Below are 56,156 nucleotides of genomic sequence, written 5' to 3'. Positions count from 1 at the left end.
GGTGCGGCAGCCGGCGGAGCAGAAATGGAAGGTCTCGCCCTGATGCTCGAAGCGGTGCTTCGACGTCACGGGATCGACGGACATGCCGCAGACGGGATCGATGACCTTGGCCTGATCGTGCTGATGAGCATGATGGTCATGGCCGCCGCAGCATGAGTCTGCAGCGGCCGGCGCGAGATACTTCGCGGGATCGGCCGCAAACTTAGTGCGGCAACCGGCGGAGCAGAAGTGAAACGTCTGGCCGTCATGCTCGAAGCGGTGCTTCGAGGTCGCGGGGTCGACCGACATACCGCAGACCGGGTCCTTCACCTTCACGGGCTCGGATGCCGCATGGTCGTGACCGCCGCAGCACGCGCCCGCCGCCGCCGCCGGCACGGCCTCGGCACGATCGCTGCAACAGCTGTCTGACGTCGCTTCCTTGTGTCCGGTTTGCGCCGCATCGACGTGCGATCCGCAGCCGCACCCGCCAGCAGTGCCTGCTGCGGCACCATGCCCGTGTCCGGTTTCCGACATTGCCCAGCCTCGCCTCTTGAAACCTATACCCAGTAGGGGTATATAGGCCGCATGCGCGACGACATCAAGACATCCTGTCAGAAACGTTTGAGCCGGATCGAAGGGCAGGTCAGGGGCCTGTCCAAGATGGTCGAGGACAACCGCTACTGCATCGACATCGTGACCCAGATCTCCGCCGTCCGGGCGGCGCTCCGCCGCGTCGAGGAGGAGATCCTGCGCGACCACGTCGCGCATTGCGTCGAGCACGCGATCGCCGCGGGCGACAAGGCCGATCAGCGCCAGAAGATCGCGGAGCTGATGGACGTGATCAGCCGGTCGGATCGCTAATCTTCGTAGTTGGCCAGCGAACTCTTAGCCACGGTCTCGGGTGAGGGGGTACGGTCTCACCACGAATAATCCCCGTGCGGCTGCCCCTCACCCCAACCCTCTCCCCGCAAGAGCGGGGCGAGGGAGCGCACTGCGCTCCTTGTTAGACCTTGCGATACATCTTCGGAAACTTGCCCCGCTTGTTTACGGGCGAGAACGCTAGGTTTCATCGCCCCTATCGGTAGCTCACACCGCAACCTTGCGGCGGCGGGCGGCGGGACGTGGCGGCAGTTTTCGCACCGGCTCGGCGATGAGGAAATGCTCGCTGACGACAAGCTGCTCGCCGAGCTCTGCGACTACTTCCGCAGCCGCAGCCGGCTGCGCCGCCTCTTCGTCAGCCGCTTCAGGAACGAGCGGCGGCGAAACGATAGTCCCTGGAAACACACTGAACTGGCCCGCTACCTCCGCGAGCGGCTTCTGCTTGTCAGCCCAGTGAAGCGTGGTGTAGTCGAAGCCGTTGACGATGGTCGGCTTGACGATCTCGAAATAGGGCGAGATGTCGAAGTCGCGCGGCATGTACAGCGATGAATCGCGGATGTGCAGGATCTCGCGCTTGGCCCGCCGCGACGGCGCCCGCGTGATCTTCGGCAGGATCGGATAGCGCACCGCGTCGAACGCCTGCGCGATCAGCGCCGAGCAGATCATCTTGGTCGGGTCGCCGGAGCCGAGCGCGATCATGCGCCGCCGCCAACGCTGCGGGACCGGCAGCGGAACCAGGAAGCGCATCAGGTCGATGATGTTCTTGGTGTCGTAGCCGAAGCCGATGCGGTTGATGGCGTAGCGGCAGACGGTGTGGCGGTCCTCGAAGGTGAGGCCGACGGGACGGCACACGCGGGTGTGATAGGCGAAGTATTTCGACAGCGGCGCCGAGATCACGCCATCGCCGACATAGGCCTCGACCAGCACGTGCGGCTCGCCGTCGGGCTCGACAGCGCCGTCGATCGGGCCGACATAGAGCGCGGCGTGCGACCAGGTCGACTGCGTGAGGTACTTGATGATGCCGGAGATGCGGCTGTTGCCTTCGACCAGCAGCACGTCGCCGGGCTGGATGTCCTTGCGAAGGTAATCTGGATCGCTGGGCGTGAACGGTTCATACCCCGGTATCTCCTTCTGGAGATACGCGGCAAGCAGCTTGCCGATCTGATCGAGCACGATACCCATAACGCTCCCCGGACGACCTTGGCCGGCCGCCTGCGTGTTCCCTTCTTCCATGATGGTCGATTGCGGTTGCAATTTGGTTCATAGTCGAAGCGTCCCAGATGGTAGCCTGTTTACCATCCCGGTTGCCGCAGGGCGGCAGATGCGCCAAAACTTGTCGTGAACGCGTTGCTTTCAAAGCTTTCGGAAACCATGTCATGAGCTTCACGCGCCGCGGCTTCCTCTCCGCGTCCGCGGCGCTGGCCGCACTGCCCGCGCTTAGTCGCACCGCACACGCTGCCGTTCCACGCGAGGCCGACATCGTCGTGATCGGGGCGGGGGCTGCCGGGATCGCCGCCGCCCGCCGCATCGTCGCGGCCAACCGCAAGGTGATCCTGCTCGAGGCGGCGGCGCAGATCGGCGGGCGCTGCAGCACGGACTCCGCCACCTTCGGCGTGCCGTTCGACCGCGGCGCGCGCTGGCTGCTCAATGCCGACAGCAATCCGATCAGCAAGCTCGCCCGCGGCGCCGGCCTCGATGTGCTGGCCGCGCCGGTCGGCCAGAAGGTCCGCGTCGGCCGGCGCAATGCGCGCCCCGGGGAGACCGAGCAATTCCTGGCCGGGCTCGTCCGCGCCAACCGCGCCATCGACGAGGCGTCGCGCGGCAAGCTCGATACGTCCTGCGCGGCCGCCTTGCCGAAGGATCTTGGCGATTGGACCAGCACGGCCGCTTTCGTGCTCGGCGCCAGCGCGACGAGTAAGGATCTCGCCGATCTCTCGGTGATGGACAAGGCGCGCGCACAGGATCGGAGCGCGCCGCTGGCGTGCCGCCAGGGCCTCGGCACGCTCGTCAGCAAGCTCGGTGAGTCGCTGCCGCTGGCGCTGTCGACACCCGCGACACGGATCGTGTGGAGCAACCGCGACGTCGCGGTCGAGACGCCGGCGGGCCGGATTGCGACCCGCGCCGTGATTCTCACGGTGTCCACCAACGTACTGGCCTCGGGCGCCATCAAGTTCACGCCCGAGCTGCCGAAGCGGCAGCTCGACGCCGCGGCCAAGCTCAGCCTCGGCAGCATGGATCGCATCGCGCTGATGCTGACGGGCAATCCGCTCGGTCTGTCGCGCGACGAGGTCATCATCGAGCAGAGCAACTCGAACCGGACAGGTCTTCTGCTCGCCAATATCGGCGGATCGTCGCTGTGCACCGTCGATGTATCAGGCAGCTTCGGACGCGAGCTATCAGCTCAGGGCGAGGCGGCGATGGCAGCATTCGCGAAGGAATGGATCGCCAAGCTGTTCGGCAGCGAAGCCGCTGCGGCCATAAAATCGTCAGCGGCGACGCGCTGGAATCAGGTACCGGGCGTGCTCGGTGCGATGTCGGCCGCGGCGCCTGGCAACCAGGGCGCCCGGAAGATTCTCGGCGAGCCGCTCGGGCCGCTGTTCCTCGCCGGCGAAGCCACCCATGAAACGCTGTGGGGCACGGTCGACGGCGCCTGGGAGTCCGGCGAGCGCACCGCCGAAGCCGCGCTGCGCCGGATCGGTGCGTTGAAGGATCCCGAGCCGGAGCAGAGCGAAAAGCGTCCGCGGCGTCGGGGCAAGCTGCGGTCGGCGTCGCCGGAGGATTGAAGTCGAGCTGATCGCATTGCCTGTATGGTGGGCAAAGGCGCAGCCGCGCTGTCTCCATGGTCTAGACCGTCGTGGCGCCGGGCCCACCATCTTGCTGATGAGTTCGCCGATGGATGGTGAGCACGCTGCCGCCTTGCGGCGGCCGCTATGCCGATCCTCGGGACTGTATGCTCGCTGCATTTCGAGGCAGGAGAACGGTTCCGGTGCGCATGAATGCGCCCTCTCCCCTTGTGGGAGAGGGCATGTAGGACAGTGCGGCAAACTCGGTTGGGTGAGGGGTATCTCTCCACGAGCATGGTCTGCGGAGAGATACCCCTCACCCAACCGCATGTGTCGATAAGCCGGCGATGCCCTCTCCCACAAGGGGAGAGGGCGCATTCATGTGCACCGGGCTCGCCTCCGATAGAAGAAAGCGTTTCAACAAATCGCTGCTATGTCGACTACACCGGCAGTTTTAACTCCATCAGATCCTTCGCCACCACGATGCGGCCCGTGTAGTTCTTCTTGACGTCGCGGGTCCAGTCCTCGTCGGTCACTTCGGGATCATCGCCCGGCACAAAATGGCTCAGCACCAGCGTCTTGACGCCTGCGGCCGCGGCGATGCGTCCGACATCCTCGGTGGTCGTGTGGCTTTCGAGCAGGTGCTTCTTGAGCGTCGAGCCGTTCCTGGTCTTGATCACCAGACGGTCGACCGCGGGCACATACAGGCATTCGTGCACCAGCACGTCGGCGCCCTTGGCAAACTCGGCAAGCTTTGGATTGTAGGCGGTATCGCTGGAGAACACGATCGTGCCCTCGGCTGTCTCGAACTTGTAGGCGAAATTGTCGGTGATCGGCGGGTGCGGCGTGCGGAACGCCGTGACCGTCACATCGGACGTCTTCAGCACGACGCCATCGGCGTCGATGTCCTTTGCGATCAGAAGCGGCCGCGGATCGGGGCGGCCCTCGTCCTCGATGCGGGTGTCGACGTCGAACTTGTTGGTGGCCCAGAAGTTGCGGGTCATCTCTTCCAGCCCCTTCGGGCCGAACGACTGGATCGGCGTCGACAACCCTGCCGCCCAGGCATTGTAGACGAGGTTGCCGTATTCCAGATTGTGATCAGAATGATGGTGGCTGATCAGGATGTACTTCACCGACGGGATCGGCACGCCGGCACTGACGAGCTGGCGGCTGACGCCCATGCCGCAATCGATCACGAACGGCGTGCCGTTGACAACGACGAGGTTGGCCGGGTTCGAGGCGCCGACGCCGACGCGCGGCCCGCCCTTGGTGCCGAGAAAGACGATGCGCGTGCCGGTCTTCGTGCCTTGTGCGAACACCGAAGGCGCTGCGATGGCTCCGGCCGAGCCCAACGTCAGCGAGAGCATCGTGCGGCGATTGATCATGGTGTCCTCCCGATTGGTCTCGTTGGCGTGAGGCTAGCCCCGCCCGAGCACCCCGTCGAGAGCCGGCAGACCGGCGATCACGGCAATTGCAATCAGCGCGTAGCAGATGGCGCGGAACATCTGCTCGCTGGCGCGGCCAAACAGCGAAGCGCCAAAGGCGACGCCGAGCGCGTAGACCGGGCCGATCAACAGCGAGAGCTTCAGTGAGTCCCAGCTGATCAGGCCGCTCGTCGCATAGCTGACCATCGCGAAGAAGTCCGAGGCGCCGAAGAACAGCACGATGTTGGCGCGCGCGATCTTCGACGGGATCGGACGTCCGAGCCAATAGCCAACGATCGGCGGACCGCCGGTCTGCGCGAGGCCGCTGCAGAAGCCGGAGACGGCGCCGACCGCAACGGACAGAACGGTGTATTCCCTGCCGCGGTAGCGCCAGCCGGAGACCAGCAATGCGAGCAGCGCGGTCACGAAGCCGGTGATGATCCAGCGTACAGTGATGGGGTCGAGGCGGCTGAGAAACCAGGTGCCTACGGGCACGCCGACCAGCGCGCCGGCCACGATCACGGCGGTGGCCTTGCGATCCGCCTCGTGCCAGGCCGGCGCCACCATCGGCGCCATCGATACGAAGTCGATCACCAGCAGCAGGGGCGCCACCAGCTGCGGCGTCGCGAAGCTGCTGGCCAGCGGCATGAAGATCAGTGCTGCACCGAAGCCGGAGAAGCCGCGCGCGGTCGCTGCGATGAAGGCGACGATGGCCAGTGCGATCGTCGCGAACAGGCTGAGATCGGCAGGGATGAGCCCGGAAAGGCTCATCCGCGCAACGTGCCGCCGGTCTTCTTGGCGACGTCGGCCGTGATCTTCGCCGCGACCGCGTCGATCTCCTCGTCAGTCATCGTCTTGTCGCGCGGCTGCAGGGTCACGGCGATCGCGATCGACTTCTTGCCGTCCTCGATGCCCTTGCCCTCGTAGACGTCGAACACGGTGACATCCGTGATCAGCTTCTTGTCGACGCCCTGCGCCGCCTTCACGATGTCGCCGGCCTTGACCTTGCGGTCGACGATGAAGGCGAAGTCGCGCGACACCGGCTGGAAGGCGGAGAGCTCCAGCACCGGCTTGGCGCGGGTCGGCTTCGCCTTGGCCGCCGGGATGCGATCGAGAATGACCTCGAAGGCGACCAGCGGACCGTCGGCCTTCAACGCCTCCAGCGTGCGCGGATGCAGCTCGCCGAAATGCCCGAGCACGTTCTGCGGTCCCATCTGGATGGTACCGGAACGACCCGGATGCATCCAGGCCGGGCCACCGGCCACGATCTGCAGCGAGGCCATCGGCGCGCCGGCCGCAGCGAGCACCGCGAACGCATCGGCCTTCGCGTCAAATGCGTTGGCCGCTGGTGATCCCGTCCAATGCCGGCCGAGTCCCTTCGACGACGCGATGCCGCGGCGGATGCCGCTGGCCGCGACGAACTGGTCCTCAGGACGGTCGCCCTTGAAAACCTGCCCGACCTCGAAGATCGCGGCATCGCCGAAGCCGCGATCGGCATTGGCCTGCACCGTGGCGATCAGCCCCGGCAGCAGGCTCGGCCGCATGTCGGAGAGATCGGCCGCGATCGGATTGGCGAGTGCCAGTTCGGGCTTGCCGCCGCCGAACTGCTCGGCGGTCGGCTTGGAGATGAACGACCAGGTGACGGATTCCACCATGCCGCGGGCCGCCAGCGCGCGCTTGGCGCGGCGGGTGCGCAGCTGCAGTGCCGTCAGCACCGGTTTGCGCGGCGCGTCGCCACGCTCGAACGGCGTCATCGGCACCTTGTCGACGCCAACGATGCGGACGATCTCCTCGACGATGTCGGCCTTGCCATGGACATCGCTGCGCCAGGAGGGCTCCGCGACTTTCATCACCGGGCCGTTGCCGGCGAGCGTGAAGCCAAGCTGGGTCAGGATTCGCCGCACCTCGGGGAACGGCACTTCGATGCCGGCGAGACGCTTCACTTCGGTGAGCGGGAACTCGATGATGCGGTCATCGCCGAACGACCTGCCGACGACCACATTGTCCGACGCCGTGCCGCCGCACAATTCGAGCACAAGCTTCGTCGCCATCTCCAGGCCCGGCACCATGAACGCCGGATCGACGCCGCGCTCGAAGCGGTAGCGCGCGTCCGAGTTGATGCCGAGCTTGCGGCCGGTCTGGGCGATGTTGATCTCGTTCCACAGCGCCGATTCGATCAGCACGTCGGTGGTGGTCTCGTCGCAGCCCGAGGCCTCGCCGCCCATGATGCCGGCCAGCGATTCGACGCCGGCATCATCGGCGATGATGCACATCGATTGGTCGAGCGTGTAGGTGCGGCCGTCCAGCGCCAGCAAGGTCTCGCCGTCGCGGGCGCGGCGAACGAGCAGATTGCCCTTGACCTTCTTGGCGTCGAACACGTGCAGCGGCCGCGCCCGGTCGAAAGTCATGTAGTTGGTTATGTCGACCAGCGCGTTGATCGGGCGCAGGCCGATCGAGGTCAGCCGCTGCTGCAGCCATTTCGGCGACGGTCCGTTCTTGACGCCGCGCACCAGCCGCAGCGCGAAGCCGGGACACAGCTTCTCGTCCTCGACCACGATCTTGACGGGGCAGGGGAACTCGCCCTTGACCGGCTTGATGCCAGGCTCCTTGAGCTTACCCATGTCGGCCGCGGCGAGGTCGCGCGCGATGCCGTGCACGCCGGTGCAGTCCTGGCGGTTCGGCGTCAGGTTGATCTCGAACAAGGGATCGCCGAGCCCGGCCCACTCGGCATAGGGCTTGCCGAGCGGCGCATCCGCCGGCAGCTCCATGATGCCGTCGTGGTTCTCTGAGAGTTCGAGCTCCGCCTCCGAGCACAGCATGCCGCGGCTCTCGACGCCTCGGATCGTGCCGACCGACAGTGTGATGTTCTTGCCGGGAATGTAGGTGCCAGGCGGCGAGAACACCGACACCAGCCCGGCGCGCGCATTCGGCGCGCCGCACACCACCTGCACCGGCGCGCCGCCGTCGCCGGTGTCGACCATGCAGACGCGCAGCCGGTCGGCGTTGGGATGCTGCTCGGCGGAGACGACGCGCGCGATTCTGTACGGCGCGAGCAGCTTCGCCTTGTCCTCGAGATGCTCGACCTCGAGACCGATCATGGTGAGCTTCTCGGCGATCTTGTCCACCGACTCGTCGGTGTCGAGATGATCCTTCAGCCAGGACAGTGTGAATTTCATGATGCAACCCTGCGATCGGCAAAGACCTCGACAAGACGGAAGCGCTCACACATCAACGTCATGGTGTCGCTGAATCTGCCCAGTCGGGTGAAATAGGTTCGGTGCGCTTCGCGCCAGTCGTTCAGGCTCCGGTCGCCTTCGCCCTCTTCGAAGGCGAAGGCCGCGTCGACCTCGTCGAAACGGCGATAGCTGATCTCGGTGGTCTCGATCACGCAGCGCGGACCGCCGCGACCGTCGAGAACGATCCAGCGCTCGCCGGGCTTTGAGGTGTTGGGCTCGTCCTCGGTGCTGCAGGTCGCCGTCTTGATGCCCTTGACGACGAGGTCGAGCAACTTGTCGGCAAGCTCAGGACCGTCGCCGAACGCGAACGACCGCAAGCCGCGATAGGCCTCGGGGACCATCTCGAGGTTCACGTGCTCAATCCTCCCGCCAGTGTCGGCAGGTCGAGCGGCTTGAAGCCGTAATGCGCCAGCCAGCGCACGTCGCCCTCGAACAGCTGGCGCAGATCGCTCATGCCGTATTTCAGCATCGCGATGCGGTCGATGCCCATGCCCCAGGCGAAGCCTTGGTACTCGTCGGGATCGATGCCGCAGGCGCGCAGCACGTTCGGATGCACCATGCCGCAGCCGAGAATCTCCAGCCAGTCCTCGCCCTCGCCGAAGCGGATCTCGCCCTTGTCGCGGCGGCACTGGATGTCGACCTCGAGCGACGGCTCGGTGAACGGGAAGAACGACGGCCGGAACTTCATGTTGATGTGGTCGACTTCGAAGAACGCCTTGCAGAACTCGTGCAGGATCCATTTGAGGTGGCCGAGATGCGAGCCCTTGTCGATGACGAGGCCCTCGACCTGGTGGAATTGCGGCGTGTGGGTCGCGTCCGAATCGATGCGATAGGTGCGGCCCGGGCAGATCACGCGGATCGGCGGCTTCTGGGTCAGCATGGTGCGCACCTGCACCGGCGAGGTGTGGGTCCGCAGCAGCATGCGCGAGCCGTCCTCCTTCGGATTGAAGAAGAACGTGTCGTGCATCTCGCGTGCGGGGTGGCCTTCCGGGAAGTTCAGCTTGGTGAAGTTGTAGTCGTCGGTCTCGACGTCGGGCCCTTCGGCGATCGAGAAGCCCATGTCGGCGAAGATCGTGGTCAGCTCGTCCATCACCTGGCTGAGCGGATGGATGCGGCCGGTCTCGGCCGGCGAATCCTGCAAGGGCAGGGTGACGTCGATCGTCTCCGCAGCGAGGCGGGCGTCGAGCGCGGCGGCTTTCAGCACGTCGCGGCGCGCGGTCAGCGCCTGCGTGACCTTGTCCTTGGCGAGATTGATCGCCGCTCCCTGCGTCTTGCGCTCGTCCGGCGACATCTTGCCGAGCGTGGCGAGCAGCGCCGAGATCGAGCCCTTCTTGCCGAGGGCTGCGACGCGCACCGCCTCCAGCGCGGCTTCATCGCCGGCGGCGGCGATCTGGTCGAGGATCGAGGTTTCGAGCGAGGCGAGGTCGGACACGGTCAAAATCTCCGCGGAACAAAGGCGGCTGGGTTGTCGCCGCGACGGCGACAAGGGTCAAGCGAAAGCAGTGATGTGATCTGACAGCAAAAAGCGGCCGAGAGCGTCGGCCGCTTTTGAAGTCCTCACGATGCGGAGGCGATCAGGCGGCGAGCGCCGCCTTGGCCTTCACAACGATCGCCTCGAACGCGGCGGGCTCGTTGATCGCGAGATCCGACAGCACCTTGCGGTCGACGGTGATGCCGGACTTGGACAGGCCGTCGATAAATCGGCTGTAGGTGAGCTCGAACGGACGCACGGCGGCGTTCAGGCGCTGGATCCAGAGCGCGCGGAAGGTGCGCTTCTTGCGCTTGCGATCGCGGAACGCGTACTGGCCGGCCTTCTCGACGGCCTGCTTGGCGGTGCGGATCGTGTTCTTGCGGCGGCCGTAATAGCCCTTGGCGGCCTTGAAGACTTTCTTGTGCTTGGCGTGGGCGGTCACACCGCGTTTGACGCGAGACATGCCGGAAATCCTTGGATTCAGAGATGACGGAAAAGCCGCGCCGGGCGCGGCGGGGTTTCAGAAGCGAGAGGCCGGTCAGGCGTTCGGCAAGAAGTATTTCTTGACGTTGTCGCCGTCGGTCTTGAACAGCACGCGGGTACCGCGCAGCTGACGGATCTGCTTCTTCGTCCGCTTGATCATGCCGTGGCGCTTGCCGCGCTGGGCGTGCATCACTTTGCCGGTGGCAGTCACCTTGAAGCGCTTTTTAGCGCCGGATTTGGTCTTCAGCTTGGGCATTTGGCTCTCCTTGATGCCAACGGCAAGCCGCCCGCAAAAGCGGCGCCATCCGGCGAAAATGCTCGTTAGAGCGTTGGTTGTGCTCAGGTTTCGGGTCCAAACGAGGATCCACCCGCACAGGGTCATCGCCACGGCAGCCCTTGATCAGCCGGGCGACGAAGGCCGCGCTTATGCCAGAGAAGTTCAAACATGGCAATGACTGGAAGCGCTTCTCCGGATTCCGGAGCGAATGCCGCGCATGTGCCCGTCCCGTCCGGTACCGGGGAACCCGCGTTCACAAGCAATCAAGGACGTTCGTAAGAAAGTTCCCGCGCACCACGCTGCTCGTCAATCCAAGCTTTACCCCGGGGACCCCAACGTTCGTCGCAATCATCGCGAGAACATCCGAAACCTGCGCCCAGAGATGAACAGCAGTCATTTACCGATCGACACCGCTGTCGGCCCGACGGCATCGACCTCCGCCAGCCCGGCGACAGCAGGGACAGAGGTTCAAGCTGGCACCTTGCCTCGGCGTCTGCGGTTCGGTGCAATCGCCCGCGCCACGCCGTTGTCGATCGTCAGCACGCTCGTCAACACGACGGTCGTGCTGGTCTCGTTTCGCGCGGTCGTTGATTGGAATCTGCTGCTGCTGTGGTCCGGCGTGTCCTATGCGCTCGGGATCATGTTGCTCTACCGGTGGTTTGCGCAGCAGCGCCGGACCCGGCGAGCCACCGGGCCGAGCTCGCCCAGGAAGCCGAAATCCGCGCGCAAGAACATCGTCATGGCCGCGATCATGGCCGCGCCTTGGGGGATCCTGGGCTTATGGCTGTTCGGGCAGCTCCCCCCTGAACAAGAGATGGTGCTGATCGCAGCGTCCGTGGGCATGGCGGGCGGCGGCAGCGTGCTGCTGTCGTCTGTTTACCCGGCGGCCGTCACCTACGTGGCGGTGATCATGGGGCCCGTGATCGTCAGATGTTTCACGTTGCCCGGCAGCAACTACACGATGATGGGCTTCATGGCGCTGAGCTATGGCTTCTTTCTGATCACGACGACCAGCACCTACGCCAAACTCTTCGCTGAACGGGGCGAGGCTCTCGATCGCCTCGGCAACAGCCTTGCCGCAGCGGAGCAGGCGAGCCGGGCCAAGTCGGACTTTCTGGCGATGATGAGCCACGAGATCCGCACGCCATTGGCCGGCATGATGGGGATGATCGACCTGCTCGTCGGCACCGAACTGAACGAGGAGCAGTGCGGACTGGCCCATGTCGCGCATGAATCGGCGCGCAATCTGCTGACCGTCGTCAACAACATCCTGGATTTCTCGAAGCTCGAGGCCGGGCAGTTCGAGCCGGAATCGATCCCGTTCAGCGTGCGGCATTCGATCGATGCCGTCCGGCTGCTGCTGGCTCCGAAGGCGCGGAGCAAGGGACTGCAATTCGAGACCAGCATCAGCAAGGACATTCCGGACCAACTGGCCGGCGATCCGAGCCGGCTCGGCCAGATCCTGCTCAACCTGGTCGGCAATTCGATCAAGTTCACCGAGACCGGCTCGATCCGGATCACGGCCGAGCCCCGCGTGCTCACGCCCGACTCGATCGAGCTGCGGATCGAGGTCTTGGACACTGGAACAGGCATTCCTGCCGATGTGCAGAAGGGCCTGTTCAATGCATTCGTGCAGGCGGATTCGTCGATCTCCCGCAAGTATGGCGGCAGCGGGCTCGGCCTCGCCATCTGCAAGCGCCTGTGCCAGGCGATGGGAGGCGACATCGGCGTCGAAAGCGAGCCGGGACGGGGCAGCAAGTTCTGGTTCACGATGGTTTGCCGCCCCTGCGAAACCCCGGTCAAGGTGCAGTCGCCGCCGCTTGTCCCGGCGATTCCGCGTGAGACGTCCGACCTGAAGATCCTGGTGGCCGAGGACAACGACATCATCCGGTCGCTGGTGTCGAAGCTGCTGGCCCGGGACGGCTATCGGGCCGACCTCGTCTGCAACGGCAGGGAGGCGGTCGAGGCGGTGCAGCGCAAGGCTTACGATCTCGTCCTGATGGATATGCAGATGCCCGAAATGGACGGCATCACGGCGAGCCGGCGGATCCGCGCCCTCGACGGACCCGTCCGCAACGTGCCGATCATCGCACTGACCGCCAACGCGCTGGTCGGGCAGCGCGAGATCTGCCTCGCCGCCGGCATGAATGATTTCGTCACCAAGCCGATCCGCCCGGAAGCGCTCCAGGCCGCGATCGCCCAACACCGGCCGGGCGCCTCTGGCGCATCCGGCAAGACGGTGGTGGTGGCTGGAGCCTGAACCAGGATCAGGACGGCCGTTTCCTCAGCGAGCTGGGTAGCCCTCCGGCAGGAAAAAGCCCGCCAATCGCGTGGCGGGCCCGGTTTGGCGCGTCGGTATCCGGCTGCTAGCGCGGCGCCAGCACCATGACCACCTGCCGCCCTTCGAACTTGGCGTCCTGTTCGACCTTGGCGAACGCCGCCACGTCGGACTTGACCTTGTCGAGCAGCTTGGTGCCGATCTCCTGGTGCGCCATCTCGCGGCCGCGATAGCGGAGCGTGATCTTGACCTTGTCGCCTTCCTCGAAGAAGCGCTGCATGGCGCGCATCTTCACGTCGTAGTCGTGATCATCGATCATCGGACGGAGCTTGATCTCCTTGATCTCGACGACCTTCTGCTTCTTGCGGGCTTCCGCCGCCTTCTTCTGCGCCGAATATTTGTACTTCCCGTAGTCCATGATCTTACAGACGGGAGGCGAGTTGTTCGGCGAAATCTCGACCAGATCCATGCCGGCTTCCATGGCCATCTTGATCGCAACGACGGTCTCGACCGTGCCGCGATTGGTGCCTTCGGCGTCGATCAGCTGGATCTGCGCATTGCGAATCTCGTCATTGGTGCGCGGCCCGTCTTTGACGGCAGCGGGCGGGGCTCGATTGGGGCGGCGAATGGGTAGTGCTCCAAGGTTGTGGAAGAAGGCGGCTATTTTGAAGGAAGATGCCTCTGCGGGCAAGGTCGCGTGGGCCCGGTGCGTCGAAATTCCGCCCGGCCGTCGCGGCACTTGCGTCGCACGCGCAGTCGGCGTGGCGGCGTATTCCCCCAAAGGAGACCAGCCGACCAGGACGGCGCTCGCGCGGGGCCGGGCCGTGTGGTTCCGCTGGGGACATAGAGTGCGGGCCTTGCTTTCGCAAGCAGCAGGCTCGGAGCGACCGGATTGACGGGAACGGCCGGCTCGCCCACACAACAGCCGACATCGGGTAACGATCCATGAACCAAGCTGCACAATCCGCCGACCCGCCTGCCTTCATCACCGTCGGCACGGGCGATTTGTCGCGCCAGATCGCGGTCCGGGCCCGCCGCGGCGCCGCGCCGGGCCTGTTCTGGCTCGGTGGCTTCAATTCGGACATGACGGGCACCAAGGCGCTGGCCCTCGACGCCTGGGCGGCCGAGCACGGCCGTGCCTGCGTCCGCTTCGACTATTCCGGCCATGGCGAATCCGGCGGCCGCTTCGCAGACGGCACCATCGGACGCTGGCTGGAGGAGAGCGTCGCCGTGTTCCGGGAGGTCTGCCGGGGACCGCAGGTGGTGATCGGCTCCTCCATGGGCGGCTGGATGGCGCTGCTGCTGGCGCGCGAGCTTCTGAACCAGCCCGGCGAGGCCGCGCTGGCCGGCCTCGTCCTGATCGCGCCCGCGCCCGACTTCACCGAGGAGCTGATGTGGAAGGGCTTCTCGAAGGAGATCCGGACCGAGATCGAGACCAAGGGCGTCTGGATGCGGCCGTCGGAGTATGGCGAACCGTATCCGATCACCAGGGCGTTGATCGAGGACGGGCGCAACCATCTGCTGCTCGGCGGCGCCATCAATGTCGGCTGCCCCGTCCGCATCCTGCAGGGTGCGCGGGACCCCGACGTGCCCTGGCAGCATGCCTTCGCGCTGACGCACCGGCTGCCGGCGGATGACGTGGTGCTGACCATGATCCAGGACGGCGACCACCGGCTTTCGCGGCCGCAGGACATCGCGCGGATGCTGGCCGCCGTCGGCGAGATCGGCTGACGCGGCTGGGCTCATCGCGCCGTTTGCCATTCCGCGCGGACACGGTCGTCGGTCTCCGCGGGCAGCGCAGACTCGGCATGGCGCGCGAAGGCGGCCTCGTCGAGCAATTGCCCCAGCGCCCATGCCGCCGCGCCCCGCACCAGCGGATCGGGATCGGCCGTGAGCCGCTCCGCCGCCGGCACCAGCAACGCGTCGCCGGAGTTGCCGATCGCGATCAGCACGTTGCTCAGGAACCGATTGCGGCCGATGCGCTTGATCGGCGACTTCGTGAACAGCGCGCGGAACGCGGCGTCGTCGAGCGCCGCCAGCTCGTCGAGCGACGGCGCACGCAGCGCCTCGCGTGCCGCCAGCTTCGCATCCCGGCCCGCTTGCGCGAACTTGTTCCACGGGCAGGCGGCGAGGCAGTCGTCGCAGCCATAGATGCGGTTGCCCATGGCTTTGCGGAACTCGCGCGGGATCGGGCCCTTGTTCTCGATCGTCAGATACGAGATGCAGCGCCGCGCATCGAGCCGGTACGGGGCAGGGAACGCCGCGGTGGGACAGCTGTCGAGGCACGCCCGGCACGAGCCGCAATGATCCCGCTCCGGCGCATCCGCCGGCAGCTCCAGCGTGGTGTAGATGGCGCCGAGGAACAGCCAGGAGCCGAAGCCGCGCGAGACGAGATTGGTGTGCTTGCCCTGCCAGCCCAATCGTGCCGCCTCAGCCAGCGGCTTCTCCATGACTGCCGCGGTGTCGACGAACACCTTCACGTCGCCGCCGGTGGCCGCGACCAGCCAGCGCGCCAGCGTCTTGAGGTTCTTCTTGATGACGTCGTGATAGTCGTCGCCGCGGGCATAGACCGAGATCGCGGCGCGGCTGCGCGCGTCGAGGATGGCGCGCGGATCCTCGTCGGGACCGTAATTGACGCCGAGCATGATGACGCTGCGGACCTCGCTCCACAGTTTCAGTGGATCGGTGCGCCGCGCGGGCTCGCGGGCGAGCCAGTCCATGTCGCCGTGCTGGCCCGACGCAATGAAGCGCTCGAAGGCCGCGGCGCGCTCAGCGTTCACGACCGGCGCGGTGATGCCGACGGCATCGAAGCCCAGCCGTTGCGCCTCGGCGGCCAGTGCGGCCCTCAGGGCCTCTGGCGCGTTAGCGCTCAGAAGTCGAGATCCACATAGGTTCGCGATGCCGGCACGCCGGCGAGCCAGTCGCTCAGCAGCGGGCGGAACGACGGCCGCGACTTGACCCGCGCGTACCACGCCTTCGCGGCGTCGTCCTCGATCCACGGCACGTCGCCGAGATAATCGATCGCCGACAGATGCGCGGCGGCGGCGAGGTCGGCATAGGTCAGGCGGTCGCCGGCGAGGAAATTGCGCCGCTGCGCCAGCCAGCCGATATAGGCGAGGTGATAGCGCACATTGGTCTTGGCGGCGCGAATCACGTCGGTCGACGGCGGTCCGCCGCCATCCTCCTCGCTCATGAAGCGCTTGTAGATGCGCTCGGTGACCAGCAGGTTCGAGGCCTCCTCGAAGAACTTGTCGTTGAACCACGCCATCAGCCGGCGCACCTCGATGCGCTCGGCCGGCGAGGCCGGCATCAGCCGGCGGTCGCCCATCGCTGGCCCGCACGCCTCGTCAAGATACTCGGCGATGACGCCGACGCCGGGCACCGGCGGCAGGCCTTCGACCGACAGCACCGGCGTGGTCGCCGCCGGATTGAGCGCGAGGAACGCCTCGCGGCGCTCCCAGGCGCGTTCCTCCACCAGGCGCAGATCGAGCCCGTATTCGCCGAGCACGAGTCGGACGAAACGCGAATGCGGGCAGAAGGGATGGTGGAAGAGCGTGTACATGGAGCCTTTCGACGATTCCGCGGCCGCTGCGCCCGACGCTGGATCAACCTTCGCATCGCGCGGGCGGATGGTCTCGATACCGGCGCACCACGGCGCGGTTGCGATTCGGACCATTAGCGCATGGTCGGCGAAAGTGTAAGCAGTAGGGCGACGGGGCGACAGGCGGGAAACGCCGTTCCCGGATCCGTGACTGACGACGCATGATCCGTGCTCCGGCACCGTCAAGTGCCTTTTCACCCACGCCTGTTCGTCTCGCCGGTCGCGCTCCGGTTCATTCATCGGATGTGGCTGCGCGCAGCGCTTTTTGCAATTGCGGGCGCGGGCCGAATAGGCGAGAAGGGCGGCGCTTTGCCGGCAATCATGGATCCGATCAATGATGTCAGATACGCTGCGGGCGGTGCTTCTCGGCATTGTCGAGGGCGTCACCGAGTTTCTTCCGGTCTCCTCGACCGGCCATCTGCTGCTGGCGGAGCGTTTCTTCGGCCTCGGAGAGGACGGCTTCTGGAAGAGCTTTGCGATCCTGATCCAGCTCGGCGCCATCCTCGCGATCGTCGCGCTGTACTTCTTCAAGCTGTACCGCGTCGCCATCGGCGCGCTCACCAATCCCGACGATCGCCGCTTCATCATCGGCGTGCTGATCGCCTTCCTGCCCGCCGTGATCATCGGCCTCATCGCCGGCAAATACATCAAGGCGCTCCTGTTCGATCCCTGGGTCGTCTGCTTCTCGCTGATCGTCGGCGGCGCCATCCTGCTGTGGGTCGATCAGATCGATCTCAAGCCACGAGAGCACGACGCCACGCGCTATCCGCTGATGATGTATCTGTGGATCGGCGTCGCGCAGTGCCTGGCGATGATCCCCGGCGTGTCGCGCTCCGGCTCGACCATCGTGGCGGCGATGCTGCTCGGCGGCGACAAGCGCTCGGCCGCGGAGTTCTCCTTCTTCCTGGCGATCCCGACCATGGTCGGCGCCTTCGTCTACGACTTCTACAAGAGCCGTGCCGAGATGACGGCCGATCACCTCGGCCTCATCGCGATCGGCTTCGTCGTCTCCTTCATCACCGCGATGATCGTGGTGAAGGTCTTCCTCGACTACGTCACCCGCCACGGCTTCATGCTGTTCGCCTGGTGGCGCGTGATCGTCGGCACCCTCGGCCTGATCGCGCTGGCGCTCGGCAGGTAGTTATCGCGTAGGGTGGGCAAAGGCGCGCAGCGCCGTGCCCACCGTCTTCACTCAGCGTGTCGTCGCAGGATGGTGGGCACGCTTCGCTTTGCCCACCCTACGAGGCTGTGAATCTTTTGATGCCAGCCGTAGTGCGAATATGATTCTCTGAGCGGAGCGATTTGCTGGAGATCATGATGGCTGACGACGAGCTCTTTGAGGGACTGCCCGACCAGTCTGCTCCGACAGGGCGGGCGGCTGCGCGTGGGGCGCCTCGGCTGCGCGAGCCGGTGCGCAATCAGGTCGAACTTCGAGCGGTCGATATCGACAGCCTGATCGGGAGGGATCATCCGGCCCGCATGATCTGGGCCTATGTCGAGCAGCTCGATGTGCGGGAATTGGAGGATAGGGTCAAGGCGCGGGAGAACCGGCCGGGTCATCCGGCACCGTCGCCACGCCTGCTGCTGGCGCTTTGGCTCTACGCCACGAGCGATGGGGTCGGCAGCGCACGGGCACTGGACCGCCTGTGCGAGACGCACGATGTCTACCGCTGGCTCTGTGGCGGCGTCTCGCTGAACTATCACACGCTGTCGGACTTCCGCGTCGGCTGCGCCGACGTGCTCGACCGCCTGATGAGCGAGCATCTGGCGGCACTGAGCGGAGCCGGGCTGGTCGATCTCGATACGCTGGCCCAGGACGGGGTGCGGATCCGCGCCAATGCCGGGGCGAGCTCGTTCCGGCGGGAGGCGACGCTGGAGAAGAGGCTGGCAGAGGCGACGGCGGTGGTGGAGCAGCTCAAGCGCGAGGTCGACGCCGATCCGGAAGCCAGCAACCGGCGCATCCGGGCCGCCCGCGAGCGTGCCGCGCGCGAACGCAAGCAGAAGGTGGAAGCGGCGCAGGCGGCGCTGGAGGAGATCAAGCGCAAGCGAAAGAAGCTCGAGGACAGAGGCGGCAACGGCAAAAAGCCGAAGGAGCCTCGGGCCTCCACCACCGATCCGCAGGCGCGGCGGATGAAGATGGCCGACGCCGGCTTCCGCCCTGCCTACAACGTGCAGGTCGCCAGCGCGGCAGCCGAGATGATCGTGGTCGCGGTCGATGTCGACAACAACGGATCGGACGGCGGCCTGATGCGGCCGATGCTGGAGCGGCTGCGCAAAAAGCTGCCGCGCTTGCCCAAGCGCCATCTCGTCGATGGTGGATATTGCAGCGGCGAGGACATTGAATGGGCGCATGGCCAGGACGTCGAGGTCTACTGTCCGCCGCCGCAATCCAGAAGCGGTGTCGATCCCTATCTGCCTCGCAGCACCGATGGATCCGGCGTGGCGGCCTGGCGGGCGCGCATGGCGAGCGAAGCCGGCAAGGCCCAATATCAGCTCCGATCACTCTGCGAATGCATTCACGCCCGCTGGCGCAATTGGGACCTTAGGCAAGTGACGGTACGCGGCATCGACAAGGTGCGCGCCGTCATTCTCTTGTACGCGTTCACCAACAACCTTCTGCAAGGACAACACCTCGAGGCTCTCCGAAAAGCCACCTCCTAGCCGCAAGCAGCGGCACAAAGGTGCCGCCGCGGCCCGCCAGCCGCTGCAGTAATGCCCGTCCAGCACGGTCATCCTGCGGCTGTCACAATCTTCGCCATCAATGAGCCCAAAACTCAATTGGTTCACGGGCTCTACGGACCTCTCACGCATTCTTGCGCTGGAACTGCCCGGCGGGGCGGAAGCGCCAGAGATATTGCGGGCCGATCGCCTCGAGCGAATCCGGCGTGATGCCGAGGCCCTGCAGCGTCAGGCCGGCGGCCTTCGCCGCCTCCGACACCACGTTGTCGTGGCGCAGCAGCTCGACCTGGTCCGGCGTCAGCTTCAGCGGGCCCGGCGCGAACTGCAGCAGCGTCGCCTGCAGCTTCGCCAGCCCGAACGGCAGCGGCAGCAGCGCGCGGTTGCGGTCGGTGATGTCGAGGATGATTTTCAGGATCTCGCGGAAGCTCAGCACCTCCGGCCCGCCGAGCTCGTAGGTCGCGCCGGCCTGCGCCTTGCTGTCGACGGCATCCGCCACCGCGGTCGCGACATCGCCGACATAGACCGGCTGCATCTTGGTCTCGCCGCCGCCGACCAGCGGCAGGAACGGCGCGATGCGGGCGAGGCCGGCGAAACGGTTGGTGAACTGGTCCTCGGGGCCGAACACGACCGAGGGACGCATGATCACGGCCTCGGGCACTGCCGCCAATACGGCGGCCTCGCCGGCCGCCTTGGCGCGGGCGTAGCTCGAGGCCGATTCGGCATCCGCGCCGATCGCCGAGACGTGCACCATCCGCGCGCCGGCGGCCGCTGCGGCCTTGGCGACGGTGGCGGCACCCTCGCCCTGCACGGCGTCGAACGTCTGCGCGCCGCTCTCGGTCAGGATGCCGACGAGGTTGATCGCGACATGGCTGTCGCGCAGCGCCGCCGCCACCGAATCGGGATAGCGCAGATTGGCCTGCACGGTGTGAATCTGGCCGACCCGGCCGAGCGGCTGCAGGTGGCCCGCCAGCTCCGGCCGTCGCACCGCGACGCGGATGCGATAGTCGCGCTTGGCCAGCGCCCGGACCACGTTGCGGCCGACGAAGCCGGAGCCGCCGAACACGGTGACGAGGGTGTCCAGATTCGATGCCATTGGGATCATTCCTGGGATAGGAGGGCGGTCCGTCCGCCCCGAAGGAGAGGGCTGTTCTCGCGGCGATTCGCACCCGCGGCCGCCATCTTGCGCCGCTGTATAGCCCATCGTCCGCACCGCGGAAAAGGGAGCCGTGTTTTTGCGTATCGGGTGAGAAAAATTGTCATCTTGGGCCTTCAGCGGTTTGACAAGCCGCCGTTCGATCCGTACACACCGCCCCCACATGCCCAGGTGGCGGAATTGGTAGACGCGCTGGCTTCAGGTGCCAGTGGCTTAACGGCCGTGAAGGTTCGAGTCCTTTCCTGGGCACCATTTTTGGTGGTGGCCTCCCCCGCATAAGTGATCTGTGACAGACGAAGGCGCTGACGCGCGCCGATCGGTCGGATTGGGATCGATTTTGGGGTACGATGCCAAGACGTCGGCGACACGCTCGTCCTCGAACCACCCGACCCTCCTGCTTTCGATGTCCGTGATATCGCCGCCGCCGGCTGCACACTCCCACCCTCCCCCTCCAGGGGAGGGTGGACCGAGCGCGCATCGCATCTCGTCGACATTCGTAGCGTCAGCGTCATTCGCGAATTCCAGGCAAGACCTTACAGCCTCGCGGCGCATCCCGCGCCCGAGCTCTGCTGATCGTCTCGCCCCCGAAATCATGAGGGCGCAGGGAAGGCCGGGTGCCGGTCGCACCCATGGCCCGCCAGCGAAAGAAATGCTGGCGGCAGGAACCACAGGTACGCGCCGGATCATCCGGCCCTCCCTGCGCAACGGTTTTAACGGCTGCTTCGCGTTCTCCCTGGTGCGCCGGCTTGCTGGCCACCATCCCCACGCGAAGCGAAGCTTCGACGTGAGTTGACATCAGCGTCGGGATGTCAGGACCGCGCGACTTGACCGTGCGTGCATCGATCGTTCGTCGGCGCGGACTGAACCACGCTGCGTCGACACACGCCCATCGCATCCCACTGCCAACGATCCGTGACGGTCGCGAAACGCCCCTCATGCGGCAGCAGGGACGGGCGGAAATGTGCGACTGATTTGCCCGACGGCACAAGAGAAAATGCTGCGGCAAACTAACACGACGGGCAATTCGTGCATGGGAGGCATGCTGACAACTCCACTGGCATTGCTTCGTCGCTTTGCTCCTCACGATGACGGTGGCGGGCGTCGCGCCTCGAACCGCCGGAGCGATGCCTGCAAGCTGCCGACGCGCATCGGTCCAGAAGATCAGGGCGTGGAAACACCGTATATGTAGGTCGAGCCGGCTGAAGGTCGATCGCCACGAGCTGGCCGGTGACGGCAACATCGAACAGGCCTCGTATTAGTACGGGTGAGACGATTCGATGCCGTTAACCATTCCGTTGGAAGGTTCCCGGCAGTGTGTGACTGCAATTCGCGCAGGTCACGTGTCGTCAAGCCCAGGGAATTCCGCGCTGCCATGAGAATGATCGAGAACATCCGGATCGGTACCAAGCTCATCGTCACATCGGTCATCAGCATTCTTCTCGTCGCAGCGCTGATCTACATCCAGATGACCGGCACCGAACAGGTCAAGGCTGCTGCCGATGCGGCGGATCGCCAGCAGGTCATCGCGCGCGATGGCATCGACGCCAAGGCATCTGTCCGCGGGATGCAGATCGGTATGCGGGACATCCTGCTTGCAGCCGACGCCAACGCGTTGAGATCGGCGCTGGACTCTATCGCGGCACGCAAGAAGTCTCTGGCCGGCTCCACTGAGGCGATGTTGAAGCTCTCCACCAATCCGGAGAACCGCGACCGCATTTCGAAGATGGCCACGCTTGGAGCCGACTATGCGGCGCAGGCCAGCGAGGCCGCCAAGCTGCGCGCCGACGCGCTTGCGATCGAGGCCAGGCGGGCCGCAGGAAGCGAGGTTCCGGCCGAAGCCGCCAAGCTCGAGGCCGACGCGAAACGGATCGTCCGCGAGGACGCCGCACGTGACGCGAGGGAGCTCGATGAGCTCTCCAACAAGATCGTCGAGTTCGCCGAGCACAGCGTCGAGCAGCAGCTCGCACGGATGGCGGACACCGTTGCCAGCTCGGAAAAGTCCTTCACCATCGTGGCCGCTCTGGTGATCCTGGTCCTGATTGCCGCGGCCGCGCTGGTGATCCTGACCGTGGCGCGGCCGGTCCGCGCGCTGGCCGCCGCGATGGGAGAATTGGCGTCCGGAAACTTCTCCGTGGTCCTGCCGGGACTCGGCCGCCAGGACGAGGTCGGTGATGTCGCCGGCGCGGTCGAGCGCTTCAAGGTGCTGTCCGAGCAGAAGGCGCGCGAGGAGGCCGAAGCCAAGACCGAGCAGGATCGGATTGCCGCGGGCCAGCGGCGGACCGCGATGCTGAAGCTGGCCAACGAATTCGAGGCGGCCGTGGGCGGCATCGTCAACACCGTCTCGACGGCGTCGACCCAGCTCGAAGCCGCCGCATCGACGCTGACCGGCACGGCGAGCCGGGCCCAGCAGCAGGCCACCGTCGTTGCTGCGGCGTCGGAGGAAGCTTCGACGAACGTGCAGTCGGTCGCGTCGGCGACCGAGGAGCTGTCGTCGTCCGTCAACGAGATCAGCCGGCAGGTCCAGGAGTCCGCGCGGATGGCCGGCGATGCCGTCGGCCAGGCCCGCACGACGAATGATCGCGTCAGCGAATTGTCGCGCGCTGCGGGGCGCATCGGCGACGTCGTCGAGCTGATCAACAGCATTGCGGGGCAGACCAACCTGCTCGCCCTCAACGCCACCATCGAGGCGGCCCGCGCCGGCGAGGCAGGACGCGGTTTTGCCGTGGTCGCTTCCGAGGTGAAGGCGCTGGCCGAGCAGACGTCGAAGGCGACCGGCGAGATCGGCCAGCAGATCGCCGGCATTCAGGGGGCAACCGAGGAGTCGGTGTCCGCCATCCGGGGGATCAGCGGCACTATCGAGCGGCTGTCGGAGATTTCTTCGACCATCGCAGCGGCCGTGGAAGAGCAGGGCGCCGCGACGCAGGAGATCTCCCGCAACGTGCAGCAGGCTGCGCAGGGCACACACCAGGTGTCGTCGAACATCAACGGCGTCCAGCGCGACGTTGCTGAAACCGGACTGGCGTCGTCCCAGGTGCTGTCGGCCGCCCAATCGCTGTCGCAGGAAAGCGGCCGCCTCAAGCGCGAGGTCGGACGCTTCCTGGACACGGTTCGCGCCGCGTAGACCCGCGATCGACCGGGCTCGGAGACCGCGCCTTAGCGGCGCGTTGGCGATTGACGGATCAGCGAGCTCGCTGTCGCCGGGCATGCGCGCTCGCCTGAGTCGTGCATGCACCGTCCTCGGACCTGTCGGCCAATACGCCGTGCCGACACGCCGTCGAACGGCAGATCAGCATCGGAATATCAAGACCACGCACTTTGGCCGTGCATCGATCGTTCGTCCGCGCGGACTGAACCACGCTGCGTCGACACACGCCCATCGCATCCCACTGCCAACGTCTCGCGACGGTCGCGACACGCCCCTCATGCGGCAGCAGGGACGCGCGGAAATGTGCAGGTGAGTTGCCCGACGGTGCAAGGCGAAATGTTGCGACAGACTGGCACGACGGGCAAAATACACAATGGTTAGTCGATTTGGTGGAAGAAAATTACCTCGCGGCGAGCGACCTTGTATTCCTAAAACTCTTTCGTCTCGACCCGTCCCCCAAAGTACACGTTCCGCCCGACCCTCTCATCCATATCGCACTCGATAAGATTGGGCCAACGCGGATGCGGCCGCTTGTTGTGGCGGGGCCAGTCGGGCTTAAGCTTGTACCAGCGATTGAAGAGCACCCCACTTCTTCGAGGAGGTGACTGCGACTTCTTTTGATTCATAGTCGTCTCGACGAAGAACGTGGTGAGTGCCTCGGCGAAATGTAGTGCCTCGCTATGAACCTTGGGGCTGCTAGACGGTCTGCGACCGGGTTCGGGCTGCGATTTAACAATACCAAGCCACAACTCGAAAGTTTCCTCAGGCCAAGTGCCAAAGATATGATGACCCGTCGTCAATCGAGTCGAAATGTTATGTGATATTCCAACATAGGATCGTTCTTGACCCGCGGGTTCGTAGGCAAGGTAAAGGCATTCTTCAACTTGGTTTTCTTGTCCTAGCTGGCGTGCTTGAGTAAGGCTGTACGAGGGGCCGTACCAATCTACAGCAACCATGAAGAGTTCTGCTGCCATTAGAGATCTCCGATATAAATACAATACATGGATGATAATCGCTCAATGCAGGATCGCGGGATGCAAAATGAAACGCCTCATGTCGGGAGGCGCCGTAGCCGCAACTAACTTAAGATCTGGTTCGAACCCTTACTCGCCTAGATGCGCGGAACATGCCACGTTGCTTCCATGGCTCGAAACTGTGTTGTGTAGAACACTATACAACGCAAAGGGCTCTTTAGCATAGACAGCCTTGAGTCAAACGTCAGGAGATCTGGGCTTCTTGGAGTATGGTGGCAGTGCACCAATGGGCCAAAGGGACGATGCTCATCCGATGCCTTCGATGGCGTGCCGCCTCGCTGTCGGCTGCTGGCGGTGTCGTCCCGCGAATGCGGCAACCCACACTGCGTGATGTCTGGAAGGGGCATGCGGTACGTTTCCCGCGCTTCATGACCGCCGGTAGTTCTTGGCTCCGGATCAGCGCCCGCCGACACGTTGCGGGAGCGAGCTTATTGGCGGCGACACGGGACGCCGTTGTCAGCTGGCAATCATGGATGCGGTTCGCCGGGCCAGGGCAAACCAACAAAGCCCGATGCCCAGGTCACTCCGTGCGTGACGCCGCGATCACGCGCGCCAGCACGGGCCAGTACAGATCGCCATAGCCCGCCGCGATGGCCTCTCCGAGCCGCCGGTCGGCGAGCTCCGCGCCCGGCAGATCGATCTGCACGGACCTGGCGAGATCGAGCGCGTAGCTGATGTCCTTGCGCGCATATTCGGTCGAGAACGCGCGCTCGGGAAATGTGTCCGGCAGCATCGCCTTCATGCCGTGGTTGCGCAGCGCGAAGCTGTCGGCGGAGCCCTTGGCGAGCGTTTCGAACAGCAGCTTGGGATCGAGGCCCGCACGCTTGGCGGTCTCCAGCGCCTCGCCGAGCGCGACCACGGTCTGCATCAGCACCATGTTGTTGAGGATCTTCACGACCTGGCCGGCGCCGACGCCGCCGCAATGGGTGATGTCGGTCGCGAACATCGCGATCAGAGGCCGCAGCCGTTCGAACGTCGCCGCGTCGGCCCCGACCATCACGCTCAAGGTGCCGTCCTCGGCCGCCTGCCGGGTGCGGGCGATCGGCGCATCGGCGAAGGCGGCGCCCTTGGCGGCGAAACGCGCGGCGAGCTCCCGGCTGGCCTGCACCGGCGAGGTGCCGAGGTCGACGATGGTGTGGCGCGCCTCGACGTAACGGAGCAGGCCGTCGTCGCCGTCGCACACGGCCAGGACATGCTTGCCACTCGGCAACGCCATGAAGATCACATCAGTCTTGCGCGCCAGCTCCGCCAGCGACGCGGCGCTGATGACGCCGACCTCGGCGAGCCGCGCAAGCGGCGCGTCCACTCGATCGAACCCGTACACGATGGCGCCGGACTTCCGCGCCAGATTGCGGCACATCGGCTCGCCCATGACACCCAGACCGATGAAGCCGATCGTCACCATCGCAAGTTCCTCTTCATTCCAAGAATGGACGTCCAAGAATGCACGCCGGCGCGCCGCATTGCATCTCCTCGCCGCGTCGCACTCACCCGCGTCGCATCCGGAGCCGGGGTTGCGGTTTGACGTAGAGTCTCATTTTGTCTTCCGCACATGCGATAAGTCAGCATGTCTGACTAATAGCGCTCGCGGACCCGACATCGTCGACATGGCGGCGAGCATGTGGAGCAAATGGCGGAGATCGCACGCCACCGATCTGCGTCGCTTGCACAGCTTGGCGATCGTTGGCTTCCGCTGGCGCGATTCGGCTTTTTGCGCTGCGGATTTGCTGCGGGACGAATGCCCGGCGCGATCGGGACGGCCTCCCCCTCGGCGCATTCACAGCGGTACGATTAAACGTTAGGTTGAGGCGTCACTCGTCCCGTCGACACACGGCGCATCACACGAGCTCGGCGTAGCGGCAGACGATCTGGCGAAGGCGGCTCGCGACAATCGCAGTGCCATCAACGAAGAACGTAGCGGAGGAAGTGCCATGATAAAGCAACGGAAACGTCTTGCTGGGCCGATCGCGCTCGCCATCACCACAATGCTCGCCGCGACGGCGGCATCGGCGCAGACGGTGGACTCGGCGCGCATCGAAGCCGGCGGCCAGAACGACTGGCTGACCTACCACGGCTCGTACAAGTCCTATCACTACAGCCCGCTGGCGCAGATCAACACGGGTAATATCAGCAATCTCGGCGTCGCCTGGATCCACATTCCCGGACGATCGACGCGCGGCCTGCAGTCGATGCCGCTGGCCGCCGACGGCGTGCTCTACTACACGGGCTCCTACAGCCGCGTATTCGCGCTCAACGGCGCCACCGGCGAGGTGATCTGGTCGTACTTCCCGGAGCTGGACGAGGCGCTGGTCGCGCGCCAGACCCACTCGCCCTATAATCGCGGCGTCGCGATCGGCGACGGCAAGGTCTATGTCGGCACCATGGACGGGCGGCTGATCGCGCTCGACATGAAGACCGGCAAGGTCGCCTGGGACACCAAGCTGATCGACTCGCAGAAGCTGACGGTCGGTTTCACCGGCGCGCCGCTCTATGCCAAGGGCACCATCGTGATCGGCTCGCAGGGCGGCGAATGGCCGGGCCGTGGCCCGATCTTCGGCGTCGATGCCGCGACTGGAAAGAAGAAGTGGGAATTCCTCACCGTCGCCGGCACCGAAGAGGCGATGAAGACCTGGGGCAATGATTCCTGGCGCACCGGCGGCGGCGGCGGCTGGATGCCCGGCACCTACGACAGCGAGACCAACACGGTGCTCTGGGGCACGGCCAACCCGGCCCCGCTGTATGACTGGTCGGGCGCGGACTGGAAGACCCAGGGCGCCCGCCCGGGCGACAACCTCTATACGACGTCGGTGATCGGCCTCGACCTCGACAGCGGCAAGCTCAAATTCTATCACCAGGAGCTGCCGCACGACGCATGGGATTTCGACAGCGCGGTCGGCGAGTTCCTGATGCTCGAACGCGACGGCAAGAAGCTCGTCGTGCATCCCAACAAGGGCGGCTTCGTGTTCGTCTATGACCGCGATCTGAAGGTCAACAACGTCTGGCGGCTGGTGGAGAACATCAACTTCGTCAAGACGATCGACCCGAAGACCGGCGAGCTGATCGGGCGCCGCGACTTCACCGCCGGCAAGGTGACCGAGCCGCTCTGCCCCTATATCGGCGGCGGCATGAGCTGGAACGGCGGATCCTACAATCCGAAGACCGGCCTGTACTACAAGATCGGCCAGGAATGGTGCATGACGCTCGACGTCGTCAAGACGACGCCGGTGGTGGCGCCGCAGGTCCAGCTCAACATCGGCGCCGACTTCAAGATCGCACCGCCCCCGGGCGGTGAGATCTACGGCCATCTCGATGCGCGCGATCCGATCACCGGTGCCAAGAAGTGGGAGGTTCGATATCCCGAGCCGCCGATCGCGAGCGTGCTGTCGACCGGTGGCAATCTCGTGTTCGTGCCGGATTCGCGCGGTACCGTGCATGCGTATGACGCCGAGAGCGGCGCCGAGCTGTGGAGCCGCAACAACGGCACCGGCCATCAGGGCGGCATCATCAGCTACTCGGTGGGCGGCAAGCAGTACATCGCGATGACCGCCGGCTTCGGCGGCATGCTGTCGGACGACTACGCGGCCACGTTCGGCGGCGTCTACAAGAGCATGCCCAGGGACGACGGCGCGCTGATCGTCTACAGCTTGAAGTAGGCCAGAGACGTCGCGGGGACCGGTTCGCCGATCCCCGCGGTCGGGTTTGTCGCGTGTGGTGATCAGGGGCTGTCGCGACGAACCATACTGGCAGTTAGTTACTCCGTCATGCCCGGGCTTGTCCCGGGCATCCACGTGGCTCTCAGTGCGCAGAACGACGTGGATGGCCGGGACAGGCCCGGCCATGACGACGTGGAGACGGGTGAGAACAAAACTCCGATTGTCACATGCGATAGATTTGGCGCGCGGCGCCCTCGCGATGGAACGCAATTGAATCGGCCATGCTTGACGAGATGAAGCTCGATGACTTTTGAATCGACCAGACTTGTGTTGACGAAACTGGCGTGGACGACACTCCGAGTGGTGCAGCGATCCCGCGTGGTTCGGGCGCTTTGGCCGGCGATCACCGCCGCCGTGCTCGCCTGCGCCGCACCGGTGTGGGCGCAGTCCGCCGCACCCGCGCCGCCGGCCGAGCAGTTCGACGCTCAGCAATTGTTCGCGACGACCTGCGGCTGGTGCCACTCCGGCGCCGGCCGCGTCGCCGGCAAGGGCCCGCAGCTGATGGACTCGCCACGCAGCGACGACTTCCTGCGCAACCGGATCAAGGTCGGCAAGCCCGGCGCGATGCCGGCGTTCGGCGAATCCTTCAGCGATGCGCAGATCGACGCGATCATCGTCTACATCCGCGCGCTGAAGCCGGATTAGTTGAGAGTCATCGGTTGAGGACGACGACATGACACGAATGTTCGCGCTGCTTGCCACCGTGATTGGCACGATCCTTGTCTTGATCGGCCAGGCCGAGGCGCGCTCGCTCGACGCCATCCGCTCGCAAGGCCAAATCGGGCTGTGCGCCCATCCCAATTCGCTGCCCTTTGCCAGCAAGGCCGGTGACCCGCCGGGCTTTCAGGTCGAGATGGGCCAGGCACTGGCGCGCGAGCTCGGCGTTTCGCTGCGGCTCGATTGGATCATCACCATGTTCCAGATGCGCGCCGCCGGGTGCGACATCGTCATGGACATCATTGCCGATCCGGAGGCGCTCGAGCAGACCCGGCTGAAGACCACCAAGCCCTATTATCACACGGGCGTGGCGCTGGCGGTGCCGCAGGCGAGCAAGCTCACCTCCATCACCGGACTCGACCAGACGACCAAGGTGGGCGTGCAGGTCGGGTCGGTGGCGGCCATGCTGATCAGCCAGCGTCATGTGCCGATATCGACCTTCGGCTTCGAGATCGACAGCCTCGATGCGCTCGCCAATCACGAGATCGCCGCCGCCGCGGTGACGCCCGCCAACGCCGCCTATTACAACCAGACCCATCCGGACAAGGCGCTCCGCATCATCGCCCTCGACGACAGCGAGCCGAGCCTCAACTGGAACGTCGCCATCGGCATGATTCGCCCCGATGACGCGCTGCGCGAGGCGGTGGAGGCGGCCCTGGCCCGCCTGCGCGCCGACGGCACCGTCCAGCGCATCTACAGCCGCTACGGCGTGACGCTGCAGGAGCCGAAGTAGCGGACGGGGGCCAAGGGGCCACAGCGACGCATGCATGCACTGTCACTGAAATGACGGCGAGAACGACGCCGCACGCTTCGAATTTTTCTCGGAGGCGATACTGAACACGCCAACCACAGCCGTCGTCCCGGCGAACGCCGGGACCCATACCGCGTGATGGCTGGAAGGGGCAGGCGGTCCGTACCGCGCGACTCATGGCGGCCGGTGGCTATGGGTCCCGGATCTGCGCCCGCCGACGCGTTGCGTCGGCGGGCTTGTCCGGGACGACAGCGGAGGATGTGGCTGTCGGGTATGCCGTTTCAGGTGTCGTTCGCCGGCCAGGCTTGCGAACCGTCTTGCGTTATCCCTTGTAGCCCATCAGCAGCCGCGGCAGCCACAGTGAGAAGGCGGGGACGTAGGTCACGAACATCAGCGCGGCGATCAGCGCGGCGTAGAACGGCAGGATGGTGCGCATGACCGCGCCGACCGAGATGCCGCCGATGGCGCAGCCGACGAACTGCGTGGTGCCGACCGGCGGGGTGTTGAGGCCGAGCGCGCAGTTGATCAGCATCAGCATGCCGAACTGCACCGGATCCATGCCGGCCTTCATCGCGATCGGCAGAAAGATGGGCGTGCAGATCAGGATGGTGGCCGCCATGTCCATGAAGGTGCCGAGCAGGAACAGGATGACGTTGATCAGCAGGAAGATCATCCAGGGCTGCGACGAGACCTTGTTCATGAGGTCGCCGGCGAAGTCGGCCACCTCGTACAGTCCCATCAGGTACTGGAACATGGTGGAGACGCCGATCAAGAGCAGCACGACGCCGGTGGTCTTCACCGCCTTGGCGGCGGCGCGCAGGAAGTTCTGCAGGGTCATGGTGCGGTAGATGAAGAACGTCAGCACGATCGTGTAGGTGACCGCGACGGCCGCGGATTCGGTGGCCGTGAAGACGCCGGACAGGATGCCCGTCAGGATGATGCCGACGATCAGGAGGCCCGGCAGCGCCGCTGCGAACGAGCGGGCCACTTCCGACCAACCCGGGAACTTGCCGGCGGGATAGCCGCGCTTCACCGCGACGGCGTAGGCCGCGACCAGCATGCAGATCATCAGCACCAGCGCCGGCAGGAGGCCGGCGGCGATCAGTGCGCCGATAGACACCTTGCCGCCGGCGGCGAGCGCATAGATGATCATGTTGTGGCTGGTGGGCATCAGGGCGCCGACCAGCGAGGCGTGGGTGGTGACGTTGACGGCGTAGTCGGTGTCGAAGCCTTCCTTCTTCATCATCGGGATCATCACCGCGCCCATCGCCGAGACGTCGGCGACCGGCGAGCCGGAGACGCCGCCGAACAGCGTGCAGGCGACGACGTTGGACATGCCGAGGCCGCCGCGGATGTGGCCGACGAGGTTCTTGGCGAGCTGCACGATCTTGTCGGCGACGCCGCCATGCAGCATCAGCTCGCCGCTGAAGACGAAGAACGGGATCGCCAGGAACGAGAAGATGTTCATTCCCGACATCATCTGCTGGAAGATGACGGCGACGGGCAGGCCTTCATACAGAATGGTGCAGAGCGCGGAGAGACCGATGGCGAAGGCGACGGGGACGCCGAGAACCAGGAAGCCGAAGAACGTGGCGCCGAGAATGATTAGTTCCATGAGGGGACGACCTCTTCGCCGCGCAGCAGAGCAATGATGTGCTCGATTGAGAAGGAGACGATCAGCACGCCGGAGGTGACCAGCGGCACGTAGCGGACGACTTCGGGCAGACCGAGATTAGGAATCTTCACCGTGCCGACGGAGGCGCCGAGGATCCAGCCATTATAGGCCATCGCGATGCCGAAGATGGCGACCAGCACATGGATCACGAGCTCGATCTTCTCGCGCGTTGAGTCCGGCAGCATCACCAGCAGGCTGTCCATGCCGATGTGGCCGGCGTCGCGGACGCCGACGGCGGCGCCGATCAGGGTGACGTAGAGGATCAGGACCAGCGCCAGGTTCTCGGTCCAGGTCGGGCTCGAGTTGAGCACGTAGCGTCCGAACACCTGGTAGAACACGATGGTGACGATGACGAGCAGGCCGGTGACGGACAGGTACATGCCCAGGCGTGCGACGACGGCGTTGATCCGCGACAGCGGGCCGGTCGATGGACGCCCGGTCTCCTGCTCGTGGCTTGCGACATGTGGATCTGTCATTCCCTCCCCCTCTTTTGGTGCAGTGTCCGGCGCCGCCTTGCGGCGACGCCGGATCCCGTCACTGTTGTCTTACTTGGTGTCCTGGATGCGCTTGACGAGCTTCGAGAGCTTCTCGTCGCCGGCGAACTTCTGGTAGACCGGCTTCATCGCGTCGACGAACTCCTGCTTGTTGGCGATCGTCACGACCTGGGCGCCGGCGGCCTCGACGATCTTGCGGGAGGCCTGCTCGCGCTCATCCCAGAGCTTGCGCATCACCGGAACCGAGTCCTTGGCGGCCTTGCGGACCAGCGCCTGGTCCTCCTTGCTGAGCGTGTCCCAGACCTTCTTGGACATCACGAGGACTTCGGGGGCCAGCGAGTGCTCGGTGATGTTGTAGTACTTGGCGGCCTCGAAATGGCGCGAGGACTCGTAGGACGGCCAGTTGTTCTCGGCGGCGTCGACCAGGCCGGTCTTGAGCGCGGTATAGACCTCGCCATAGGGCATCGGGGTGGCGTTGGCGCCGAGGCTCTGGATCATGCCGACCCAGAGATCGGACTGCTGCACGCGGATCTTCAGGCCCTTGAGGTCGGCGAGCGACTTGACCGGCGCCTTGACGGTGTAGATCGAGCGCGCGCCGCTGTCGTAGTAGGCGAGGCCGATCAGGCCGGCCGGCTCCATGGCGGCCAGGATCTCGTCGCCGATCGGCCCGTCCAGGACGGTGCGCATGTGCTGGGTGTCGCGGAACACGAAGGGCAGGCAGAGCGCGACGGTCTCGGGCACGAAATTGTTCAGCGGCGACGAGTTGATCCGCATCATGTCGAGCGCGCCGATCTTGAGCTGCTCGATGGTGTCCTTCTCGGAGCCGAGGGCGCCGTTCGGGAACACCTTGACGCCAAGCTTGCCGCCGGTCGCCTCGGAGAGCTGCTTGCCCATGAACTTGACGGCTTCGACGGTCGGATAGTCGGCGGGATGCACGTCGGCCGAGCGGAAATCGCGCGCCATCGCCAGAGGCGATGAGACCGCCAGAACGGCGGCCGCAATGATAGCTGAAAGGGTCTTCATCTGGGCTTTCTCCTCCTGTGAATTTTGTCGTCGTTGGGCAATTCTGCGGGCCGACTTGGGTCGCTCCACTGCAGATGCTAGATCAAGCGCCAGTCTCGTGCCTAGGGCGAGGGGCATTTTCTGTCAAAGCCAAAGGCGGCATCGATCAATGCAGGACTTGCATCGATCGGTCGGGCGCGATCCGCCGCAGCGCAAAACATGCGGGTCGGCTGGTCCGCGGTCTCATCCCTACGAAAGGATTAGTCGGCCAGCGCCTCGCCTTTGACGCCGAGCCTGCGCAGCAGCACCGTGAGCGCGATCGCCGGCAGCATGATTCCGACCGTGAAATCGTCCGGCCGGCGCAGGAAGCCGAGCGTGGCGTAGCGCTCGGCGAAGCTGCCGAGCTTCGTCTGGCGCGACAGCACGCTGCGCAGGATCAAGAGGGGGCCCAGCACGAGCAGCACCGTCACGGCGAGCGCCGCCACGGGCCACGGCATCGGCAGTCTCTCGATCCCGCGCGTCGTGAAGCCATAGAGCAGCAGCAGCCCGATCGGCGTCAGGACCGCCCCGCACAGCCCGCAGGCGACGCGCACCAGGAGGTCGTCCTGCATCAGCTCCTCGGCAAACTGCTCCAGCAGCTGCTTCATGGTCGTGTCCTCGTCGCTCTGCCTGCGGGTGCAGATGGTCGTTTGCGATTTGTAATTGCCGTCGGTAGCATCCTCCCGCTCCGGCGCGAACCGATGTTAGTCCGCGACACCGCGCCCGGCCAAGCGTCTCGTCGCTTGCCGCGCCATGCGCCGTCCATCGAACATCCCTGATCATTGTGCCGGCAGCGATCGATGGCAGTCCGATGCTGCGCGCTCTGGCTGCTGCGGAGACGCCAGGGTGGTTGGTGCGATCACATCGGCCAGCCCTTGCATCCGGGCGGCCGGGCTGGCAATCCCTCGGCTGATTATCGAGCGCCGTCCCGGCGCGTTTGCCGGATGGTTACCAGTGCCCGGCTACAGCCGGTTCCCGAGCGCTTCCTGCGGCGTCGCCCCGGCCCGTCGCGTCCCATACCGATTCGACTGAGGGTTTGACAGCCATGACCGTACGCCTGCACCGCGGCGACCTGCCCGATCTCTCCCGCTACACCTCGTCGGTCGCGATCGACACCGAGACGATGGGGCTCAATCCGCACCGCGACCGTCTGTGCGTGGTGCAGCTGTCGCCCGGCGACGGCTCGGCCGACGTGGTGCAGATCCCCAAGGGACACACCGACGCGCCGAACCTGAAGGCGCTGCTCGGCAACCCCGCCATCACCAAGATCTTCCACTTCGCGCGCTTCGACGTCGCGACGCTGTTTCATACCTTCGGCGTGATGCCGCAGCCGGTCTACTGCACCAAGATCGCCTCGCGGCTGGCGCGCACCTACACCGACCGCCACGGCCTCAAGGACCTCGTCCGCGAACTGCTCAACGTCGATCTCTCCAAGCAGCAGCAGTCGAGCGACTGGGGCGCCGACGCGCTCAGCGAGCCGCAGCTCGCCTATGCCGCCTCCGACGTGCTGCACCTGCATGCGCTGCGCGAGAAGCTCGACGTGATGCTGGCGCGGGAAGGGCGGATGGCGGTCGCGCAGGCCTGTTTCGCGTTCCTGCCGCACCGCGCGATCCTCGATCTGGGCGGATTCGAGGCCGAGGACATCTTTGCGCATTCGTAACGGCGCGGCGCCGTTCACGATCATTAATCTCTCTTAATGATTGCGGTCGCCCCTGCGTCGCGATTTCGCGACAGTTCCGGGCTGCAATGGCCGGCACGGCCATGGTAGGATGAGCGCTGTTTCGCGCGCGTCCCGCGCCCGTCGGAGCTCCGGTGAACTCGGTCCAGAACCCCGCCTATGATCCCACCTTGCAGGCGCGTTTCGCGGTGGCGGCGCGCCACAGCCGCATCGTGCGGCTGTTGCGGATCGCGGTGCCGGCCGCGGTCGGACTGGCGATGGCGGTGGTGATCGGCATTGCGCTGTTGAATCCGTTTCACATGCCGATCAACACCCCCAATCTGACCGGCAATCTCGTCGTCTCCGGCCGCAAGATCACGATGGAGACGCCGCATCTGACCGGCTTCACGCCGGACCAGCGGCCCTATGATCTCGTTGCCAAGAGCGCGGTCCAGGACCTTGCCGATACCGATCACGTCGAGCTCAACATCCTCCGCGCCAAGGTGCTGATGGAGGATCAGTCCGTCGTGACCCTGAAGGCCAACACCGGCGTGTTCGATACCAAGCAGCAGCAGCTCGAGCTGAGGAAGGACATCCTGCTGACGACCACGACGGGCTACGAGGCGCGGCTGAGCCGGGCCTTCGTCGACATGGCCAAGGGCAGCGTCACCTCGGACGAGCGGGTCGACGTCAAGCTGACCAACGGCACGCTCTCCGCGGATCGCCTGCGCATTACCGACAATGGCGAGGTCATCCGCTTCGAGGGCAACGTCGTGATGAATCTCGAGAACATGAATGCCGCTCCGGCGACCACGGCGAGCGCCGATCCGGTGCGTCCCGCCCGCAACCCAAAGTGATCCCATGACGACGTGCCGCTTCATTTCCACAACGATTCGCGCCGCCGGCGTCGTCGCGCTGACGACGGCCGTGCTGGCTGGCGCCGGCGGAGCGCTGTGGGCGCAGGGCACCGGCGTGCCGAATGCCATGCAGGGCTTTTCGCAGAACCGCGACCAGCCGATCCAGATCGAGGCCGCCGCGCTGGAGATGCGCGACAAGAAGAAGGAGGCGACCTTCTCCGGCAACGTCAAGGTGGTGCAGGGCGACACCACCATGACCTCGAAGTCGCTGGTGGTGTTCTATGACGGCGGCGCTCAAGCGGGCGCCAAGCCGGCCAAGGCCGCGCCGGCAGCGACACCGGGCCCGGACGGCAGTTCGGCGATTCGCCGCATGGAGGCGCGCGGCGACGTCAAGGTGACGCAGAAGGACCAGGTCGTGACCGGCGAGACCGCGGTCTACGACACCAAGACCAACATGATCACGATGCAGGGCGGCGTGGTGCTGACCCAGTGCAAGAACGTCATGCGCGGTGACCGCCTGACCGTGGACATGACCACCGGCGTGTCGCGGGTGGAATCCGACGGTGGCCGCGGTGTGCAGGTGTTGCTGCCTCAGGCAGGCTCGGGAACGAACGGCGGCGGCTGCGGTCCGTCGACGGCCGCAGCCCCGGCCAGCCCCGGGCCGCTGCAGCTCGCTCCCAGCAAACAGAAGTGATCTCAGTTATTTAGCGAAACGCCCGCGGCTCCTGTTGAACGATGCCGCGGCTGCCTCTATCTAGCGAGCGGGCGGTTCTGTCGCAGGGCCGCAGCAACGGGGCGCCGGGACCCGGCTTCAGACCTGCGAGACAGTGATGCCGGACGCCGATGCGCTTCTCGTGATCGGTCACCTCTTCCGAGGGGCGATCGTGACCTCGCCGTCAGACGATAAACTCCGGAGCGCGGGCCTCCCCGCGCTTTGGCCGCCGTCGTGTGTCCCTGTGATCCGCGAGGCAGGTGAGATGCGTTCGCTCGCGGTGAGCGGGCGAGCCAGCGCTGCGGCCGGTGACGGGCAGCCTCGAAGGGCGTAAGCGAAACGGGGATGGTGGATCTACTCGGCATGTTTCGTGGGCGTCCCGCCAAGCGCGGCCAGCGCGGCTCGGCGCGGCGGCGCGACGACATCACGGCCATGGACGATCCCTTCAGCTCGACAATGAGCGACGATCCGCTCGCCGCGCTTGCCGATTCCGTGCGCAACGACTCGCCTCGGAGCGAGCAGCAGCCCGCGATGCGCATCAATCCGCGCTCGCCGCAGAACACCGAGCAGATCCAGCGCAAGCGGCCGTCCTCGCAGCCGGTGCCGGCCAAGCCGCGCAACAACGGCGCCGTCGCCAGCCCGCAGCTGCTGCGCCGGCCGGGCTTCCTCGCGGTGCATTCGATCGAGAAGAGCTTTGGCAGCCGCCAGGTGGTGCGCGGCGTGTCGATCTATGTCCGCCGTGGCGAGGCGGTCGGCCTGCTCGGGCCGAACGGCGCCGGCAAGACCACCGTGTTCTACATGATCACCGGCCTGATCAAGGCCGATCGCGGGGCCATCGAGCTCGACGGTCACGATGTGACGCGGCTACCGATGTATCAGCGCGCGCGACTGGGAATCGGCTACCTGCCGCAGGAGGCCTCGATCTTCCGCGGCCTCACCGTCGAGCAGAACATCCGTGCCGTGCTCGAGGTCGTCGAGCCCTCGCGCAAGAAGCGCGAGCGCGAGCTCGACGCGTTGCTCGAGGAGTTCACCATCACGCGGCTGCGCAAGTCGCCGTCGATCGCGCTGTCCGGCGGTGAGCGCCGCCGCGTCGAGATCGCGCGCGCGCTGGCGACCCGGCCGAACTACATGCTGCTCGACGAGCCGTTCGCCGGCATCGATCCGATCGCCGTCGGCGACATCCAGCAGCTGGTGCGCCATCTCACCAATCGCGGCATTGGCGTGCTGATCACCGACCATAATGTTCGTGAGACGCTCGGTCTCACCGACCGCGCCTACATCGTCTATGCCGGACAGATTCTCACCGAAGGCAGCCCCGAGGAGATCGTCGCCGATCCCGACGTGCGCCGGCTGTATCTCGGTGAGGAATTCAGGTTGTAGGAATACCGACGCGGGATTTGTCGGCAGCACGACAAGCGACGGAATCGCTATGATTCACGCTGTTTCCCGGACACCTTGTGCGGACCGGTAACCTCGTCTTGTCAGCCGCGCCATACTCCGTTTTTCTTATACGTCAAGACGTGTACATCGCGCGCAGATTAGGATAAGCAAGAATTGGACCAGTAAGGGAATGTTCTTGCTCCCATGGCGTTGACGCAGAGACTAGAATTCCGCCAGTCGCAGTCGCTGGTGATGACGCCGCAGCTGATGCAGGCGATCAAGCTGCTGCAATTGTCCAATCTCGACCTCTCCACATTCGTCGAAGAGGAGCTGGAGCGTAATCCGCTGCTGGAGCGCGCCAGCGACGGTCCGGAAACGCCGGTCGCCGGCGAGCAGCAGATGGCCGAGCGCGCTGAATTCTCCGAGGCCGGCGAAAGCGGTGGCGAAGATTTTGGCGACGGTGCCGGTGGCGCGGGCGAGAACTACGAGAGCGCGCCCGAAGACTGGATGAGCCGCGATCTCGGCACGCGTACGGAGATCGAACAGACGCTCGATTCCGGGCTCGAAAACGTCTTCTCCGAGGAGCCTGCGGAAGCGGCGGCGCGCACTGCGCAGGACGCCGCGCCGACCACCTACACCGAATGGGGCGGTGGTGCCTCCGGTGACGAGGACTACAATCTCGAAGCCTTCGTGGCGGCCGAGACGACGCTGTCGGATCATCTCGCCGAGCAGGCCGCCGTCGCCTTCATCACGCCGGCCGACCGCATGATCGGCCAATATCTGATCGATCTCGTCGACGAGGCCGGCTATCTGCCGGCCGATCTCGCCCAGGCCGCCGACCGCCTCGGCGCCGAGCAGGCCGACGTCGACGCCGTGCTCGGCGTGCTGCAGACGTTCGATCCGCCGGGCATCTGCGCGCGCAATTTGAGCGAATGCCTCGCGATCCAGCTGCGCGAACTCGACCGCTACGATCCGGCGATGCAGGCGCTGGTCGAGCATCTCGATCTTCTCGCCAAGCGCGACTTCGGTTCCCTGCGAAAGCTGTGCGGCGTCGACGACGAGGACCTCGTCGACATGATCGGCGAGATTCGAAGGCTCGATCCCAAGCCCGGCCTCAAATTCGGCACGACGCGCACGCAGACCATGGTGCCCGACGTCTATGTGCGTCCGGGCCCCGATGGCGGTTGGCTGGTCGAGCTCAACAGCGACACGCTGCCGCGCGTCCTGGTGAACCAGGTCTATTACTCCGAGCTGTCGAAGACGATCCGCAAGGACGGCGACAAGTCCTACTTCACCGACTGCCTGCAGAATGCGACGTGGCTGGTCCGCGCGCTCGATCAGCGCGCGCGCACGATCCTGAAAGTGGCGACCGAGATCGTGCGCCAGCAGGACGGTTTCTTCACCCATGGTGTCGCGCATCTGCGTCCGCTGAACCTGAAGGCGGTTGCAGATGCGATCCAGATGCACGAGTCGACGGTGTCACGCGTGACCGCCAACAAATACATGGCGACCAATCGCGGCACTTTCGAGCTGAAATATTTCTTCACCGCCTCGATCGCATCGGCCGATGGCGGCGAGGCGCATTCGGCGGAAGCGGTGCGGCATCACATCAAGCAGCTGATCGATGCGGAAGATGCCTCCGCAATTCTCTCGGACGACACCATCGTCGAGAAGCTGCGCGCCGCCGGGATCGACATCGCGCGCCGCACGGTCGCGAAATACCGGGAGGCGATGCGGATTCCGTCCTCGGTGCAACGTCGCCGCGACAAGCAGAGCATGCTGGCGCATGCCCTGTCGGCGCCGGCCAGTGCCGACCGCACCCGGGATACCGCGTCAGTTTGACCGCAGCTCAAGATTGCGCCTTAACCAAATAGGCTTAGTGTCATAGCCGGTTCACATGAATCGAGGCGACACATGACCCTGCGGATTTCCGGAAAAAGCATCAGCGTCAGCGAAGCGCTGCGAGGGCGCGTCAGCGAGCGCACCGACGAAGTCTTGCGCAAATATTTCGACGGCAACTATTCCGGTCACGTCACGCTCTCCAAGGATGGCTTCGGGTTCAAGACGGATTGCGCCCTGCACCTGGATTCCGGCATCACGCTCGAGGCCGAATCGAACGCCCCGGACGCCTATGCCAGCGCCGACCAGGCGCTCCTGATGATCGAAAAGCGGCTGCGCCGCTACAAGAGCCGGCTCAAGGACCGTTCCGCCCGCAAGTCCCACGCGGCGACCGCAGCGCTGGCGAGCCTCGATGGTGCGGTGCTGGATGCGCCGAGCTACGTGATCGAGGCGCCCGCTGAGGGCGACGAGGAGATCACCGGGTACAGCCCCGTCATCATCGCCGAGAACACCACGGCCCTGAAGCGGCTGTCGGTCTCCGAGGCGGTGATGGAACTGGACCTTTCCGGGGCACCCTGCATGGTTTTTCAGCATGGCTCGAGCGGCCGCGTGAACATCATCTACCGCCGTGCCGATGGCAATATCGGCTGGGTCGATCCCCCCGCGGTCAAGCCGTAGTCATACGGGCGCGCCTCGGGTTCCACGAGGGACGTGAAAATCAGGTTCCTGATCAGGTGCTTGACGCACCGATTGCGACGTCACGCCACGGCGAGGCCGTGGTGCGATCGGCCGATCCGGGCGTTGGCGCCTTCAGGCCGCCATGCTCCGGCGATCTTAAGGATAGCCAGGGGGAACATGCTTGCGGGAGTTGGCACCGCCGTTGCGTTGGGGTAGAAGCCCCTCGCATTGGACACGGGTTAAGCCCGCTTGCCGCCTCAGCTTCTTGACGCCGGTCTGTCCCGACCTATTTCGCACACTGACGGTTCAATCACCTCGGAACGCCCTATGCCGATTACCGATCTGGTCGCACCCGAGGCGATCCTGCCGGCTTTGAAGGTCATCAGTAAGAAGCAGGCACTGCAGGAGCTGGCCGCGCGGGCGGCGGCACTGACCGGGCAGAACGAGCGCAACGTGTTCGAGGTCCTGCTGCAGCGGGAAAAGCTCGGAACCACCGCGGTCGGTTACGGCGTCGCGATTCCCCATGGCAAGCTGCCGAAGCTGGAGAAGCTGTTCGGGCTGTTCGCCAGGCTGGAGCGGCCGATCGATTTCGAGGCGATGGACGGCCAGCCGGTCGATCTGGTGTTCCTGCTCCTGGCTCCTGAAGGTGCCGGTGCCGACCATCTGAAGGCGCTGGCGCGAATCGCCCGCCTGCTGCGCGACCAGGACGTCGCCAAGAAGCTCCGGGCGTCGCGTGATGCCCAGGCGATCTATTCGGTGCTGGCGCTGCCGCCGGCCTCCGCGGCCTGAGCAGCCTCTCCCGTTTCGTCTAGCGCAATCGTCGCAGCATGTAGCGCACCGTCTTGGTGCCGCCATGGATCTCACTCGTCCCGACCGGCCCGAACCCGAGCGCTGCGTGAAAGGCGTCCGACTGCGGATTGGGCGGATCCAGATTGATCTCGCAGACGATGCGGTCGTTTCCGGCTGCGGTCGCTGCGCGAATCACCTCCTCATAGAGCTGCCGTGCCAGCCCCCGGCCGCGGGCGGCTTGGGCCACCACGATGCGATCGACATACACGAAGCGGTCGTAGCGGGCGCGGAACCAGCGATGATTCGGGTTGTCGTAGGGCGCGGTCTCATCGAGCGCGATCATCAGGGCATCTGCTCCGCCCGTTCGCCAGGCGTAGCGTGAGAGATCGAGCAGGTGCATCAAGGTGTCTGGCGTGAGCCATGACAGCTCGGATGCGTGCGCATTGTTGAGCGCGAGCAGGGAGGCCGCGAGCGCCGTGTCCGTTCGCAGGTCGGCGGTGCTGAGCGCCGTGAGCAGCGCGGTCATGCAGTGATCGCCTCGACATGAAAAAAGGGCCGTCCCCTTGTCCAGGGGACCGCCCTCGTATCATCGCATGAGCCGGATGGCTCTCATAAGGCGCGGGTCTCACGAGAAGCCGTCACGCGAGCGTCACGGCTTCGATCGTGGGTCAGTGCACGCTCACGGCCTGGAGCTCATGGCTCCACGCGTTTGCGATCGCGGCTTCGCGGCTGTCGGTGAGCATGATCGGCGTGCCATCGGCGGCATGCAGTGCGAACAGCTTCAATCCCGGCGCGATGCGCGGTGCCTGCGGAAACAGGTCCGGCACGTCTTCGGAGCGGATCTGCTTCACATAGGCGATGTGACCCTCGCCCAGGGTGGCCAGCGCCTCCAGGGAGAGGCTGGATTCCGACGCAACATTACCCTCAGTCATGGTCTCGACTCCTTCTGAGACTCAAGCGGTCGAGTCCGCTACTCGTTCCATCAAACCATTATTCGTGTTCATTGATAGCGATTGTCTTAACGATCCGCTCAGGCTCGGGCCTGGCCAGATCGACCGACAACAACCCGTTCTTCAGGTCCGCTCCCAGCACATGCATTCCCTCTGCCAGCACGAAAGTGCGCTGGAAGTGGCGCGCGGCGATGCCGCGATGAATGTATTGCCGGGTTTTGTCGTCCTGCTGGCGACCGCGGATGACGAGCTGGTTTTCCTCAATGGTGACATCGAGTTGGTCACGGGTGAAACCCGCCACCGCCAGCGTGATCCGAAGACGCTCGGGCTGGCCATTGGTGCGCTCGAACCGCTCGATATTGTACGGCGGGTAACCGTCGGCACCTTTGACGACGCGGTCGAGCACGCGCTCGATCTCGTCGAAGCCCAGCAGGAACGGACTGGAGAGCGAAGGAATACGAGACATGGTTTACAAAGTCCTCTCGAAGCGACTTTGATGTATCAGGGCCCTGACGGCACCCCTTGTTCAGCAATATGGGCATGATGCCTGACGCGTTCAAGCGCCGGGAACACGGAGAGTGGCGGGGCTGTGGACGCCGTCAGAGCGCCAGGCGCTGGCGGCCATCGGCCGAGAACAGATGCAGCTTGGCGCGCGGCGCTACCGCGCGGATCCGGGTCCCGATGTCCGGGCTCGCGACGCCCGGAAGCCGCACGATGACGTCATTTGCCGTGGCCGAGAGGCTGTCGGTGTTGCCGACATCCTGACGCGCGCCATAGACGAAGGTCTCGGCCCCGACATGCTCGATGGCATCGATCCTGAGGTCGAGGCCGATGCCACCCGCCGGGACGGTATCGCCGAGCTCGAAATCCTCGGGACGAATGCCGAGATGGCCCGCATCGGCTGGAACCGCGTCGCCACCATGCAGCTGTGCGCGGACGCCCTCGATCGGCATCAGGTTCATCGGCGGTGCACCGATGAAGGAGGCGACGAAGGTGGTCGCCGGCCGCTGATAGATCTCGAGCGGGTTGCCGATCTGCTCGACCCTGCCGCCGTTCATCACCACGAGGACGTCGGCGAGCGTCATCGCCTCGAGCTGATCGTGGGTGACGTAGATCGCCGTGGTGTTGAGCCGGCGCTGCAGCTTGCGGATCTCGACTCGCATCGCGATGCGCAGCTTTGCGTCGAGGTTCGACAGCGGCTCGTCGAACAGGAACACTTTCGGCTGGCGCACGATGGCGCGACCCATCGCCACGCGCTGGCGCTGGCCGCCGGAGAGCTGGCGCGGCTTCCGCTGCAGCATGGTGCCGAGCTCGAGGATGCGCGCGGCGTCCTCGACGCGGGTCTTGATGTCGTTCTCCGGCACACCGCGATTGCGCAGGCCGTAGGCCATGTTGTTGTACACGGTCATGTGCGGGTACAGCGCGTAGTTCTGGAATACCATCGCGATGTCGCGATCCGCCGGCTCGATCGCATTGACGATGCGGCCGCCGATGTCGATCTCGCCGGACGAGATCGTCTCGAGTCCGGCGACCATCCGCAGCAGCGTGGACTTGCCGCAGCCGGAAGGGCCGACCAGCACGCAGAACTGGCCATCGCCGACCTCGACGTCGATGCCTTTGATGGCCTCGAAGCCGCCGGGATAGATCTTGCGGACGTTGCGCAGGGTGACGTTGGCCATGGGGTTACCTAGCGAATAGCGAATGGCGAGTAGCGAATAGGGAAGGACGGAGCAGGCGTTCAGGTGGCGGCGCGACCCTATTCGCTATTCGCCATTCGCTAGTCGCCCCGCTCACTTTTCCGTCTCCACGAGGCCCTTCACGAACAGCCGCTGCATGAAGATGACGACCGCGACCGGCGGCAGCATCGCCAGCACGGCGGTGGCCATCGCGAGCTGCCATTCGGCGAGCTCGTCGGTCGTCGTCAGCATCTTCTTGATGCCGATCACGATCGTCTGCATCGAGTCCTTGGTGGTGATCAGCAGCGGCCAGAGATACTGGTTCCAGCCGTAGATGAACTGAATGACGAACAGCGCCGCGACCGTCGTCATCGACAGCGGCAGCAGCGTGTCCCAGAAGAACCGCAGCGGCCCGGCACCGTCGATGCGCGACGCCTCCAGCAGCTCATCCGGGATGGTCATGAAGAACTGGCGGAACAGCAGCGTGCCGGTGGCCGAGGCGATCAGCGGCAGCACCAGCCCGGCATAGGTGTCGAGCATGTGCAGGTCGGCGACCACCTTGTAGGTCGGATAGATGCGGACCTCGACCGGCAGCATCAGGGTGATGAAGATGATCCAGAACGCGGTCTTGCGGAACGGAAAGCGGAAATAGACGATCGCGAACGCCGACAGGATCGAGATCAGGATCTTGCCGATCGCAATGCCGATCGCGGAGATGAAGGAGTTGGCGAGCAGCACGCCGACCGGCTGGCTCATGAAGCGCGAGCCGCCGACGAACACGGCGCGGTAGTAGTTCTCCAGCATGCGGCCGCCCGGGACCAGCGGCAGATTGCCGCTGACGACGGTCGCCGCGTCATAGGTCGACGCAATGAAGGCGACGTAGACCGGAAAGGCGAAGATCAGCACGCCGAGCGAGAGCACGACGTAGGCGACGAGGTCCCGCAGCGGGCGATGCTCGACCATCAGTACTGCACCTTGCGCTCGACGTAGCGGAACTGGACCGCGGTCAGTGCAATGACGATCACCATCAGCACCACCGATTGGGCAGCCGAGCCGCCGAGATCGCCGCCGAGCCGGCCGTCGGCGAACACCTTGTAGACCATGGTCGTGGTCGAGCCGGCCGGCCCGCCTGCGGTCACCGCGTCGATGATGCCGAACGTCTCGAAGAACACGTAGACGATGTTGACGACCAGCAGGAAAAACGTCGTCGGCGACAGCAGCGGGAAGATGATGGTCCAGAACCGCCGCAGCGGACCTGCGCCATCGATTGCGCCGGCCTCGATCACGCTCTTCGGGATCGCCTGCAGACCGGCGAGGAAGAACAGAAAGTTGTAGGCGACCTGCTTCCAGACGGCGGCCATCACCACGAGGATCATCGCGTGGGTGCCGTCGAGCATCGGATTCCAGTTGAAGCCCATCACGCGCAGCGGGCGGGCGAGCGTGCCCAGGGTCGGATGGAAGATGAAGAACCACAACACGCCCGCGATCGCCGGCGCCACGGCATAGGGCCAGATCATCAGCGTCTTGTAGGCCGAGGCGCCCTTGAGGTTCTTGTCGGCCTGGGTCGCGAACAACAGCGCGACGCCGAGCGAGAACACCGTGACCAGGGACGAGAACACGATCGTCGTGCCGATCGCGGTGTAGTATTCCGGTTGGGCAAACAGCGCCTGATAGTTCTCGAACCCGACGAACTCCGAATTCAGGCCGAAGGCGTCCTCGCGCAGGAAGGACTGCCAGATCGCCTGGCTGGCCGGCCAATAGAAGAAGATCAGCGTGATCGCGAGCTGCGGCGCCAGCAGCAGGTAAGGCAGCAGCTTGCCGTTGAAGACGACTGACTTTTCCATGGAGCGCGCCGCGAGAGGAACAGATGCAAGGCTTCCCCTCCGGGCGGAGGGGAAGCCCCAAGGACGGCCTTACTTCGCCGTTTTCTCGAAGGTGCGCAACATCGCATTGCCGCGGGCGACGGCGGCGTCGAGCGCTTCCTTGGCCGTCTTCTTGCCGGCCAGCGCCGCCTCGATCTCCTCCGACCAGACGTCGCGCATCTGCACCATGTTGCCGAAGCGCAGACCGCGCGAGTTCTCGGTCGGCTCCTTGTTGGTGAGCTCCTTCAGCGGCGTCTGCAAGGTCGGGTTCTTCTCGTAGAAGCCGTCCGCCTTGGTCTTCTCATAGGCCGCCTTGGTGATCGGCAGGTAGCCGGATTCCTGGTGCAGCTTGGCTTGGCGGTTGGTGTCGGACAGGAAGGTGAAGAACTTGGCGACGCCCTTGTACTCATCGGCCGTCTTGCCGCCCATCACCCACAGCGAAGCGCCGCCGATGATCGAGTTCTGCGGCGCGCCCTGGGCGTCCGGGTAGTACGGCATCGGCGCCGAGGTGAAGTCGAACTTCGCGGTGTTCTTGGCGGTGGCGTAGTAGCCCGACGAGGTCAGGAAGATCGCGCATTCGCCGGAGCCGAAGCGGCCTTCGCTGGCGCTGCCGCGGCCGGAATAGTCGTAGGTCTTGTCCTTCTGCAGCTCGACGAGGTTCTGCAGGTGCTTGACGTGGAGCGGGCTGTTGAACTCCAGCACGGTGTCGAAGCCGTCGAGGCCGTTGGCCTTGGTGCCGATCGGCACGTTGTGCCAGGCCGAGAACTGCTCGATGTTGGCCCACGAGGCCCAGGCGTTGGAGAAGCCGCAGGTGTCGTGACCGGCCGCCTTCAGCTTCTTGGCGGCCTCGAACACCTCCGGCCAGGTCTTCGGGATCTCGGCGACGCCGGCCTTCTTCAGCTCGTCCTTGTTGATCCACATCACCATCGACGACGAGTTGAACGGGAACGACAGCATGTCGCCTTTCGACGTCGAGTAGTAGCCGGTGATCGCCGGCAGATAGGCCTTCGCATCGAACGGCTCGCCGGCGTCCTTCATCAGCTCATAGACCGGCTTGATCGCGCCCTTGGCGCTCATCATCGTCGCGGTGCCGACCTCGAACACCTGCATGATGTGCGGCGCGTTGCCGGCGCGGAACGCGGCGATGCCGGCATTCATCGTGTCGGGATAGGCGCCCTTGAAGGTCGGCACGACCTTGTAGTCGCTCTGCGAAGCGTTGAACTCTTCGGCGAGCTTGTTGACGATGTCGTTGTTGCCGCCGGTCATGGCGTGCCACCACTGGATTTCAGTCACTGCGTGTGCAGGCGACACAGCGAAACCAAAGGTCGCGGAAACCAGAGCGGCGGCAGCAAATTGTCGAAGTGACATCAAGAAAGTCCTCCCGGGAAAGTCATCGTCGTTGCGGCCGTTACCAGCGCCAGATGACGGTTATGTGAATGTATAGACGTATGAGATCGAGCGCGAAAGCCATGATGGCTGCGTCGGACCAACGCGGTAAATCAAGCGCTCCGTCGCTGCGTTGCGAAGGTGCAGCGCGGCGGCGGGGCGAACAGCGAGCTAATCAGCGCGTGCGTTCCTTGCAGACAGTTCCTGCTGCGAGCAGCGCGTCGATCTCGCACTCCGAGTAGCCGAACTCGCCGAGGACGTCGCGCGCATGCTCGCTGAACTTCGGCGGGGTCGAGCGCAGGCTCGGCTTGGTGCGTTCGAGCCGTATCGGCGAAGCAACGCCCTTGTACCAGTCCTTCTCGATGATATCGCCGCGATGGATCGTGTGCGGATGGGTCAGGGCCTGGTCGATCTTCTGCACCGGCCCCGCCGGCAGGCCGGCGGCGAGCAGGCGGTCGCACAGCGGCTCGGCCTCGAACTGGCTGAAGACGGCCGCGAGCTCGACCCGCAGCGCCTCGCGATTGGCGACGCGGTCCTTGTTGCGGGCGAAGCGCGGATCGGTACCGAGTTCCGGCCGGTCGATCTCGCGCGCGAGCTTGCGGAACGTGCCGTCATTCCCGACGCCGATGAAGATGTCGTCGGTTTTGGTCGGGAAGATCGCGTAGGGAACGAGGTTCGGATGCTCGTTGCCGGTGAGCGATGGCGGCTTGCCATGCATGAAATAGTTCGCGGTGTGCGGATGCATGATGGCGAGGCCGGTCTCGTACAGCGTCACCTCCAGGAATTGGCCTTGCCCTGAGCGCTGCCGCTCCGACAGCGCCATCAGGACGCCGATCGCGGCGTAGAGCCCGGTGGTGATGTCGACCAGCGGTACGCCGATCCGCATCGGCCCGCTCTCTGGCGAGCCGGTCGCCGCGATCATGCCGGTCATCGCCTGAATGATCGCATCATAGCCGGGATTGCCGCCGCGCGGCCCGTCGGCGCCGAAGCCGCAGATCCGGCAATGCACGAGCTCGGGGAATTTCTCGCGCAGCGTGTCGCTGCCGATGCCCCACTTCTCGAGCGTGCCGGGCTTGAAGTTCTCGACCAGCACGTCGGCCGTTTCGAGCATCTTCAGCAGCACCGCGCGGCCGCCTTCGGAGGCGAGGTCGACGCCGATCGAACGCTTGTTGCGGTTGATCCCGACGAAATAGGCCGCGTCCTCGTCGTGGAACGGAGGGCCCCAATCGCGCACCTCGTCGCCGGCCGGTGGTTCGACCTTGATCACGTCGGCGCCGTGATCGGCCAGGATCTGCGTGCAATACGGGCCGCCGAGCACCCGCGTCAGGTCGATCACGCGCAGGCCGGCCATTGCGCCGGGAGCAAAGGGAAAGGTCATCTGGGAGGTCGCGAGGTTGTTGTGAACTCGCGGTCATTAAGCATTGCTACGGCGCTGGCGCAAACGAGCTTGCGCGAATGCTGCCCGTGCGAAAACACCGCGGCCGCGCTGCGGCAGGGCGCGAGTGCGACCCTGCCGCGTCGCGGAATTCAGATCAGACGACGGTCAGCTTGACGTCGACATTGTTGCGCGTCGCGTTCGAGTAGGGGCACACCTCGTGCGCCTTGGCGACCAGCGCCTCGGCGTCGGCCTTGGCCAGGCCCGGCAGCGACACGGCGAGCTCGACCGTGATGCCGAAGCCGCCTTCCGAGCGCGGACCGATGCCGACCGTCGACGTCACCGACGCGTCGGCGGGGACCTTCGGGCCGCCCTGCGAGCCCACGAACTTCATCGCGCCGATGAAGCAAGCGGCGTAGCCGGCCGCGAACAGCTGCTCGGGATTGTTGCCGGCGCCGCCGCCACCACCGAGTTCCTTCGGCGTCGACAGCTTGACCTTCAGCGAGCCGTCGAGGGTCGCAGCTTCGCCGTCACGGCCGCCGGTGGCCTTGGCGCTGGTCTTGTAGAGCACGTTCACGGACATTGGTGTTTCTCCCGGTTGGTGAAATGAATTCAGCGCGGCCATATTGCACACAATTCAATTGCACACAATAGAATTGTTCGGTAGATTATCCGTGATCGGCGCGCCGGCGTCATTGCCGATCGGGCAGGCGCCGCCCCAAGATGCCGGTCAGGATCGATCCGTGGTGACCTCGATGCGAAAGAAATCCGCGGCGGATGTGCCGCTGCAGCTCGGCAATCAGCTCTGCTTCGCCGTCTACTCGACCGCCCATGCCTTCAACCGCGTCTACAAGCCGCTGCTGGATCGCCTCGGCCTGACCTATCCGCAATATCTCGTCATGCTGGTGCTGTGGGAGCAGGACGGGCTGTCGGTGAAGGAGATCGGCGAGCGGCTGTTCCTCGATTCCGGCACTCTGACCCCGCTCCTGAAGCGGATGGAGACCGCGCATCTGGTCAAGCGCGCGCGCTCGGCCGAGGACGAACGTCAGGTGCTGGTCAGGCTGACAGGGCAGGGCGCAGCGCTGCGGGACAAAGCGCGCACGATCGTGCCGCCGGCCATCCTCGACGCCACCGGCTGCTCGATCGCGGAACTCGCCGATCTGCACGGCAAACTGGTGCGGCTGCGGGAGCGGCTGGATGCCGCGGTGGGGTGAGGGCTCAAGCCGGACCGAGCAGGCGCTTCTTCGAGAAGGCCCGGCCGGAATGTGATTTCAGATAGGTCTCGAACGCCAGCGCGCGCTGCTTGTCCGGAAAGGCGCAGTACCAGACGAGGACCCACGGCATGAACTTGGATGTGTGGGCCGAGCGGCCCGCGTTGTGGTCCTTGAGGCGCAGCCTGATATCGGCGGTTGCGCCGATGTATTCCTGCTCCGGGAATGCGACGCTGCGGATGATGTAGACGTACCACATGCGGAGGTGCTCGCCGCGAGGAAACGCAGGTCTGCATTCTGTGACGGGAAAGGGAAATTGTCAGGGCGGCTGTTTCGACGGCGTGAGCAAAGCCGGATAGCGGTGTTTAGTATGCGACAGGATTTGTTCCTGGGCAGTCCGGCTTCGCCAAGGGGCTTCGCCGGACACCACGCTTCGCCCTTCAGGCTCCGTCGTGGCTGCGCCACGCGTAGCCCGAAGGGCGAAGCGTGGTGGAGCCAGGCGGGATCGAACCGCCGACCTCTTGCATGCCATGCAAGCGCTCTCCCAGCTGAGCTATGGCCCCTGAACCGAACCGGCGGTCTGGGCGACCGCCGGGGAGCACCGTGAACCACAGTTCGCGGCTGATCTCAAGTGGCTTCGACGATTATTCTTCGTCGCCGCCGACATCACCGATGATGTCAGTGACATCCTCGTCGCCTTCTTCCTCATCGGCGATGAAGGTGGAGTCGTCATCCTCGTCGTCGTCGAGCGTCTCGTCGATCTCGATGTCGTCTTCCGTCTCGGGAACGACGGCCTTGACCTTGCCGCTGTTCTCCTCGGCGTCGGCCTCCTCGAGCGACACCTCCTCGACCTCGGCCGGCTCGCGCGGGGTGTCCTGTGCAGCGGCAGCGCGGGCCGCCTCGCCGCGCATCGCACGGGTCGGCGCAACGGGCGCGATCGGCACGACCTCGCCGGTGTAGGGCGAAATCACCGGGTTCTTGTTGAGGTCATAGAACTTTTTGCCCGTGGTCGGGCAAATGCGTTTGGTTCCGAGCTCGGATTTGGCCACGTGCAGGCGTCCTGGCAATGTCTGAAAAGCGGTGTCTCACTTGGCTAGTTGCCGCGCCGCTGTCAATAGCGCTGTCAACGGGAAAATCACCGCTCGTGACGGCGGCCAGGGGCTGTGATACCTGCCGCCTCCGAAACCCGAGGACCCCGCCGTGAGCACGTCAGCCGCCCCGACCCCACTCGAATCTCGCGCCTCCGGCCCGCTTTCGGGCACGATTCGCGTGCCCGGCGACAAATCGATCTCGCACCGCGCCCTGATCCTCGGCGCGCTGTCGGTCGGCGAGACCCGGATTTCCGGCCTGCTCGAAGGTGAGGACGTCCTCAACACAGCGAAATCGATGCGCACCCTGGGGGCGAAGGTCGAACGGATCGGCGAGTTCGCCTGGACGGTCAACGGCGTCGGTGTCGGCGGCTTCGCCCAGCCCATCGCGACGCTCGATTTCGGCAACTCCGGCACGGGCTGCCGGCTGGTGATGGGCGCGGTCGCGGGCTGCCCGATCAGCGCCGTGTTCGACGGGGATGCCTCGCTGCGCAGCCGCCCGATGCGCCGCATCCTCGATCCGTTGGCCCTGATGGGCGCCAAGGTCACCGCCAGCGCCGACGGCGGCAAGCTTCCGTTAACTCTTCAAGGCGCCAGCAACCCGGTTCCGATCGAGTACCGCACGCCGGTGGCGTCGGCCCAGATCAAGTCGGCCGTGCTGCTGGCCGGCCTCGCCGCGCCCGGCGTCACCACGGTCATCGAGCAGGAGGCGAGCCGCGACCACACCGAGCTGATGCTGAAGCATTTCGGCGCCGAGATCGTCACCACCCCCGAAGGATCGCATGGCCGGCGGATCGCGCTGACCGGCCAGCCGGAGCTGCGCGGCGCGCCGGTGATCGTGCCGGCCGACCCGTCGTCAGCGGCCTTTCCGCTGGTCGCCGCGCTGATCGTCGACGGCTCGGACCTCGTGCTGTCCGACGTCATGACCAATCCGCTGCGCACCGGCCTGTTTACGACCCTGCGCGAGATGGGCGCCTCGATCGAGGAGGACGATGTGCGCGGCGATGCCGGCGAGCCGATGGCCCGGCTCCGCGTGCGCGCCTCGAAGCTGAAGGGCGTCGTGGTGCCGCCGGAGCGCGCGCCGTCGATGATCGACGAATATCTCGTGCTTGCGGTCGCCGCCGCCTATGCCGAGGGCACCACCGTGATGCGCGGTCTGCACGAGCTGCGCGTCAAGGAGTCTGACCGGCTGGAAGCCACCGCAGCGATGCTGCGTGTCAACGGCGTCAAGGTCGAGATCACCGGCGACGACCTGATCGTCGAGGGCCGCGGCCACGTGCCCGGCGGCGGCATCGTCGCCACCCACATGGACCACCGCATCGCGATGTCCGCTCTGGTGATGGGGCTGGCCTCCGACAAGCCGGTCAAGGTCGACGACACCGCCTTCATCGCCACCAGCTTCCCGGACTTCATCCCGCTGATGCGCAAGGCGGGCGCGGATTTCGCATGATCATCGCCATCGACGGCCCGGCGGCCTCGGGCAAGGGCACCATGGCCAAGCGCCTGGCGGCGCACTATGGCTTCAGGCATCTGGATACGGGTGTCATTTACCGCGCGGTCGCACATGCGCTGCTGACCGCTGGCATCGACCTGACGGACGAGGCGCGGGCGGCCGAGGTCGCGATGACGCTGGATCCCGCGACGTTCGATAATCCGGCGCTGAGGTCGCACCAGGTCGGGTCGGCAGCCTCGGTGGTATCAGCGCTGCCGAAGGTCCGCGAGGCTCTGGTCGCATTTCAGCGCCAGTTCGCCAGCCAGCCGCCGGGTGCCGTGCTGGATGGCCGCGACATCGGAACCGTGATCTGCCCGGACGCCGAGGTGAAGATCTACGTCGTCGCCGACCCCCAAATCCGCGCGCGCCGGCGAACCCTGGAGGCCCAGGCGCGAGGGGAACCGGCAGACGAGGCGGCCATTCTCGCCGACATCCTGGCGCGGGATGAACGCGACCAGAACCGGGCCGTCGCTCCCTTGAAACAAGCCCCGGATGCTACCTTGCTTGATAACTCCCATTTGGATATAGAGAGCGGCGTCCGGGCCGCCATCGACATCGTCGAGGCCGTTCGAGCGGGCCGTCAGCGGGCTTGATTTCCGCTGATGTCATTTGGAGGAACCGCCCGCTCCCGCCCTTGACCGTCGATAGCTCGATTGCGGTTCAATCGGGTCTGATCAGCCGGACGAAACTTCATACGTTACGCACGTTACACGTGTCGCATGTGCAGGCATTGCCGGCCCGCGTCGTTTGCGCCTTTTGGCGCTGACAGCGCGGATGTTTGGGGATTTGTGGACCTCCAGGCACTGCCCATCCGATGCGCCGATCAACCCCAAGCTGGCGAGAATGTCCGCATCTGGAGAACCAATGGCTTCGAGTATCTCTGCTAATTCCTACAATCCCAGCCGCGATGATTTCGCCGCGATGCTGGACGAGTCCTTCACGAAGGGCAACCTTCAGGAAAGCTCCGTCGTCAAGGGCAAGGTCGTTGCGATCGAGAAGGACATGGCCGTCATCGACGTCGGCCTGAAGACCGAAGGCCGCGTGGCGCTGCGTGAGTTCGCCGGGCCCGGCCGTGACAATGAGATCAAGGTCGGCGACGAGGTCGAAGTGTTCCTCGACCGCATCGAGAACGCGCTCGGCGAAGCCGTGCTGTCGCGCGACAAGGCGCGCCGCGAAGAGAGCTGGGGCAAGCTCGAGAAGGCGTTCCAGAACAACGAGAAGGTCAACGGCGTCATCTTCAACCAGGTCAAGGGTGGCTTCACCGTCGACCTGGACGGCGCAGTCGCCTTCCTGCCGCGCTCGCAGGTCGACATCCGTCCGATCCGCGACGTCGCGCCGCTGATGAACAACTCGCAGCCGTTCCAGATCCTCAAGATGGACCGTCGCCGCGGCAACATCGTCGTGTCGCGCCGGACCGTGCTGGAAGAGACCCGCGCCGAGCAGCGCCAGGAGCTGGTGCAGAACCTCGAAGAGGGTCAGGTGATCGACGGCGTCGTCAAGAACATCACCGATTACGGTGCGTTCGTCGACCTCGGCGGCATCGATGGCCTGCTGCACGTCACCGACATCGCGTGGCGCCGCGTCAACCATCCGACCGAGGTGCTCAGCATCGGTCAGACGGTCAAGGTCAAGATCATCAAGATCAACCACGAGACGCACCGCATCTCGCTGGGCATGAAGCAGCTCCTGGACGATCCGTGGCAGGGCATCGAGGCGAAGTACCCGCTGCAGGCCCGCTTCCATGGCCGCGTGACCAACATCACCGACTACGGCGCGTTCGTCGAGCTCGAGCCGGGCATCGAAGGCCTGATCCACGTCTCCGAGATGTCGTGGACCAAGAAGAACATGCACCCCGGCAAGATCGTGTCGACCTCGCAGGAGGTCGAAGTGCAGGTGCTCGAGGTCGACAGCGTCAAGCGCCGCATCTCGCTCGGCCTCAAGCAGACCATGCGCAACCCGTGGGAGGTCTTCGTCGAGAAGCATCCGACGGGTTCGACCGTCGAGGGCGAGGTCAAGAACAAGACCGAGTTCGGTCTGTTCCTGGGTCTCGAAGGCGATGTCGACGGCATGGTCCATCTGTCGGACCTCGACTGGAAGCAGCCCGGCGAGCAGGTCATCGACAACTACAAGAAGGGCGACATGGTCAAGGCCGTGGTGCTCGACGTCGACGTGGAGAAGGAGCGCATCTCGCTCGGCATCAAGCAGCTCGAAGGCGACCCCTTCGCCGAGCCGGGCGATGTCAAGAAGGGTGCGGTCGTCACCTGCGAAGTGCTCGACGTCAAGGACGGCGGCATCGACGTCAAGATCGTCGGCACCGACTTCTCGACCTTCATCAAGCGCTCCGAGCTGGCGCGCGATCGTAACGACCAGCGCTCCGAGCGGTTCGCCGTCGGTGAGAAGGTCGATGCCCGCGTGATCCAGTTCGACAAGAAGGCCCGCAAGGTCCAGGTGTCGATCAAGGCGCTGGAAGTCGCGGAAGAGAAGGAAGCCATCGCGCAGTACGGCTCGTCCGATTCGGGCGCGACGCTGGGCGACATTCTGGGCACCGCGCTCAAGAACCGCGACTCGAAGTAAGCCTTCGACATCGCGTGACGAGATCAAAGCCCCGGCCTCGGCCGGGGCTTTTTTGTGCGCGTCGGGGTTTCAGCACGCTCCGTCTCCGGCCGGGTGGCGATTTGGCGGCTTCGTGGCGAGCCTTGCTTTCTTCAAATTGCGCCGCGATTGATGTAATCGGATAACGAGATATTCAGGCTGCGGATGCAAAACGCGCCGAGACCTCCAGGAGCTTCCCATGTCGCTTGATTCGGATGTGATCGTCGATCGCCGCAGGCTGCGCCGCAAGCTGACGTTCTGGCGGGTGGTCGCGGTCCTGATCGCGATTGCGGCGTTGTCGGCCATTGGTCTGGCGATGTCGCCGCGTGGCCGCACGGCGCTGTCGACCTCCGGCTCGATCGCCCGCGTCAACATCGAGGGGCTCATCCGCAGCGATCACGAGCGCGTCGAGGCGTTCGAACGCCTGGAGAACTCATCGGCCGAGGCCGTCATCGTTCACATCAATTCTCCCGGTGGCACCACCGCCGGCTCCGAGCAGCTGTACGACTCGCTGGTGCGGCTGAAGGCCAAGAAGCCGCTCGTTGTCGTCGTCGAGGGCCTTGCCGCCTCCGGCGGCTATATCGGCGCCATCGCATCCGACCACATCGTCGCGCAGCAGAGCTCGCTGGTCGGCTCAATCGGCGTGCTGTTCCAGTATCCCAATGTCAGCGAGCTGTTGAAGACCGTCGGCGTGAAGATCGAGGAGGTAAAGTCCTCGCCGCTCAAGGCCGCGCCGAACGGCTATGAGCCGACCAGCCCCGAGGCGCGCGCGGCGCTCGATGATCTGGTCAAGGATTCCTACGCCTGGTTCCGCGGTCTCGTGAAGAACCGCCGCGGCATGGACGACGCGCTGCTGGAGAAGGTCGCCGATGGCCGTGTCTTCACCGGCCGGCAGGCGGTCGAGCTGAAGCTGATTGATGAGCTCGGCGACGAGAAGACGGCGGTGGCCTGGCTCGTGGCCAACAAGAACGTCAAGAAGGACCTGCCGGTGCGCGACTACAAGCTGGAGCCGCGCTTCAGTGATCTCACCTTCCTGCGCACCGCCACGTCGATCGCCCTCGATGCGGTGGGCCTCTCCGGCCTCGCGCGTCAGCTGGAGCGGACGGGCGTCGTCCAGGCCGTCGATCGGATCGGGCTCGACGGCATGCTGGCGCTCTGGCAGCCGGCGACGAGACCTTGAAACCCGCCAAGACCATCGTGAGGACGAGTTTCCCGTTTTGCGTGTGCCGGAATGACGGACGGCGCCGCCTCAGGGAGGCTTTTCTTGACGTCCGTGAATGATTTAGCGTCTTGACAGTCCAGCATATTTTCACGGAAATGGGATCGTCTCCCCTGGTAAATTTTCTCGATGATCAAATCCGAGCTGGTTCAGCGTATCGCCGAGCACAACCCGCACCTCTACCAGCGGGATGTCGAGAACATCGTCAATGCGATCCTCGATGAGATCGTGGCCGCGCTCGCGCGCGGTGATCGGGTCGAGCTGCGCGGCTTCGGTGCCTTCTCGGTCAAGCACAGGCCGGCGCGCGCCGGCCGCAATCCGCGCACCGGCGCCCATGTGCCGGTCGATCAGAAGTCTGTCCCGTTCTTCAAGACAGGCAAGGAAATGCGCGAACGGCTGAACCGGGACAATCCGGCCGGCGCTGGCGCCGACGATACGGACGAGTAACGCGTCTCGCGCCGGACGTCCCGGTCGTTGACCGGCTGACGTCCAGGCAACCCGGCCAGATCACAAGAGCGAACGCATGCGAAAATTCTTCACGGCCGTGATCGTCCTTCCGCTGCTGGTGCTGTTCGTCGTG

The 56,156-nt window shown here is 65.2% G+C and carries 54 protein-coding genes and 2 tRNA genes (2 of these 56 running past the window's edge); 25 read left to right on the top strand and 31 right to left on the bottom strand.

From position 1 onward, the window contains the following. A protein-coding gene (locus tag ACQR07_RS22450) for a heavy metal translocating P-type ATPase (RefSeq protein WP_434904322.1) crosses the window boundary here: on the bottom strand, positions 1–315 show its 5' portion. It extends 2,175 nt beyond the left edge of the window; 315 of the gene's 2,490 nt are visible here — the first part of the coding sequence; its start codon is at positions 313–315; its stop codon lies beyond the left edge, outside the window. A gap of 249 nt (positions 316–564) precedes the next feature. Here ACQR07_RS22450 and ACQR07_RS22445 point away from each other — a divergent pair, with 249 nt between their 5' ends. Next, positions 565–840 (top strand): metal-sensitive transcriptional regulator, encoded by a 276-nt coding sequence (locus tag ACQR07_RS22445; RefSeq protein ID WP_434869630.1) that lies wholly within the window; start codon positions 565–567, stop codon positions 838–840. A gap of 225 nt (positions 841–1,065) precedes the next feature. Here the strand turns inward: ACQR07_RS22445 and ACQR07_RS22440 are convergent, their stop codons facing one another. After that, a complete protein-coding gene (locus ACQR07_RS22440) occupies positions 1,066–2,040 on the bottom strand; it encodes a YiiX/YebB-like N1pC/P60 family cysteine hydrolase (RefSeq protein ID WP_434904321.1) in 975 nt (324 codons plus the stop codon). Between the two features lie 194 nt (positions 2,041–2,234). On the opposite strand from ACQR07_RS22440, the gene ACQR07_RS22435 reads away from it, so the two are divergent. Continuing rightward, positions 2,235–3,641, top strand: a complete 1,407-nt coding sequence (locus ACQR07_RS22435) for a flavin monoamine oxidase family protein (protein WP_434904320.1) — start codon at positions 2,235–2,237, stop codon at positions 3,639–3,641. A 440-nt stretch (positions 3,642–4,081) separates the two neighbouring features. Here ACQR07_RS22435 and ACQR07_RS22430 read toward each other — a convergent pair whose 3' ends face one another. The 7 genes from ACQR07_RS22430 to rpmI all read right to left on the bottom strand — a co-directional run bounded on the left by ACQR07_RS22430 (position 4,082) and on the right by rpmI (position 10,511). Beyond that, positions 4,082–5,026: an MBL fold metallo-hydrolase gene (locus tag ACQR07_RS22430; protein ID WP_434904319.1), complete on the bottom strand. Its 945-nt coding sequence runs from the start codon at positions 5,024–5,026 to the stop codon at positions 4,082–4,084. A 33-nt stretch (positions 5,027–5,059) separates the two neighbouring features. After that, positions 5,060–5,836 (bottom strand): sulfite exporter TauE/SafE family protein, encoded by a 777-nt coding sequence (locus ACQR07_RS22425; protein ID WP_434904318.1) that lies wholly within the window; start codon positions 5,834–5,836, stop codon positions 5,060–5,062. Further along, a complete protein-coding gene (gene pheT / locus ACQR07_RS22420; protein ID WP_434904317.1) occupies positions 5,833–8,241 on the bottom strand; it encodes a phenylalanine--tRNA ligase subunit beta in 2,409 nt (802 codons plus the stop codon). Before pheT ends, ACQR07_RS22425 begins: the two co-directional genes overlap by 4 nt. Beyond that, positions 8,238–8,654 carry an ASCH domain-containing protein gene (locus tag ACQR07_RS22415; RefSeq protein WP_434904316.1) on the bottom strand — a complete coding sequence of 139 codons (417 nt, stop codon included), beginning with the start codon at positions 8,652–8,654 and terminating at the stop codon, positions 8,238–8,240. The genes pheT and ACQR07_RS22415 overlap by 4 nt, the downstream gene beginning before the upstream one ends. Further along, positions 8,651–9,733, bottom strand: a complete 1,083-nt coding sequence (pheS, locus tag ACQR07_RS22410) for a phenylalanine--tRNA ligase subunit alpha (protein WP_434904315.1) — start codon at positions 9,731–9,733, stop codon at positions 8,651–8,653. The genes ACQR07_RS22415 and pheS overlap by 4 nt, the downstream gene beginning before the upstream one ends. Before the next feature lie 142 nt (positions 9,734–9,875). Further along, the gene (gene rplT, locus ACQR07_RS22405) at positions 9,876–10,235 is read right to left on the bottom strand and encodes a 50S ribosomal protein L20 (RefSeq protein WP_172113603.1); all 360 of its coding nucleotides are present in this window, start codon (positions 10,233–10,235) and stop codon (positions 9,876–9,878) included. A gap of 75 nt (positions 10,236–10,310) precedes the next feature. Then, positions 10,311–10,511 carry a 50S ribosomal protein L35 gene (gene rpmI, locus ACQR07_RS22400; RefSeq protein ID WP_008539890.1) on the bottom strand — a complete coding sequence of 67 codons (201 nt, stop codon included), beginning with the start codon at positions 10,509–10,511 and terminating at the stop codon, positions 10,311–10,313. 502 nt (positions 10,512–11,013) lie between these two features. Between rpmI and ACQR07_RS22395 the strand changes: the two genes are divergently transcribed. Then, positions 11,014–12,792 (top strand): response regulator, encoded by a 1,779-nt coding sequence (locus ACQR07_RS22395; RefSeq protein WP_434904314.1) that lies wholly within the window; start codon positions 11,014–11,016, stop codon positions 12,790–12,792. A gap of 106 nt (positions 12,793–12,898) precedes the next feature. Here ACQR07_RS22395 and infC read toward each other — a convergent pair whose 3' ends face one another. Further along, on the bottom strand, positions 12,899–13,438 hold the full coding sequence (gene infC / locus ACQR07_RS22390) for a translation initiation factor IF-3 (RefSeq protein ID WP_434904392.1): 540 nt from the start codon (positions 13,436–13,438) through the stop codon (positions 12,899–12,901). A gap of 317 nt (positions 13,439–13,755) precedes the next feature. Between infC and ACQR07_RS22385 the strand changes: the two genes are divergently transcribed. Continuing rightward, positions 13,756–14,541: an alpha/beta hydrolase gene (locus tag ACQR07_RS22385; RefSeq protein WP_434904313.1), complete on the top strand. Its 786-nt coding sequence runs from the start codon at positions 13,756–13,758 to the stop codon at positions 14,539–14,541. Between the two features lie 11 nt (positions 14,542–14,552). Here the strand turns inward: ACQR07_RS22385 and queG are convergent, their stop codons facing one another. Next, positions 14,553–15,731, bottom strand: coding sequence for a tRNA epoxyqueuosine(34) reductase QueG (queG, locus tag ACQR07_RS22380; RefSeq protein WP_434904391.1), 1,179 nt, complete (start codon positions 15,729–15,731; stop codon positions 14,553–14,555). Next, a complete protein-coding gene (locus ACQR07_RS22375; protein ID WP_434904312.1) occupies positions 15,680–16,372 on the bottom strand; it encodes a glutathione S-transferase family protein in 693 nt (230 codons plus the stop codon). Before ACQR07_RS22375 ends, queG begins: the two co-directional genes overlap by 52 nt. Before the next feature lie 373 nt (positions 16,373–16,745). Here ACQR07_RS22375 and ACQR07_RS22370 point away from each other — a divergent pair, with 373 nt between their 5' ends. Both ACQR07_RS22370 and ACQR07_RS22365 read left to right on the top strand, forming a co-directional pair. After that, entirely contained in the window at positions 16,746–17,552 is an 807-nt protein-coding gene (locus tag ACQR07_RS22370) for an undecaprenyl-diphosphate phosphatase (protein WP_434904311.1), read from the top strand. 173 nt (positions 17,553–17,725) lie between these two features. Further along, positions 17,726–19,072, top strand: a complete 1,347-nt coding sequence (locus tag ACQR07_RS22365) for an IS1182 family transposase (protein ID WP_434904310.1) — start codon at positions 17,726–17,728, stop codon at positions 19,070–19,072. Positions 19,073–19,214: 142 nt separating this feature from the next. On the opposite strand, the gene ACQR07_RS22360 is transcribed toward ACQR07_RS22365, so the two are convergent. After that, positions 19,215–20,183, bottom strand: coding sequence for a complex I NDUFA9 subunit family protein (locus tag ACQR07_RS22360; RefSeq protein WP_434904309.1), 969 nt, complete (start codon positions 20,181–20,183; stop codon positions 19,215–19,217). Positions 20,184–20,408: 225 nt separating this feature from the next. On the opposite strand from ACQR07_RS22360, the gene ACQR07_RS22355 reads away from it, so the two are divergent. Both ACQR07_RS22355 and ACQR07_RS22350 read left to right on the top strand, forming a co-directional pair. After that, a tRNA-Leu gene (locus tag ACQR07_RS22355) sits at positions 20,409–20,495 on the top strand. Positions 20,496–21,615: 1,120 nt separating this feature from the next. Continuing rightward, positions 21,616–23,364, top strand: a complete 1,749-nt coding sequence (locus tag ACQR07_RS22350) for a methyl-accepting chemotaxis protein (protein ID WP_434904308.1) — start codon at positions 21,616–21,618, stop codon at positions 23,362–23,364. Between the two features lie 452 nt (positions 23,365–23,816). On the opposite strand, the gene ACQR07_RS22345 is transcribed toward ACQR07_RS22350, so the two are convergent. Together ACQR07_RS22345 and ACQR07_RS22340 are read right to left on the bottom strand one after the other, a co-directional pair. Further along, entirely contained in the window at positions 23,817–24,362 is a 546-nt protein-coding gene (locus tag ACQR07_RS22345) for a hypothetical protein (protein ID WP_434904307.1), read from the bottom strand. 580 nt (positions 24,363–24,942) lie between these two features. After that, positions 24,943–25,863 (bottom strand): NAD(P)-dependent oxidoreductase, encoded by a 921-nt coding sequence (locus tag ACQR07_RS22340; RefSeq protein ID WP_434904306.1) that lies wholly within the window; start codon positions 25,861–25,863, stop codon positions 24,943–24,945. Between the two features lie 490 nt (positions 25,864–26,353). On the opposite strand from ACQR07_RS22340, the gene ACQR07_RS22335 reads away from it, so the two are divergent. From ACQR07_RS22335 to ACQR07_RS22325, 3 genes are all read left to right on the top strand, one after another. Continuing rightward, on the top strand, positions 26,354–28,075 hold the full coding sequence (locus ACQR07_RS22335) for a pyrroloquinoline quinone-dependent dehydrogenase (protein WP_434904305.1): 1,722 nt from the start codon (positions 26,354–26,356) through the stop codon (positions 28,073–28,075). 378 nt (positions 28,076–28,453) lie between these two features. Beyond that, on the top strand, positions 28,454–28,780 hold the full coding sequence (locus ACQR07_RS22330; protein ID WP_434904304.1) for a c-type cytochrome: 327 nt from the start codon (positions 28,454–28,456) through the stop codon (positions 28,778–28,780). Between the two features lie 28 nt (positions 28,781–28,808). Further along, positions 28,809–29,585: a substrate-binding periplasmic protein gene (locus ACQR07_RS22325; protein WP_434904303.1), complete on the top strand. Its 777-nt coding sequence runs from the start codon at positions 28,809–28,811 to the stop codon at positions 29,583–29,585. Positions 29,586–29,925: 340 nt separating this feature from the next. Here ACQR07_RS22325 and ACQR07_RS22320 read toward each other — a convergent pair whose 3' ends face one another. From ACQR07_RS22320 to ACQR07_RS22305, 4 genes are all read right to left on the bottom strand, one after another. Beyond that, on the bottom strand, positions 29,926–31,218 hold the full coding sequence (locus tag ACQR07_RS22320) for a TRAP transporter large permease (RefSeq protein ID WP_434904302.1): 1,293 nt from the start codon (positions 31,216–31,218) through the stop codon (positions 29,926–29,928). Further along, entirely contained in the window at positions 31,209–31,754 is a 546-nt protein-coding gene (locus tag ACQR07_RS22315; RefSeq protein WP_434904301.1) for a TRAP transporter small permease, read from the bottom strand. The genes ACQR07_RS22320 and ACQR07_RS22315 overlap by 10 nt, the downstream gene beginning before the upstream one ends. Positions 31,755–31,823: 69 nt before the next feature. Beyond that, positions 31,824–32,795: a TRAP transporter substrate-binding protein gene (locus ACQR07_RS22310; protein ID WP_434904300.1), complete on the bottom strand. Its 972-nt coding sequence runs from the start codon at positions 32,793–32,795 to the stop codon at positions 31,824–31,826. A gap of 239 nt (positions 32,796–33,034) precedes the next feature. Next, a complete protein-coding gene (locus ACQR07_RS22305) occupies positions 33,035–33,421 on the bottom strand; it encodes a hypothetical protein (protein ID WP_434904299.1) in 387 nt (128 codons plus the stop codon). 437 nt (positions 33,422–33,858) lie between these two features. Here ACQR07_RS22305 and ACQR07_RS22300 point away from each other — a divergent pair, with 437 nt between their 5' ends. The 7 genes from ACQR07_RS22300 to ptsN all read left to right on the top strand — a co-directional run bounded on the left by ACQR07_RS22300 (position 33,859) and on the right by ptsN (position 40,725). Beyond that, positions 33,859–34,473: a ribonuclease D gene (locus ACQR07_RS22300; RefSeq protein ID WP_434869655.1), complete on the top strand. Its 615-nt coding sequence runs from the start codon at positions 33,859–33,861 to the stop codon at positions 34,471–34,473. Between the two features lie 152 nt (positions 34,474–34,625). Beyond that, positions 34,626–35,327 carry an LPS export ABC transporter periplasmic protein LptC gene (lptC, locus tag ACQR07_RS22295; protein ID WP_434904298.1) on the top strand — a complete coding sequence of 234 codons (702 nt, stop codon included), beginning with the start codon at positions 34,626–34,628 and terminating at the stop codon, positions 35,325–35,327. Positions 35,328–35,331: 4 nt separating this feature from the next. Next, entirely contained in the window at positions 35,332–36,021 is a 690-nt protein-coding gene (locus tag ACQR07_RS22290; RefSeq protein ID WP_434904297.1) for an LptA/OstA family protein, read from the top strand. Between the two features lie 363 nt (positions 36,022–36,384). Then, positions 36,385–37,419 carry an LPS export ABC transporter ATP-binding protein gene (gene lptB / locus ACQR07_RS22285; RefSeq protein ID WP_434904296.1) on the top strand — a complete coding sequence of 345 codons (1,035 nt, stop codon included), beginning with the start codon at positions 36,385–36,387 and terminating at the stop codon, positions 37,417–37,419. A gap of 204 nt (positions 37,420–37,623) precedes the next feature. After that, positions 37,624–39,261, top strand: a complete 1,638-nt coding sequence (gene rpoN / locus ACQR07_RS22280) for an RNA polymerase factor sigma-54 (protein ID WP_434904295.1) — start codon at positions 37,624–37,626, stop codon at positions 39,259–39,261. A gap of 72 nt (positions 39,262–39,333) precedes the next feature. Continuing rightward, entirely contained in the window at positions 39,334–39,936 is a 603-nt protein-coding gene (gene hpf / locus ACQR07_RS22275) for a ribosome hibernation-promoting factor, HPF/YfiA family (RefSeq protein WP_434869660.1), read from the top strand. Between the two features lie 327 nt (positions 39,937–40,263). Then, a complete protein-coding gene (gene ptsN / locus ACQR07_RS22270) occupies positions 40,264–40,725 on the top strand; it encodes a PTS IIA-like nitrogen regulatory protein PtsN (protein WP_008962742.1) in 462 nt (153 codons plus the stop codon). A gap of 19 nt (positions 40,726–40,744) precedes the next feature. Here ptsN and ACQR07_RS22265 read toward each other — a convergent pair whose 3' ends face one another. The 9 genes from ACQR07_RS22265 to ACQR07_RS22225 all read right to left on the bottom strand — a co-directional run bounded on the left by ACQR07_RS22265 (position 40,745) and on the right by ACQR07_RS22225 (position 48,557). Further along, positions 40,745–41,251, bottom strand: a complete 507-nt coding sequence (locus ACQR07_RS22265) for a GNAT family N-acetyltransferase (protein ID WP_434904294.1) — start codon at positions 41,249–41,251, stop codon at positions 40,745–40,747. 142 nt (positions 41,252–41,393) lie between these two features. Continuing rightward, positions 41,394–41,657 carry a DUF1150 family protein gene (locus ACQR07_RS22260; RefSeq protein ID WP_434904293.1) on the bottom strand — a complete coding sequence of 88 codons (264 nt, stop codon included), beginning with the start codon at positions 41,655–41,657 and terminating at the stop codon, positions 41,394–41,396. A 58-nt stretch (positions 41,658–41,715) separates the two neighbouring features. Beyond that, positions 41,716–42,141 carry an Hsp20 family protein gene (locus ACQR07_RS22255; RefSeq protein WP_434869663.1) on the bottom strand — a complete coding sequence of 142 codons (426 nt, stop codon included), beginning with the start codon at positions 42,139–42,141 and terminating at the stop codon, positions 41,716–41,718. Between the two features lie 133 nt (positions 42,142–42,274). Further along, positions 42,275–43,354, bottom strand: coding sequence for a sn-glycerol-3-phosphate import ATP-binding protein UgpC (locus ACQR07_RS22250; RefSeq protein WP_434904292.1), 1,080 nt, complete (start codon positions 43,352–43,354; stop codon positions 42,275–42,277). Between the two features lie 111 nt (positions 43,355–43,465). Continuing rightward, the gene (gene ugpE / locus ACQR07_RS22245) at positions 43,466–44,314 is read right to left on the bottom strand and encodes a sn-glycerol-3-phosphate ABC transporter permease UgpE (protein ID WP_434904291.1); all 849 of its coding nucleotides are present in this window, start codon (positions 44,312–44,314) and stop codon (positions 43,466–43,468) included. After that, entirely contained in the window at positions 44,314–45,195 is an 882-nt protein-coding gene (ugpA, locus tag ACQR07_RS22240; RefSeq protein WP_434904290.1) for a sn-glycerol-3-phosphate ABC transporter permease UgpA, read from the bottom strand. Before ugpA ends, ugpE begins: the two co-directional genes overlap by 1 nt. 69 nt (positions 45,196–45,264) lie before the next feature. Then, complete coding sequence (gene ugpB, locus ACQR07_RS22235; RefSeq protein ID WP_434904289.1) at positions 45,265–46,581, bottom strand: sn-glycerol-3-phosphate ABC transporter substrate-binding protein UgpB; 1,317 nt, start codon at positions 46,579–46,581, stop codon at positions 45,265–45,267. A 193-nt stretch (positions 46,582–46,774) separates the two neighbouring features. Further along, entirely contained in the window at positions 46,775–47,977 is a 1,203-nt protein-coding gene (locus tag ACQR07_RS22230; RefSeq protein WP_434904288.1) for a CaiB/BaiF CoA transferase family protein, read from the bottom strand. Between the two features lie 154 nt (positions 47,978–48,131). Beyond that, complete coding sequence (locus ACQR07_RS22225; protein ID WP_434869669.1) at positions 48,132–48,557, bottom strand: organic hydroperoxide resistance protein; 426 nt, start codon at positions 48,555–48,557, stop codon at positions 48,132–48,134. A gap of 172 nt (positions 48,558–48,729) precedes the next feature. Here ACQR07_RS22225 and ACQR07_RS22220 point away from each other — a divergent pair, with 172 nt between their 5' ends. Then, a complete protein-coding gene (locus ACQR07_RS22220; protein ID WP_434904287.1) occupies positions 48,730–49,188 on the top strand; it encodes a MarR family winged helix-turn-helix transcriptional regulator in 459 nt (152 codons plus the stop codon). 4 nt (positions 49,189–49,192) lie between these two features. Here the strand turns inward: ACQR07_RS22220 and ACQR07_RS22215 are convergent, their stop codons facing one another. The 3 genes from ACQR07_RS22215 to ACQR07_RS22205 all read right to left on the bottom strand — a co-directional run bounded on the left by ACQR07_RS22215 (position 49,193) and on the right by ACQR07_RS22205 (position 50,234). Beyond that, positions 49,193–49,444: a GIY-YIG nuclease family protein gene (locus ACQR07_RS22215; RefSeq protein WP_434904286.1), complete on the bottom strand. Its 252-nt coding sequence runs from the start codon at positions 49,442–49,444 to the stop codon at positions 49,193–49,195. 228 nt (positions 49,445–49,672) lie between these two features. After that, a tRNA-Ala gene (locus ACQR07_RS22210) sits at positions 49,673–49,748 on the bottom strand. A gap of 81 nt (positions 49,749–49,829) precedes the next feature. Further along, a complete protein-coding gene (locus ACQR07_RS22205) occupies positions 49,830–50,234 on the bottom strand; it encodes a TIGR02300 family protein (protein ID WP_434904285.1) in 405 nt (134 codons plus the stop codon). A gap of 151 nt (positions 50,235–50,385) precedes the next feature. Here ACQR07_RS22205 and aroA point away from each other — a divergent pair, with 151 nt between their 5' ends. From aroA to ACQR07_RS22175, 6 genes are all read left to right on the top strand, one after another. Next, positions 50,386–51,723: a 3-phosphoshikimate 1-carboxyvinyltransferase gene (gene aroA / locus ACQR07_RS22200; protein WP_434904284.1), complete on the top strand. Its 1,338-nt coding sequence runs from the start codon at positions 50,386–50,388 to the stop codon at positions 51,721–51,723. Further along, positions 51,720–52,358, top strand: coding sequence for a (d)CMP kinase (gene cmk, locus ACQR07_RS22195; RefSeq protein ID WP_434904283.1), 639 nt, complete (start codon positions 51,720–51,722; stop codon positions 52,356–52,358). Before aroA ends, cmk begins: the two co-directional genes overlap by 4 nt. Before the next feature lie 271 nt (positions 52,359–52,629). Continuing rightward, positions 52,630–54,339 (top strand): 30S ribosomal protein S1, encoded by a 1,710-nt coding sequence (gene rpsA, locus ACQR07_RS22190; RefSeq protein WP_434869675.1) that lies wholly within the window; start codon positions 52,630–52,632, stop codon positions 54,337–54,339. Between the two features lie 217 nt (positions 54,340–54,556). After that, entirely contained in the window at positions 54,557–55,537 is a 981-nt protein-coding gene (sppA, locus tag ACQR07_RS22185; RefSeq protein ID WP_434904282.1) for a signal peptide peptidase SppA, read from the top strand. Positions 55,538–55,705: 168 nt separating this feature from the next. Further along, entirely contained in the window at positions 55,706–56,023 is a 318-nt protein-coding gene (locus ACQR07_RS22180; RefSeq protein WP_434869677.1) for an integration host factor subunit beta, read from the top strand. Positions 56,024–56,099: 76 nt separating this feature from the next. Next, on the top strand, positions 56,100–56,156 hold the beginning of the coding sequence (locus ACQR07_RS22175; protein WP_434904281.1) for a lipopolysaccharide assembly protein LapA domain-containing protein. 336 nt of this gene lie beyond the right edge of the window; the window shows 57 of its 393 coding nt (coding positions 1–57); its start codon is at positions 56,100–56,102; its stop codon lies beyond the right edge, outside the window.

The sequence above is a fragment of the Bradyrhizobium sp. HKCCYLS20291 genome (genome assembly GCF_051167715.1).
In the GTDB taxonomy this organism is placed as follows: domain Bacteria; phylum Pseudomonadota; class Alphaproteobacteria; order Rhizobiales; family Xanthobacteraceae; genus Bradyrhizobium.
The sequence above is the reverse complement of the archived record's forward strand: the minus strand, read 5'-3'. Positions and strand labels throughout refer to the sequence as shown.

Excerpts from the sequence above, each read along its gene's own strand:
- ACQR07_RS22435 (WP_434904320.1), top strand. The coding sequence starts at position 2,235 with ATGAGCTTCACGCGCCGCGGCTTCCTCTCCGCGTCCGCGGCGCTGGCC.
- ACQR07_RS22345 (WP_434904307.1), bottom strand. The coding sequence starts at position 24,362 with ATGGCAGCAGAACTCTTCATGGTTGCTGTAGATTGGTACGGCCCCTCG.
- rpmI (WP_008539890.1), bottom strand. The coding sequence starts at position 10,511 with ATGCCCAAGCTGAAGACCAAATCCGGCGCTAAAAAGCGCTTCAAGGTG.
- rplT (WP_172113603.1), bottom strand. The coding sequence starts at position 10,235 with ATGTCTCGCGTCAAACGCGGTGTGACCGCCCACGCCAAGCACAAGAAA.
- ACQR07_RS22445 (WP_434869630.1), top strand. The coding sequence starts at position 565 with ATGCGCGACGACATCAAGACATCCTGTCAGAAACGTTTGAGCCGGATC.
- sppA (WP_434904282.1), top strand. The coding sequence starts at position 54,557 with ATGTCGCTTGATTCGGATGTGATCGTCGATCGCCGCAGGCTGCGCCGC.
- pheT (WP_434904317.1), bottom strand. The coding sequence starts at position 8,241 with ATGAAATTCACACTGTCCTGGCTGAAGGATCATCTCGACACCGACGAG.
- ACQR07_RS22375 (WP_434904312.1), bottom strand. The coding sequence starts at position 16,372 with ATGTACACGCTCTTCCACCATCCCTTCTGCCCGCATTCGCGTTTCGTC.
- ACQR07_RS22350 (WP_434904308.1), top strand. The coding sequence starts at position 21,616 with ATGAGAATGATCGAGAACATCCGGATCGGTACCAAGCTCATCGTCACA.
- ACQR07_RS22440 (WP_434904321.1), bottom strand. The coding sequence starts at position 2,040 with ATGGGTATCGTGCTCGATCAGATCGGCAAGCTGCTTGCCGCGTATCTC.
- ACQR07_RS22265 (WP_434904294.1), bottom strand. The coding sequence starts at position 41,251 with ATGACCGCGCTGCTCACGGCGCTCAGCACCGCCGACCTGCGAACGGAC.
- ACQR07_RS22255 (WP_434869663.1), bottom strand. The coding sequence starts at position 42,141 with ATGTCTCGTATTCCTTCGCTCTCCAGTCCGTTCCTGCTGGGCTTCGAC.
- ptsN (WP_008962742.1), top strand. The coding sequence starts at position 40,264 with ATGCCGATTACCGATCTGGTCGCACCCGAGGCGATCCTGCCGGCTTTG.
- lptB (WP_434904296.1), top strand. The coding sequence starts at position 36,385 with ATGGTGGATCTACTCGGCATGTTTCGTGGGCGTCCCGCCAAGCGCGGC.
- ACQR07_RS22225 (WP_434869669.1), bottom strand. The coding sequence starts at position 48,557 with ATGTCCGTGAACGTGCTCTACAAGACCAGCGCCAAGGCCACCGGCGGC.
- ACQR07_RS22315 (WP_434904301.1), bottom strand. The coding sequence starts at position 31,754 with ATGACAGATCCACATGTCGCAAGCCACGAGCAGGAGACCGGGCGTCCA.
- ugpA (WP_434904290.1), bottom strand. The coding sequence starts at position 45,195 with ATGGAAAAGTCAGTCGTCTTCAACGGCAAGCTGCTGCCTTACCTGCTG.
- ACQR07_RS22425 (WP_434904318.1), bottom strand. The coding sequence starts at position 5,836 with ATGAGCCTTTCCGGGCTCATCCCTGCCGATCTCAGCCTGTTCGCGACG.
- cmk (WP_434904283.1), top strand. The coding sequence starts at position 51,720 with ATGATCATCGCCATCGACGGCCCGGCGGCCTCGGGCAAGGGCACCATG.
- hpf (WP_434869660.1), top strand. The coding sequence starts at position 39,334 with ATGACCCTGCGGATTTCCGGAAAAAGCATCAGCGTCAGCGAAGCGCTG.
- ACQR07_RS22290 (WP_434904297.1), top strand. The coding sequence starts at position 35,332 with ATGACGACGTGCCGCTTCATTTCCACAACGATTCGCGCCGCCGGCGTC.
- ACQR07_RS22310 (WP_434904300.1), bottom strand. The coding sequence starts at position 32,795 with ATGAAGACCCTTTCAGCTATCATTGCGGCCGCCGTTCTGGCGGTCTCA.
- ACQR07_RS22250 (WP_434904292.1), bottom strand. The coding sequence starts at position 43,354 with ATGGCCAACGTCACCCTGCGCAACGTCCGCAAGATCTATCCCGGCGGC.
- ACQR07_RS22365 (WP_434904310.1), top strand. The coding sequence starts at position 17,726 with ATGATGGCTGACGACGAGCTCTTTGAGGGACTGCCCGACCAGTCTGCT.
- ACQR07_RS22230 (WP_434904288.1), bottom strand. The coding sequence starts at position 47,977 with ATGACCTTTCCCTTTGCTCCCGGCGCAATGGCCGGCCTGCGCGTGATC.
- ACQR07_RS22430 (WP_434904319.1), bottom strand. The coding sequence starts at position 5,026 with ATGATCAATCGCCGCACGATGCTCTCGCTGACGTTGGGCTCGGCCGGA.
- ACQR07_RS22320 (WP_434904302.1), bottom strand. The coding sequence starts at position 31,218 with ATGGAACTAATCATTCTCGGCGCCACGTTCTTCGGCTTCCTGGTTCTC.
- rpsA (WP_434869675.1), top strand. The coding sequence starts at position 52,630 with ATGGCTTCGAGTATCTCTGCTAATTCCTACAATCCCAGCCGCGATGAT.
- ACQR07_RS22260 (WP_434904293.1), bottom strand. The coding sequence starts at position 41,657 with ATGACTGAGGGTAATGTTGCGTCGGAATCCAGCCTCTCCCTGGAGGCG.
- ACQR07_RS22335 (WP_434904305.1), top strand. The coding sequence starts at position 26,354 with ATGATAAAGCAACGGAAACGTCTTGCTGGGCCGATCGCGCTCGCCATC.
- ACQR07_RS22305 (WP_434904299.1), bottom strand. The coding sequence starts at position 33,421 with ATGAAGCAGCTGCTGGAGCAGTTTGCCGAGGAGCTGATGCAGGACGAC.
- ACQR07_RS22300 (WP_434869655.1), top strand. The coding sequence starts at position 33,859 with ATGACCGTACGCCTGCACCGCGGCGACCTGCCCGATCTCTCCCGCTAC.
- ACQR07_RS22220 (WP_434904287.1), top strand. The coding sequence starts at position 48,730 with ATGCGAAAGAAATCCGCGGCGGATGTGCCGCTGCAGCTCGGCAATCAG.
- ACQR07_RS22325 (WP_434904303.1), top strand. The coding sequence starts at position 28,809 with ATGACACGAATGTTCGCGCTGCTTGCCACCGTGATTGGCACGATCCTT.
- ACQR07_RS22385 (WP_434904313.1), top strand. The coding sequence starts at position 13,756 with ATGAACCAAGCTGCACAATCCGCCGACCCGCCTGCCTTCATCACCGTC.
- rpoN (WP_434904295.1), top strand. The coding sequence starts at position 37,624 with ATGGCGTTGACGCAGAGACTAGAATTCCGCCAGTCGCAGTCGCTGGTG.
- ACQR07_RS22370 (WP_434904311.1), top strand. The coding sequence starts at position 16,746 with ATGATGTCAGATACGCTGCGGGCGGTGCTTCTCGGCATTGTCGAGGGC.
- ACQR07_RS22360 (WP_434904309.1), bottom strand. The coding sequence starts at position 20,183 with ATGGCATCGAATCTGGACACCCTCGTCACCGTGTTCGGCGGCTCCGGC.
- ACQR07_RS22180 (WP_434869677.1), top strand. The coding sequence starts at position 55,706 with ATGATCAAATCCGAGCTGGTTCAGCGTATCGCCGAGCACAACCCGCAC.
- ACQR07_RS22215 (WP_434904286.1), bottom strand. The coding sequence starts at position 49,444 with ATGTGGTACGTCTACATCATCCGCAGCGTCGCATTCCCGGAGCAGGAA.
- ugpB (WP_434904289.1), bottom strand. The coding sequence starts at position 46,581 with ATGTCACTTCGACAATTTGCTGCCGCCGCTCTGGTTTCCGCGACCTTT.
- ugpE (WP_434904291.1), bottom strand. The coding sequence starts at position 44,314 with ATGGTCGAGCATCGCCCGCTGCGGGACCTCGTCGCCTACGTCGTGCTC.